At 73.9% G+C, this 57,671-nt stretch carries 38 protein-coding genes (1 of these 38 running past the window's edge); 21 read left to right on the top strand and 17 right to left on the bottom strand.

Going from position 1 to position 57,671, the window contains the following annotated elements; all coding sequences use genetic code 11:
* A protein-coding gene (locus tag ACFWPI_RS25295; RefSeq protein WP_063352161.1) for a ferredoxin crosses the window boundary here: on the bottom strand, positions 1 to 77 show its start. The gene continues 133 nt to the left of window position 1, outside the view; the window shows 77 of its 210 coding nt (coding positions 1–77); its start codon is at positions 75 to 77; its stop codon lies beyond the left edge, outside the window.
* Positions 78 to 204: 127 nt separating this feature from the next.
* Positions 205 to 972, bottom strand: a complete 768-nt coding sequence (locus tag ACFWPI_RS25290; protein ID WP_380372301.1) for a GntR family transcriptional regulator — start codon at positions 970 to 972, stop codon at positions 205 to 207.
* A 202-nt stretch (positions 973 to 1,174) separates the two neighbouring features.
* Here ACFWPI_RS25290 and ACFWPI_RS25285 point away from each other — a divergent pair, with 202 nt between their 5' ends.
* Positions 1,175 to 2,740 carry an alkaline phosphatase family protein gene (locus ACFWPI_RS25285; protein WP_380372304.1) on the top strand — a complete coding sequence of 522 codons (1,566 nt, stop codon included), beginning with the start codon at positions 1,175 to 1,177 and terminating at the stop codon, positions 2,738 to 2,740.
* Positions 2,741 to 2,852: 112 nt separating this feature from the next.
* On the opposite strand, the gene ACFWPI_RS25280 is transcribed toward ACFWPI_RS25285, so the two are convergent.
* Positions 2,853 to 3,290, bottom strand: coding sequence for a VOC family protein (locus ACFWPI_RS25280; protein WP_380372308.1), 438 nt, complete (start codon positions 3,288 to 3,290; stop codon positions 2,853 to 2,855).
* 146 nt (positions 3,291 to 3,436) lie between these two features.
* Between ACFWPI_RS25280 and ACFWPI_RS25275 the strand changes: the two genes are divergently transcribed.
* Positions 3,437 to 3,973 carry an AAA family ATPase gene (locus tag ACFWPI_RS25275; RefSeq protein ID WP_380372311.1) on the top strand — a complete coding sequence of 179 codons (537 nt, stop codon included), beginning with the start codon at positions 3,437 to 3,439 and terminating at the stop codon, positions 3,971 to 3,973.
* 164 nt (positions 3,974 to 4,137) lie between these two features.
* Here ACFWPI_RS25275 and ACFWPI_RS25270 read toward each other — a convergent pair whose 3' ends face one another.
* Together ACFWPI_RS25270 and ACFWPI_RS25265 are read right to left on the bottom strand one after the other, a co-directional pair.
* A complete protein-coding gene (locus ACFWPI_RS25270) occupies positions 4,138 to 4,797 on the bottom strand; it encodes a Sua5/YciO/YrdC/YwlC family protein (protein WP_380372314.1) in 660 nt (219 codons plus the stop codon).
* Positions 4,798 to 4,811: 14 nt separating this feature from the next.
* Positions 4,812 to 6,044 carry a 2-isopropylmalate synthase gene (locus tag ACFWPI_RS25265; protein ID WP_380372393.1) on the bottom strand — a complete coding sequence of 411 codons (1,233 nt, stop codon included), beginning with the start codon at positions 6,042 to 6,044 and terminating at the stop codon, positions 4,812 to 4,814.
* A 359-nt stretch (positions 6,045 to 6,403) separates the two neighbouring features.
* Between ACFWPI_RS25265 and ACFWPI_RS25260 the strand changes: the two genes are divergently transcribed.
* Together ACFWPI_RS25260 and ACFWPI_RS25255 are read left to right on the top strand one after the other, a co-directional pair.
* Entirely contained in the window at positions 6,404 to 12,634 is a 6,231-nt protein-coding gene (locus ACFWPI_RS25260; RefSeq protein WP_380372317.1) for a DNRLRE domain-containing protein, read from the top strand.
* Positions 12,631 to 12,897: a hypothetical protein gene (locus ACFWPI_RS25255; protein WP_380372319.1), complete on the top strand. Its 267-nt coding sequence runs from the start codon at positions 12,631 to 12,633 to the stop codon at positions 12,895 to 12,897. The genes ACFWPI_RS25260 and ACFWPI_RS25255 overlap by 4 nt, the downstream gene beginning before the upstream one ends.
* Before the next feature lie 216 nt (positions 12,898 to 13,113).
* Here the strand turns inward: ACFWPI_RS25255 and ACFWPI_RS25250 are convergent, their stop codons facing one another.
* The 3 genes from ACFWPI_RS25250 to ACFWPI_RS25240 form a co-directional block, all read right to left on the bottom strand.
* Entirely contained in the window at positions 13,114 to 14,031 is a 918-nt protein-coding gene (locus ACFWPI_RS25250) for a phosphatase PAP2 family protein (protein WP_380372322.1), read from the bottom strand.
* A 142-nt stretch (positions 14,032 to 14,173) separates the two neighbouring features.
* Positions 14,174 to 14,836 (bottom strand): response regulator, encoded by a 663-nt coding sequence (locus ACFWPI_RS25245; RefSeq protein ID WP_380372325.1) that lies wholly within the window; start codon positions 14,834 to 14,836, stop codon positions 14,174 to 14,176.
* A complete protein-coding gene (locus tag ACFWPI_RS25240; RefSeq protein ID WP_380372329.1) occupies positions 14,833 to 16,128 on the bottom strand; it encodes a sensor histidine kinase in 1,296 nt (431 codons plus the stop codon). Before ACFWPI_RS25240 ends, ACFWPI_RS25245 begins: the two co-directional genes overlap by 4 nt.
* A 271-nt stretch (positions 16,129 to 16,399) precedes the next feature.
* On the opposite strand from ACFWPI_RS25240, the gene ACFWPI_RS25235 reads away from it, so the two are divergent.
* The gene (locus tag ACFWPI_RS25235) at positions 16,400 to 17,890 is read left to right on the top strand and encodes a hypothetical protein (RefSeq protein ID WP_380372332.1); all 1,491 of its coding nucleotides are present in this window, start codon (positions 16,400 to 16,402) and stop codon (positions 17,888 to 17,890) included.
* Between the two features lie 111 nt (positions 17,891 to 18,001).
* Here ACFWPI_RS25235 and ACFWPI_RS25230 read toward each other — a convergent pair whose 3' ends face one another.
* Positions 18,002 to 18,490 carry an SRPBCC family protein gene (locus ACFWPI_RS25230; protein WP_380372335.1) on the bottom strand — a complete coding sequence of 163 codons (489 nt, stop codon included), beginning with the start codon at positions 18,488 to 18,490 and terminating at the stop codon, positions 18,002 to 18,004.
* 63 nt (positions 18,491 to 18,553) lie between these two features.
* Here ACFWPI_RS25230 and ACFWPI_RS25225 point away from each other — a divergent pair, with 63 nt between their 5' ends.
* The gene (locus tag ACFWPI_RS25225; protein ID WP_380372338.1) at positions 18,554 to 19,225 is read left to right on the top strand and encodes a TetR/AcrR family transcriptional regulator; all 672 of its coding nucleotides are present in this window, start codon (positions 18,554 to 18,556) and stop codon (positions 19,223 to 19,225) included.
* Positions 19,226 to 19,353: 128 nt separating this feature from the next.
* Here the strand turns inward: ACFWPI_RS25225 and ACFWPI_RS25220 are convergent, their stop codons facing one another.
* The 4 genes from ACFWPI_RS25220 to ACFWPI_RS25205 all read right to left on the bottom strand — a co-directional run bounded on the left by ACFWPI_RS25220 (position 19,354) and on the right by ACFWPI_RS25205 (position 22,994).
* Entirely contained in the window at positions 19,354 to 20,286 is a 933-nt protein-coding gene (locus tag ACFWPI_RS25220; RefSeq protein ID WP_380372340.1) for a chitinase, read from the bottom strand.
* A 228-nt stretch (positions 20,287 to 20,514) separates the two neighbouring features.
* Positions 20,515 to 20,940 carry a VOC family protein gene (locus ACFWPI_RS25215; RefSeq protein WP_380372342.1) on the bottom strand — a complete coding sequence of 142 codons (426 nt, stop codon included), beginning with the start codon at positions 20,938 to 20,940 and terminating at the stop codon, positions 20,515 to 20,517.
* A gap of 76 nt (positions 20,941 to 21,016) precedes the next feature.
* The gene (locus ACFWPI_RS25210) at positions 21,017 to 21,886 is read right to left on the bottom strand and encodes a HEAT repeat domain-containing protein (protein WP_380340365.1); all 870 of its coding nucleotides are present in this window, start codon (positions 21,884 to 21,886) and stop codon (positions 21,017 to 21,019) included.
* Positions 21,887 to 22,127: 241 nt separating this feature from the next.
* On the bottom strand, positions 22,128 to 22,994 hold the full coding sequence (locus tag ACFWPI_RS25205; RefSeq protein ID WP_380372346.1) for an LLM class flavin-dependent oxidoreductase: 867 nt from the start codon (positions 22,992 to 22,994) through the stop codon (positions 22,128 to 22,130).
* 781 nt (positions 22,995 to 23,775) lie between these two features.
* On the opposite strand from ACFWPI_RS25205, the gene ACFWPI_RS25200 reads away from it, so the two are divergent.
* The 12 genes from ACFWPI_RS25200 to ACFWPI_RS25145 all read left to right on the top strand — a co-directional run bounded on the left by ACFWPI_RS25200 (position 23,776) and on the right by ACFWPI_RS25145 (position 49,141).
* Positions 23,776 to 30,264, top strand: coding sequence for an amino acid adenylation domain-containing protein (locus ACFWPI_RS25200; protein ID WP_380372349.1), 6,489 nt, complete (start codon positions 23,776 to 23,778; stop codon positions 30,262 to 30,264).
* Positions 30,261 to 33,239 (top strand): type I polyketide synthase, encoded by a 2,979-nt coding sequence (locus ACFWPI_RS25195; protein ID WP_380372351.1) that lies wholly within the window; start codon positions 30,261 to 30,263, stop codon positions 33,237 to 33,239. Before ACFWPI_RS25200 ends, ACFWPI_RS25195 begins: the two co-directional genes overlap by 4 nt.
* Positions 33,236 to 37,801 (top strand): amino acid adenylation domain-containing protein, encoded by a 4,566-nt coding sequence (locus ACFWPI_RS25190; protein WP_380372354.1) that lies wholly within the window; start codon positions 33,236 to 33,238, stop codon positions 37,799 to 37,801. Before ACFWPI_RS25195 ends, ACFWPI_RS25190 begins: the two co-directional genes overlap by 4 nt.
* 103 nt (positions 37,802 to 37,904) lie before the next feature.
* On the top strand, positions 37,905 to 38,804 hold the full coding sequence (locus ACFWPI_RS25185; RefSeq protein WP_063352189.1) for a phytanoyl-CoA dioxygenase family protein: 900 nt from the start codon (positions 37,905 to 37,907) through the stop codon (positions 38,802 to 38,804).
* A gap of 2 nt (positions 38,805 to 38,806) precedes the next feature.
* On the top strand, positions 38,807 to 40,213 hold the full coding sequence (locus ACFWPI_RS25180) for a cytochrome P450 (protein WP_380372357.1): 1,407 nt from the start codon (positions 38,807 to 38,809) through the stop codon (positions 40,211 to 40,213).
* A complete protein-coding gene (locus ACFWPI_RS25175) occupies positions 40,210 to 42,009 on the top strand; it encodes a non-ribosomal peptide synthetase (RefSeq protein ID WP_380372360.1) in 1,800 nt (599 codons plus the stop codon). Before ACFWPI_RS25180 ends, ACFWPI_RS25175 begins: the two co-directional genes overlap by 4 nt.
* Positions 42,006 to 42,740 carry a DUF6875 domain-containing protein gene (locus ACFWPI_RS25170; protein ID WP_380372363.1) on the top strand — a complete coding sequence of 245 codons (735 nt, stop codon included), beginning with the start codon at positions 42,006 to 42,008 and terminating at the stop codon, positions 42,738 to 42,740. The genes ACFWPI_RS25175 and ACFWPI_RS25170 overlap by 4 nt, the downstream gene beginning before the upstream one ends.
* A complete protein-coding gene (locus ACFWPI_RS25165; protein WP_380372365.1) occupies positions 42,737 to 42,973 on the top strand; it encodes an MbtH family protein in 237 nt (78 codons plus the stop codon). The genes ACFWPI_RS25170 and ACFWPI_RS25165 overlap by 4 nt, the downstream gene beginning before the upstream one ends.
* Positions 42,970 to 44,259, top strand: a complete 1,290-nt coding sequence (locus ACFWPI_RS25160) for an ATP-grasp domain-containing protein (RefSeq protein WP_380372368.1) — start codon at positions 42,970 to 42,972, stop codon at positions 44,257 to 44,259. The genes ACFWPI_RS25165 and ACFWPI_RS25160 overlap by 4 nt, the downstream gene beginning before the upstream one ends.
* A gap of 133 nt (positions 44,260 to 44,392) precedes the next feature.
* Positions 44,393 to 45,703 carry an MFS transporter gene (locus ACFWPI_RS25155; protein ID WP_380372371.1) on the top strand — a complete coding sequence of 437 codons (1,311 nt, stop codon included), beginning with the start codon at positions 44,393 to 44,395 and terminating at the stop codon, positions 45,701 to 45,703.
* A gap of 457 nt (positions 45,704 to 46,160) precedes the next feature.
* Positions 46,161 to 46,310, top strand: a complete 150-nt coding sequence (locus ACFWPI_RS25150) for a hypothetical protein (protein ID WP_380372373.1) — start codon at positions 46,161 to 46,163, stop codon at positions 46,308 to 46,310.
* Positions 46,307 to 49,141, top strand: a complete 2,835-nt coding sequence (locus ACFWPI_RS25145; protein ID WP_380372375.1) for a hypothetical protein — start codon at positions 46,307 to 46,309, stop codon at positions 49,139 to 49,141. The genes ACFWPI_RS25150 and ACFWPI_RS25145 overlap by 4 nt, the downstream gene beginning before the upstream one ends.
* A 144-nt stretch (positions 49,142 to 49,285) precedes the next feature.
* On the opposite strand, the gene ACFWPI_RS25140 is transcribed toward ACFWPI_RS25145, so the two are convergent.
* Positions 49,286 to 49,825 (bottom strand): hypothetical protein, encoded by a 540-nt coding sequence (locus ACFWPI_RS25140; RefSeq protein ID WP_063352197.1) that lies wholly within the window; start codon positions 49,823 to 49,825, stop codon positions 49,286 to 49,288.
* A gap of 366 nt (positions 49,826 to 50,191) precedes the next feature.
* On the opposite strand from ACFWPI_RS25140, the gene ACFWPI_RS25135 reads away from it, so the two are divergent.
* From ACFWPI_RS25135 to glsA, 3 genes are all read left to right on the top strand, one after another.
* Positions 50,192 to 50,614 (top strand): DUF6325 family protein, encoded by a 423-nt coding sequence (locus tag ACFWPI_RS25135; protein WP_063352198.1) that lies wholly within the window; start codon positions 50,192 to 50,194, stop codon positions 50,612 to 50,614.
* Positions 50,615 to 50,661: 47 nt separating this feature from the next.
* A complete protein-coding gene (locus tag ACFWPI_RS25130; RefSeq protein WP_380372379.1) occupies positions 50,662 to 50,961 on the top strand; it encodes an SHOCT domain-containing protein in 300 nt (99 codons plus the stop codon).
* A 76-nt stretch (positions 50,962 to 51,037) separates the two neighbouring features.
* Positions 51,038 to 52,264 carry a glutaminase A gene (gene glsA, locus ACFWPI_RS25125; protein ID WP_380372382.1) on the top strand — a complete coding sequence of 409 codons (1,227 nt, stop codon included), beginning with the start codon at positions 51,038 to 51,040 and terminating at the stop codon, positions 52,262 to 52,264.
* Between the two features lie 35 nt (positions 52,265 to 52,299).
* Here glsA and ACFWPI_RS25120 read toward each other — a convergent pair whose 3' ends face one another.
* Genes ACFWPI_RS25120 through ACFWPI_RS25110 form a run of 3 tightly spaced genes read right to left on the bottom strand, consistent with a single transcriptional unit; the run spans position 52,300 to position 57,431 of the window.
* Positions 52,300 to 54,108 carry an SLC13 family permease gene (locus ACFWPI_RS25120; RefSeq protein ID WP_380372384.1) on the bottom strand — a complete coding sequence of 603 codons (1,809 nt, stop codon included), beginning with the start codon at positions 54,106 to 54,108 and terminating at the stop codon, positions 52,300 to 52,302.
* Between the two features lie 36 nt (positions 54,109 to 54,144).
* A complete protein-coding gene (locus ACFWPI_RS25115; protein WP_380372387.1) occupies positions 54,145 to 55,845 on the bottom strand; it encodes an AbgT family transporter in 1,701 nt (566 codons plus the stop codon).
* A complete protein-coding gene (locus ACFWPI_RS25110) occupies positions 55,842 to 57,431 on the bottom strand; it encodes a leucyl aminopeptidase family protein (protein ID WP_380372390.1) in 1,590 nt (529 codons plus the stop codon). The genes ACFWPI_RS25115 and ACFWPI_RS25110 overlap by 4 nt, the downstream gene beginning before the upstream one ends.
* Positions 57,432 to 57,671: the final 240 nt, after the last annotated feature.

The raw sequence follows: 57,671 nt of genomic DNA, 5'->3' as shown, positions 1-57,671 counted from the left end.
AGCTGGAACACCCTCGGCGCGAGGAACACGCACTGTGCGTAGCCCTGGCAACGCGTGAGGTCGACAACGGTCCGCATCCCCACCACTTCCTCTGCCGCCGTACCCCCTCTCCCTTCCAGCATGGGACGAGAACCGGACGCGCGCAGCACGGGCCGAGAACCGGTGCCGGTACGCGCACCTGCCGCGAGGAGCGCAGTACTGGCTTCAGTCCCTGTCGGGGGCGTGCAGGGCGAGGGTGAAGCTGAAGCGGTCGCCGCGGTAGAGGGTGCGGACCTGTTCGAGGGGGTGGCCGGCGGCGTCGCGGCTGCGGCGGTGGAGCAGCAGCATGGGCAGGGCGGGCGGGGTGCCGATGAGCAGGGCTTCGCGGGGGGTGGCGAGGACCGTCTCGATGCGTTCGTCGGCGCCGCCGAGCCGCACACCGCACTCGCGCAGGTAGCCGTAGAAGGAGCCTTCGGGGTCGAACTCCCGCTCCAGGTGCGGGACCCGGGCGACGGGGACGTAGGTGGACTCCAGGCCGACGCGCTCCTCGTCGGCGTGCAGGACGCGCTCCAGGTGCCAGAGGGGTTCGCCTTCGGGGACGGCGAGGCACTGGGCCATGGGCGGGTCGGCGGGGAGGCGGTCGAGGGTGATGAGGGTGCGGCCGGGGCGCAGGCCCTGGCGGGTGACGCCTTCGGTGTAGCTGGCGAGCGAGAGCGGCTGTTCGATCTTGGGGCCGGCGACGACGGTGCTGCGGCCCTGGCGGCGCAGGCGGCCTTCGAGGAGGAGGTCGCGCAGGGCCTGGCGGACGGTGGCGCGGGCGACGTGGTGGCGTTCGGCGAGGTCGGCTTCGGTGGGCAGGCGCCCGCCAGGGCCCAGTTCGGCGATGAGGTCTTCGAGTTGGGCTTTGACCAGGTAGTACTTGGGCACCCGGCCGTGGTCGGGGACGCCGGAGCGGGCGGGGGCGACGGGGGGCCGGGGGGTGCCGTGGTTCACCGCGCCACCTTACCGAGCGGCGGTCCGGCGCCGTCGGGTGGCGGTTCCGCGCCCCTGAGATCACGGAATGGTAACCGGTCTGGACTGAATTTCGGCGGTTGTTCATACAACCGTGGATCCGGGGAGGGCTCCTCCTCGTACGGGCGCCCCATCCTCGGTGCCGGTGCAACCGCACCGCGTCGCCCCCTAGTTGGGAGCCCCTGTGCGCATTCCCCGCTCCACCCGGACCGTCACCGTGGCCACCGCCGTAGCCGCCGCGGCCACCGTGCTGCTGCCGTCGGCGCCCGCCGGCGCCTCCCCCGCCGCTTCCGCCGCAGCCGCCTCCCCCATCGCGACCACCCCCGCCGCCCCCGCCTACAAGGGCCTGCCGGACGGCACCAAGCAGGCCAAGACCCTGGTCATCGGCGTCGACGGCACCGGCTACGACAAGCTGGCGGCCGCCGACGCGCCCAACCTCAAGGCGCTGATGGCCGGCGGCATGACCGCCACCAGCAACCTGTACGCCAACCCGCTGGCGCCGACCCTGTCCGGGCCGGGCTGGTCGACCATCGCCACCGGCGTGTGGCCCGACAAGCACCAGGTCAAGGACAACGCGTTCACCGGCGCCCGGTTCGACCAGTACCCGGACTTCGCCAGCCGCCTGGAGGCCGCCGACCCGGCCGCCTCCACGCTGGTGATCGGCTCGTGGAACCCGATCACCGGCAACGTCTTCAACGGCAAGGCGGACCTGCGGATCGCCGAGAACGAGAACGACGCCAAGACCGCCTCCGACGCCGCCGACTACCTCGCCCACGGCAACCCGGACGCCGCCTTCCTGCACTTCGACGGGATCGACGAGGCCGGGCACGCCTCCGGCGGCGCCAGCGCCCAGTACGCGGCCGCCATCCACACCGTCGACGCGCTCGTCGGCCAGGTCGTGCAGGCCGTCAAGTCCCGCCCCGCGTACGGCTCGGAGGACTGGCTGATCGTCGTCACCACCGACCACGGACACACCGACGCCGGCGGGCACGGCGGCAACAGCGCCAACGAGCGGCAGACCTTCGTGATCGCCGACGGCGCCGGCTACCCGGCCGGCTCCCGGCGCTACGACGTCAAGCCCGTGGACATCGCGCCGACCGTCCTCAAGCACGAGGGCGCGGCGATCGACCCCGCCTGGCGCCTGGACGGGCAGCCGATCGACGAGATCGCCCCGGACGCCTTCGACGCGCTGCGCCCCGCCCTCCAGGGCCGGGTCGACGAGACGGGCATCCCGGCCGCGGTCCGCGGCTGGACGCACACGCCGCCCACCGGCTGGAGCATCGACAACTCCCGGATGCCCAGCGGCGGGGTGACGGAGTGGCGCGGCTGGGCCTTCGCCACCGACGAGTTCTGGAGCGCCACCCAGCTCGGGCAGAGCCGCGAGACCAACGTGCGGGCCCGCAACGTCTTCGCGGTCGCCGACTCCGACGAGTGGGACGACAAGACGCACGGCGCCGGCCAGTTCGACTCCACCCTGGTCAGCCCGGCCTACCCGGTCGCCGGCCTCGGCCGGGCCACGCTGTCCTTCGCGACGAACTACAAGGTCGACGGCCCGCAGACCGGCGACGTGTACGTGGTCTTCGACGACGGCGCCCCGCAGCTGGTGAAGTCCTACCGCGCCGACCTGAACACCGTCGAGCACCTGCCCGTCACCGTGCCGGCCGGCGCCACCACCGCGCGCCTGCAGTTCCGCTACACGGGCACCAACAGCGCCTTCTGGACGGTCGACCAGGTCTCCTTCGGCGCCTGACACCACCACCGGCCCTCCCGCCGCCCCGGCCCCCGGGGCAGCGGGAGGGCAGGGTGGCGGGGGGCGACGCCCACCACGCGGTACGGCGGCCTCCCGGAGCGGAGTTCGGCTGTCAGACCAGGCAGAACTCGTTTCCTTCCGGGTCGGCCATCACCACATGATCGGGCCTGCCGTCCAGCTCCTCCTCGCTGACCACGGTCGCGCCCGCGGCGGTCAACCGCTCCACCGCCTCGACCACGCGCGGCCATCGCACCTCCCACGGTGTTTCACGGCCGCCACCGACCTGGACGTCCACGTGCACCCGGTTCTTCACCGCCTTCGGCTCCGGCACCTTCAGGAAGGACATGGTGAGGCCCACCCCGTCGGGATCACAGAGGTACGCGCCGTCATCCCACTCGCCCTCCGGGATTCCGTAGTGGGAGAGCCATTCCTCCCAACTCCCGAATCCCGCAGGTGCGGGCTTCTCCGCATAGCCCAACGCCAGTGCCCAGAACCCGGCCAGCTTCGCCGGGTGCGCGCAGTCGATCGTCAAGCTCCACCTGGTCGCCATGCGGTCCTCCTCCGATCGGATGCCGCGACGGTACCGCGCACCTCTGACACTCGCGGCCGGCGAGCCGCCCGGTGGCGCGACCGGCGCCGTCACGACCCTCGGCGCGCACCGGCCGGGTGGCCCCCGCTGGCCGGTACGGTACCGGCGTGACGGGAACTCAGGACACCGTGCTGGTGGTGGTCCGCGGGCCGAGCGGGGCGGGCAAGTCGAGCGTCGCCGCGCGGCTGCGCGCCGCGTACGGACGGGGTGTGGCCGTCGTCGCGCAGGACGTGCTCCGGCGCACCGTCCTGCGCGAGCGCGACCTCCCGGGCGGGGCGAACATCGGCCTCATCGACCTGGTCGCCCGGCACGCCCTCGACCACGGCTTCCACACCGTCGTCGAGGGCATCCTCGCCGCCGAGCGCTACGGCCCGATGCTCGCCCGGCTCGCCGCCGACCACCGCGGCCGCAGCCACCTGTACTACCTCGACGCCGACTTCGACGAGACCGTGCGCCGCCACGCCACCCGTCCCCAGGCCGGCGAGTTCTCCCCCGAGGACATGGCCGGCTGGTACGAGCCCCACGACCTCCTGCCCGGCGGCCTCGAACACGTCGTTCCGCAGCACAGCACCCTCGACGAGACCGTCGAGCAGATCCTCACCGACACCCGTCTCACCCCACCCGGCTGGACACCCCGCCCCTGAGGACGGGAAGCCGGGCCCCTGCACCCCTCCCCCGACAGGCGGGACGGCCCGGCCAGTTCGCCGCGCTCGGACCCGGCTGACGCCGACCCGGAATCCGACGATTCGATCAACTACCCTGCCACCGCGATCTCGTGGCATCCACCCATCACTCGAAGGCAGGGGGCTCAGCGGGTCGTCGCCGAGCGGAGGTGTTCCAGGTAGCGGGCCGGGTCGGCGCCGTGGGCTTGGTCCTGGGCGCCGTACCGGATGTGGGCCAGGCCGCCGTCGGGTGCGATGCGCAGCATGGTGGTGGCGGCGTGGGGGGTTGCGGTGTCGCGCAGGGCGTCGGCGTCGACGACAGGGGTGTCGGGTCCGAACATGGCCGCTGCCTGGTCGGCGGTGGCGGCCGGCGGGTGTCCGGTGCGGTTGGCGCTGCTGACGTACAGGCGCGGGAAGCGTGTGAGCAGCGGTGTCAGGGGCTGCCAGCGTGCGCCGAAGAGGAGCAGGTGGCCGTCGCGCAGGGCGGGGGCGGCCCAGGCCGGCGGGGTGTCGGCGCGTATGGGCACCAGCAGGGTGACCAGGTGGTCGCGCAGCATGGTGAGCGCGGTGTGCAGGGCGGTCGGCGTCAGGTCCAGTCGGGTGGTGAGGTCGGCCCAGGTGGTGTCGTCGTGGACCCACAGGGCGACTTCCTGGCCGACGGGGCGGCCCTTGGCGTTGTTGACGGCCTGGGGGTTCGTGGCGGTGGCGACGTAGGTCAGGGGGCTGGGGTTGGGCAGGATGACGGCCCGCCCGGCGGTCAGGGTGCGGGCGGCGGTGCTGGTGTCGAGCCGGGCGGTGGTCGGCATGGGGGCGGGTCCGTTCACGGTGCGGGGGTGGTGGCGGTCAGGCCTTCGAGGTAGGCGGCGAAGTCGGCGTCGGGGACGACGGCCTGGTTCAGGCGGTAGGCGCGGTCCTTGGCCCAGGCCAGGGCGGTGCCGGTCTGGGCCTGGTCCAGTCGGTGGCCGAGCCGCTCGGCGACGGCCTGCAGCACGCGCCGGCTGGCGAGGTGGGTGAGGACCACGCTCGGTGCCAGGCCCAGGTGCTGCTGCGGGTCGTAGGGCTGGAAGGTCCGCGGGTGGGTGAACGGGGTCCCGGTGGAGATCGTGGCGACGCCGGTGCCCACGATCGGGGTGGTGACGGTGAGCGGGATCCCGGTCTCGGCGGACACCATTCGCGCGATCCCGGGCAGCCGGGTCAGGTCCGGCTGCGTCCACCACGGTTCGCAGCCGGGCCCCAGCACCTGTTCGGCCTTCGTGCGGTCGTGGCCGAGCAGGAAGAGCAGTTGTTCGGTGGCGGCCATGCCGCTGCGCTCGGCCATGCCCAGCCAGGAGCAGGCGGCCACCCGTACCCCGCTCTCCAGTGCGGCCAGGGTGTTGGCCAGCCCGAGGCCGAGGTCGTTGTGCAGGTGCGAGACCAGGACGGTGTCCGGCCCCGCGTCAGCGGCGACCCGTTGGAACAGGGCCCGGGTCTGACCGGGCAACAGGTCGCCGACGGTGTCGGCGAGCACAATCGTCCCCGCGCCGTGGGCGGTCATCGCCCCCGCGTACTCGGCCACCAGGGCGTGGTCCGCGCGGGGTGCGTCCACCAGGCACACGTCCACCGCCGTGTCGTCCGCCAGGTCCGCCGCCTCCTTCAACACGTCCAGGCCGTCTGCCAGGGCCTCGCGGGCACCGCTGTGGACGAGGGCGCGGGCGGTCGCCTCGGAAGCGGCCACGATCACCATCACCCGCGCGTGCGCCGCACCCCGCACCGCGCTCAACGCCAGCCGCACGTCGGCCACCGTGCCCCGGCAGATCGCCGAGGGGCTCACCGAATCCTGTGTCTCCAGCGCCACCTGCCGGGTCGCCTCGAACTCCTGCCCGCACACCGACGGGAAGCCGGCCGCGAACACCACGTGCCGGGGCCCGTCCGCGCCGAACACCGCCCCCTGTTCCCGGGCCAGCCGCACCCGGAATCCGGCGCTCATCAGGGTCTTGGCCTGCGCACCGTCGCGCGCGGACTCCTCGAACAGCACGATCCGCCCGGCTCTCGCCGACTCCCGCACCACGTCCACTGACGACAACGCCCCGCCCCCGTCCCGGCGCGGCACTCACGTACCGCGATACGTCGAGAATCCCCTCGGCGGATCGTAGAGCACGCCCAGACCCATGCCCAGACCCATGCCCAGACCCATGCCCAGACCCACGTCCACGCCCCCGTCGCGGCTCCCGCAGTGCAGATGTCGACAACGCGGGCACGGCGCCCGCGGTTGCCTACGTCATGATCACGATCATGTGAACCTTGTCGAAACAAGATCATTATTTGATGATCCTTTGGCGCTATTTGACCCCATCTTTGATCTTGTCGACCACTCCTATGCTCCGAAAGCGCCGTCGAGCGACGGTGTTTCAAGGAGTCGATATGAACAGACGGATGACCACACGACGCAGACCCGGCAGGCCTGTTGGCATGCGGGCGCTGAGCGGGTCGCTGGCCCTCGCCGTGGCGGTGTCGCTGCTGGCCGGATCCGAGACGGCCCTCGCCGCGACGCCGAGCGCGACGCCGAGCGCGGCCGCGCAGGCGGGCAAGGGCGCCGGGCAGTGGGCCACCTCCGCCGCCGACGTGCCGTCGGCGAGGGTCGCGGCCCGGCTGTCCGGGCAGCGGGTGGAGGCGCTCTCCGAGCGTACGGAGACGTCGACGACATGGGTGAACAAGGACGGTTCGCTCACCACCGAGCTGTTCGCGGGCCCGGTCCGCTTCCAACGTGACGGCCAGTGGGTGGACGTCGACCTCGGCCTCCAGGCGAGCGCCGACGGGTCGGTGGCGCCGAAGGCCCACCCGAACGCGCTGCGGCTCGCCGGTGCCGGCGGCACCCGGGCGAAGTCGCTGCTCCACGCGCAGGCCGCGGCCCCGGACGACGCCCGCACCCTGGTGACCCTCGGGCAGGGCGACCAGCAGGTCGAGCTCCAGTGGCGGGGCGGCCTGCCCAAGCCCGCCCTGGACGGCACGAAGGCCACCTACCGGGACGCGATCGCGGACGGCGCGGCCGACCTGGTCGTGGAGGCCACCCGGACCGGCTTCGAGCAGTACACGGTGCTCAAGCAGCGCCCGAGCGCCGCCGGGTTCTCGTACACGATGCCGCTGAAGGCCGACGGTCTGAAGGCCGAGGTCCAGCCGGACGGCGGCGTGCTGTTCACCGACAGGCGCACCGGCGAGCGGCGGGCCGTGCTCCCGGCGCCGGTGATGTGGGACGCGACGGCCGCCGCCGAGGGCTCCGGTGAGCACGCCCGGCAGGCGAAGGTCGGTCTGAAGGTCGTTCAGCGCGGCGACGGCATCGACCTGGTGTTCACGCCGGACGCCGCGTTCCTCGCGGACCCGAAGACGCAGTACCCGGTGACGGTCGACCCCTCCACCACGGCCCTCGGCAACGTCTTCGACACCCGGGTGCAGCAGGGCGAGACGGTCGACTGGTCGGCCGACACCGAGATCTACTGGGGCAACTCCGGCACCAAGAACGCGGACGGCTCCTCCCGCCAGGCCCGGTCGTTCATCAACTGGAACACCGCGCCGATCGCGGACGCGCTGATCACCAACGCCAGCCTGTCGCTGTACAACTTCCACTCCGGCAACAGCGACTGCCAGCCCTACGCGTGGGACATCTGGGACACCGGCCTCGCCTCGACCGCCTCGCGCTGGACGGCGCAGCCCTCCTGGAACGCCAAGAAGGCCACCGGCACCGAGACCAAGGGCCGGGACGCCTGCGGCGGCGACGGCTGGATCACCGCGGACGTCACCAACCTGGTGCAGACCTGGACGTCGGCGAAGAACACCACCTCGGGCATGGGGCTGCGCGCCCCGGACGAGGCCAACACCAAGTACTGGAAGGAGGTGAACTCCGCCAACGCCGCGACCAACGTCCCGAAGCTGACGGTGACGTACAACTACCGCCCCCGGACCGGGACGGACCAGCAGGCCGGCTCGCCGTTCTACAAGGACACCGCCGGCACCTGGTGGGTCAACTCCACCACCCCGACGCTGCGCGACACCTTCGTCGACCCGAACAACGACAAGGTCGACGGCACCTTCCAGATCTTCGACACCGCCACCGACACCCAGGTGGGCAACGTCCTGGTCTCCCCGTACGTGCCGAGCGGGGCCCCGGCCTCCGTCAAGGTCCCGGCCGGTGTGCTGGCCAACGGCAGGACGTACAAGTTCCGCACCTCCCCGTACGACGGGCTGCACTACAACAACAACTGGTCGGCGTGGGCCACCTTCACGGTCGACACCGCCGCCCCCTCGGCGCCCGCCGCGCTCTCCTCCGCCGACTACCCGTCGGGCCAGTGGGTCAAGGGCCCCGGCCAGGCCGGTTCCTTCACCGCGACCCCGCCGGCCGGTGACCAGAACGCCCTGGAGTGGACGCTCGACGGCGCGACCTGGACCAAGGTCGCGACGAACGGCTCCGCCGCGCCGGTGACCTTCACCGTGACCCCGGCCAAGGCCGGCACCAACACCCTTCAGGTGCGGGCGGTGGACCGGGCGGAGAACAAGTCCGAGGCCCGCACCCACACCTTCCAGGTCGGCGCGGGCGGTGTCACCTCGCCGAACGACGGCACCCGCACCGCGGCGCGCCTGCCGCTCACCGCCGAGGCCGACGCCGCCCGCTACGACCAGGTGGCCTTCTCCTGGCGGCGCTCCGACGCCGACGCGTGGACGCGGATCCCCGCCGGCGACATCACCAACGGCGGTGCCGCACTGGCGGCCTGGCCCGTGCCCCTGGCCGCGGGCAAGAGCCCGGCGCTCACCTGGAACGCCACCTCCACGGTGACCCCGGACGGCACCGTCCAGCTCCGCGCGGACTTCACCGGGCCGGGCGCCGCCGCCGTCTCCTCCGAGCCGGTGCGGGTCGTCGTCGACCGCAAGGCCGACGGCGCGGCGACGGAGAACGTCGGCCCGGGTGCACTGAACCTGCTCACCGGCGACCTCAGGGTCCCGGCCACCGACGTGTCGCTGTTCGGCATGACGGTCGGCCGCACGCACTCCTCGCGTGACCCGCGGGCCGCCGCCGGCCAGGACGGCCAGGCGGCGGTCTTCGGCCCCAACTGGGTGTCCAGCGTGTCGTCGAGCCTGTCCGCCTCGGAGTACACGGAGATCCGCAGGACCTCCAGCACCTCGCTCAGCGTGATGGCCGCCGACGGCTCCGCCGTCTCCTTCACCTCGAACGCGGCCGGCAACGGCTGGACGCCCGAGCCGGGCAGCGAGGACCTCACCCTGAGCGGCTCCTTCGGCGCCGACTTCACGCTCTCCGGCACCGAGGGCACCGTCACCACCTTCGCCAAGGCCGATCCGGCCGCCGCCACCTGGACGGTGACCTCCACGCTGCAGGGCGGGCTGGCCAACACCACCACCAGCGTGGTGTCGGAGACGACCGTGGTCGGCGGCAGGACTCTGGCCCGGCCGAAGCTCGTCATCGCGCCGACCTCCGCGGCCACCCCGGCGGTGTGCGCGGCGAACGTCGCCGCCAAGGGCTGCCGCGTCCTGCAGTTCGTCTACGCCACCGCGACCACCGCCACCGGCGTCGCCACCGGCACCGAGTTCGGTGACGTCGCCGGGCAGGTCAGCGCGATCAGGCTCTGGAGCACCGCGCCCGGGGCCGCCTCGGCCACCGCCACCGACGTCGCCGTCTACCGCTACGACTCGGCCGGGCGGCTGCGCCAGACCTGGGACCCGCGGCTCGGCCAGAGCAGCCAGAACCAGTACGCCTACTACACCCAGGGCGCCGACGACGGCCTGCTCTCCTCCGTCCAGCTCAGCGGCACCCTCGCCACCTCGCTGGCGTACGGCACCGTCACCGCCAACCCGGCCGCGGGCCCGGGCATGCTGACGAAGACCTGGCACGACACCCTCGCCCCCGGCACCACGAGCACCGTGAACGGCACCGCCACCACCACCGTCGTCTACGGCGTCCCGCTCTCCGGCGCGAAGGCGCCGGAGGACCTCTCCGCGCCGGCCGCCTCCGCGTGGGGCCAGAGCGACCTGCCGACCGACGCCACCGCGGTGTTCCCGCCGGACCAGGCCCCCGCCTCCAACAACGGCACCGACCTCGGCGCCGGCGACTACACCCGGGCGAACGTCACCTACCTGAACGCCTCCGGCCGCCAGGTCAACCAGGCCACCCCGGGCCACCACATCACCACCACCGAGTACGACAACCAGGGCCACCAGGTCCGCAGCCTGACCGCGGGCAACCGCGAGCTCGCCCTCGGCGCCACCACCGCCGCCAAGGCCGAACTGGCCGACCTCGGCATCGACACCCTGCCCTCCGCCGAACGCGCCCGGCTCCTGTCGAGCAGCAGCGCCTACAGCGCGGACGGCCAGCAGGAGACCGACGTCTACGACCCGCTCCACCGCATCACCCTCGCCGCCGACGCCACCTCCGGTGCGACGGTCCTGGCGAAGGCCGGCACCCAACTGCCCGCCCGCCAGCACACCGTGAAGACCTACGACGAGGGCCGGCCGACCGACGGCACCGCCAAGATCAAGAACCAGATCACCCTCACCGCCACCGGCGCCCGGCTCCGCGCCTGGCCCGACCTGCTGGTCGACGCCCGCCAGGACCGCACCACCTACAACTGGGCGCTCGGCGTGCCCACCGCGCAGATCAAGGACAGCGGCGGCCTCGCCCTGACCACCACCACCGGCTACGACGGCCAGGGCCGGGTCGTCTCGACCCGGCAGCCGGCCTCCACCGGCTCCGACGCGGCAGCCGGCTGGACCAGCTACTACACCGCCGACGGCACCGGCACCTGCGGCAACCGCCCCGAGTGGGCCGACCTCGTCTGCCAGACCGGGCCCGCCGCGGCCATCACCGGCGGCGGCGCCAACCCCGCACAACTGCCCACCAGGACAACCCAGTACGGGCAGTTCGGCCAGGCCACCCGCACCACCGAAACGGCCAACGGCGTCACCCGCACCACCGTGACCGACACCGACACGGCGGGGCGCCCCACCACCGTCACCGTCACCGACGGCCTCGGCACCCCGGCCCCCGCCGCCACCACCACCTACCACCCGGGCACCGGCGCCGTCACCCGCCAAACGTCCGCCACCGGCGGCACCATCACCAAGGGCTACGACGAACTCGGCCGCCTGACCTCCTACACCGACGCCGACGGCGCCGTCACCACCACGGAGTACGACGCCCTCAACCGCCCCACCAAGGTCACCGACACCTCCCCCTCCACCACCACCTACACCTACGACACCGCCGTCGACCCGCGCGGCCTGGCGACCTCGGTGACGGACTCCGTCGCCGGCACCCTCACCGCCCGCTACGACGCCGACGGCACGCCGCTCACCCAGGGCCTGCCCGGCGGCTACACCCGGACCGACGACAAGGACCCGGCCGGCACCACCACCAGCCGCACCTACACCCGCGACAGCGACGGCCTCGTGCTGGTCTCCGACGGCATCACCGAGACCATCCACGGCCAGCGGGCCACCCACACCGGCACCCCCGGCATCACCGCGGCCCAGACCTACGCCTACGACCGGGCCGGCCGGCTCCTCCAGGTCCAGGACACCTCGACCGACGCCGTCTGCACCACCCGCACCTACACCTTCGACCGCAACACCAACCGCACCGCGCTGGCCACCGCCGACGCCGCCCGCGGCCAGACCTGCACCACCACCGCGGGCACCACCCAGACCAGCACCTACGACACCGCCGACCGCCTGGTGAACCCCGGCTACACCTACGACGCGTTCGGCCGCACCACCGCACTGCCCGGCAGCACCCTCGCGTACTACACCACCGACCTGGTGCAGCAGCAGACCAGCGGCACCAACCGGCAGAGCTGGACCCTCGACTCGGCCCAGCGCTTCCGCGCCTGGACCACCGAGACCAACACCACCGGCACCTGGGCCCAGACCGGACTGCGGACCAACCACTACGGCTCCGACACCGACAGCCCCCGCTGGATCACCGAGGACACCGCGGGCACCCTGACCCGCAACGTCACCGGCCCCGCCGGCACCCTCGCCGCCACCACCGCGAAGACCGGCGGCACCATCCTGCAACTCGCCAACCTGCACGGCGACATCACCCTGCGGCTGCCCCTGGACACCGCCGTCGCACCCACCGTCCTCGACTACGACGAGTACGGCCAGCCGCGCACCGGCCAGCCCGGCACCCGCTACGCCTGGCTCGGCGACAAGCAGCGCTCCGACGAGACCCCGAGCGCCCTCACCCTCATGGGAGCGCGCCTCTACAACCCGGCCACCGGCCGCTTCCTCTCCCCCGACCCGGTCCAGGGAGCGAGCGCCAACGCCTACGACTACTGCAACGCCGACCCGGTCAACTGCACCGACCTCAACGGCCGGATGCCCGGCTGGCTGAAGGCCGCGCTCAAGGCCGCCGTCTCCCGCGCCGTCCAACTGTCCGTCACCGCGGCCGTGGCCGCCTGGATCCCCTTCCTGGCACCCTGGGCGCTCCACATCGGCAACTGCGCCGGCGGCGCCTGCGCCGGTGTACTGTTCGGGAGCGGCGGCTGGAAGCAGCGCATCGTCTGGGCCGTCGCCGGCTGCCTCGCGGGTTTCGTCTTCGACCGCGGCGTCTCCCAGCGGATCGTCGACAAGGTGATCGGCGTGGTCAGGAGGTTCGTGTGACATCCACGGAGTCGGCGGAGTCGGCGGAGTCGGCGGAGGAACCGGCAGCGCGCCGGGCGAGCCCGCTGCGCCTCGCCGCGACCAACGGGGCCTGGCTCGCCCCGTCCTTCCTCGCCGCCTACCTGCTCGCCGACCGCCTCACCGCCGATGCCACCACCCGCACCTGGTGCACCCTGCTCCTCGCACCGGTGATCGGCCTGGCCCTGCGCGCCACGGCCACCCTCGTGGCCCGCCGCCGACGGGCGCGGACCAGTCGGCGGTAACCCGACGCACACCCCTGCAACAGGCCGACCCACCGGCGGGTCGGCCTGTTGCGTGCTCGTTCCGTGCTTCTTCAACAGCTCACGGTCCCGGCGTCCGGGGTCCACGTCTGGGAAGTCCCGGGTCGGAGTGCGCCGTGGTCACGAGGCAGACGGGCGGCCAATGCCGAAGGCCGAGGCCAACGGCCTCGGCCTTCGGCCGGACAACGTGCCGGGCGGTCAGCCCACGGCCGGCCGCGTGCGACGCGCGACGCGGGCAGGTCCCGCCACCACGGTGCACCAGACCAGGACCGCGCACAGGAAGGCCGCCGCCGCGAAGATCAGCGGTCCCGTGACGGAGTCGTCCCGCGCGCCGGCGGCGAGCGCGGCGGCCGCCGACAGGACGAGGGCGACGGCCGGCAGAGCCCGGGGGCTGCGCGCGACGCCCGGTGCGGCGGAGGCCGGCAGCAGCCAGAGCGCGAGGCCGTAACAGGCGCAGCCCAGCAGCGCGGCCCCCAGCACGTCGCTGGGCCGGTGGTGGTAGAGCGCCTGCACGGCACCGGCGGTGACGGTGAGCCACAGCATGCCGACCGCGGTGACGTAGGGGCGCAGGCGCGGGGAGGCGACGAGGGCGGCGCCGAGGACCAGCCCGATGGGGACGGCCGCGTGCCCACTGGGGAAGCTCACCTCGGTGAGCATGGCGGGCGCGTTCACCAGATCGGGGCGGGGCAGGACCATCTTGCTGCACACCTCGGTGCCCCCGAACGTGCCCAGGACGACCCCGATCGCCGCGCAGCCCTGCCACCAGCACCGCCGCACCAGGGCGACGACCACGATCACGGCCATCCCCACGACCAGGGTGGGCAGGGCGGTGAACTCCAGTGGGGGCATGGCCGCCGAGTCGAAGGCCGACCCCGACCAGTCGTAGATCCACGCCGGTTCGCCGCCGTTCCCGTTCATCAGGGAGTTCTCACCCCGCTGCCCGAACGGGGTCCAGACGGCGAGCAGGTAGACCGCCGCGAACCCCAGGGCGCACAGCAAGGCCGGCAGCCACGGCCGTATCGACCGCGAAGGTCCCCCTCCGGCCGGGGTTCCCGGGGCCCGACCGGAGGCGTCCGGCCCGGGTGCGGGCAGGGCCTGGTGATCTTGCTGAGTCATCACTGTCTTTCTGCTCGGAACTCAGGGAGCCGCGGGCCCTGGTCGTAGACGACTTGGTTTGAACGGGGACGCCGATGACGACGTCACGGTTCCCGTCCCGACACCGGACCCGGGGCGGGCGGCGGCGAGGCGCTCGGCGGCGTCATGCGGGGTGGATGAGGCGGCTCTCGTAGGCGAAGACCACCGCCTGTATCCGGTCGCGGAGTTCGAGCTTGTGCAGGATTCGCCCCAGATGGGACTTCACGGTCGCCTCCGCGAGGTACAGGGCGGCCGCGATCTCGGAGTTGGACAGGCCGCAGCCCACCTGGACGAGCACCTCGCGTTCACGGGCGCTGAGTCGGCCCAGCCGATCGTCGGGGTCGGCGCTGCTGCCGTCGGGAATGTGCGGGCGCAGGTGCTCCAGCAGGCGGCGGGTGATCCGCGGGGACACCACCGCGTCGCCCGCGGCGACGCTGCGTATCGCGGTGAGCAGTTCCTCGGGCCTGGTGTTCTTCAGCAGGAAGCCCGAGGCTCCGGCGCCGAGCCCGGCGAAGGCGTATTCGTCCAGGTCGAAGGTGGTGAGGATCAGCACTCTGCTCTGCGGGGAGATCCGGATGACCTGCCGGGTCGCCTCGATCCCGTCGATCCCGGGCATCCGGACGTCCATGAGGACGACATCGGGGCGCAGCTCCCGGGCGAGGCGGATGGCCTGGGCGCCGTCCGCGGCTTCGCCGACCGGTGCCATGTCGGGCTGGGCCTCCAGGACCGTGCTGAAGGCCATCCGGAGCAGCGCTTCGTCGTCGGCGATCAGGATGCGGATCGTCATGCGGACGCCGCTCCGCTGCTGTCGAGGAGGAGGCGGGTGTGGACTCCCCAGCCGCCACCCGGAAGCGGTCCGGCCCGCAACGTCCCCCCGTAGGCGGCCGAGCGCTCGCGCATGCCGGGGATGCCGTGGCCGGACGGTGTGGCGCCGGGATGGGGCGGGCGGGGGCCGCTGTCGGTGACGTCCACGGTGACGGTCCCGGTCGAGCACCGTATCCGGACCGTCGCACGTGTGCCGGCGGGTGTGTGCTTGAGGGTGTTGGTCAAGGCTTCCTGTACCAGGCGGTAGACGGTCAGTTGTGCGGTGGCGGGTATGTGGGTGTGGCCGCCCTGGACCTCGATGCGGGTCGGCAGCCCGGCGGCGCACATCTGGTCGGCGAGGGCCTCCAGTTGGGCGATGCCGGGTAGCGGGTGGCGTTCCGCGTCCGGTTCGTCGGTCCGCAGGATGCCCAGCGAGCGCCGCATGTCGGTCAGGGCCTGCCGGCCCGTCTCGGAGATCTGGAGCATCGCGGTGGTGGCCTTGTCGGGCGACCGGTGCTGCGCGTAGACGGCGGCGTCGGTGAGCGCGACCATGACGGACAGGTTGTGGGTGACGATGTCGTGCATCTCCCGGGTGATACGTGTCCTCTCCTCGGCGACGGCCAGTCGCGCCTGCTGTTCCTGTTGCTGCTCCAGGCGTGCGGCCCGTTCCTCCAGGGCCGCGAGGTAGGCGCGCGTGGTCCGCACGTTCACACCCAGGACGGCGGCGGCGACGACCATCGCGGTGACCGCGACGAAGGGGGTCAGGAATGCGCCTTCCGTCGCCCAGCGCAGGCAGGCCAGCAGGGCCCCTGCCTCCACGACGGCACCGGCGACGAGTGTGCCGCGCCGGCCCGAGTTCGCGGCTGCCGTGTAGAGGGCCACCAACAGGCAGACGTCCGCCGGGAGTTGGACGTCCGCCAGCCACTGGACGAAGGCCGCGGCTGCCACGGCGCCGAACACCGTGAGCGGGGCCCGGCGCCGCCACAGCAGGGGCAGCGCGAGAGCGGCAGTGAGGGCGACGGCCACCGGCAGCTCGTGCGGCGCGTGGGTGGTGATGATGTTGAGCAGGAGAAGCGTCGGCAGCAGCGCGTCCCACACCATGGGCGGCAGCCGGGAGCACCGGCGCCCGGCGGCTGTCACCAGTCGCGCCGCTCGTACGGAGGCCAGGTCGGCGTACCTCGTCAGCCGTGAGGCCGTCCTCGCCCACCGCACCCGCGTCAACGCCCGCACCCGATCCCGGTAGGCATCGCCGGGTTCCGCGGCCGCCTCGGTCATCACACGTCCCTGTCGATTCAGCGTCATGGTGGCCCCGACCGGGGCCGCCACCGCGTGCAGGCGGCCCTGTCACGGTAGGGCGCGGGCCCCAGGGAGCACATGCGTCCACCGTCTGATGGCACCGTGCCGAGGTACGACCGCAGGAGGAGTCCCGCTACCTCCCGTGGTCGTAGGGCGGCCGCCGATCCGGCGTGCCCGATTGCCACTCCGGTCGCACCGGGAGCTGCCACGGATTGCGACCCCGGTGGCACACGACGGCGACCCGGGATCGATGTGCCAGCGCGTACCCGGCGCCGAATATGGCCTGGTGACCGAGATCATCACGGGGCTGTACATGTCCCCCCTGGAAATCCTTGTCCTGCTGGGCGCCGTCGCACTGGTGGTGGCGCGCTGGCTTCCCCCCTCCGCCCGCCCACACGTCACGATCGCGGCGGGGGCGGTTCTCGTCCTGTCCGCGATCCTGCTGAGCGTGGCGGGGATCCGCTGGCAGATGCTGCCGGTCCTGGCAGGCGCCGCCTTCGCGTTGCCGTTCGCCCTCTCCCCCCTGCTGCGACGCCGTGCCGGTCGGCCGGCGTGGCGGGCCCGCTGGTGGCTGGCGTTGCCGGGGTCGGTGGCCTGCGTCGGCCTGATCGTCACCGGCCCGGTGGCCGCCTGGGCCCTTCCCGTACCCGAGTTCCCCACCCCGTCAGGCGACTTCGCGGTCGGCACCCGCGTGGTCCAGTGGACCGACCCGCGCCGCCCCGAGACCTTCACCGCCGATCCGGACGACCGGCGCACGGTCGTGGTCCAGCTCTGGTACCCCGCGCAGAAGAGCCCCGCCGGCGCGCAGCGGGCCCAGTACCTCGGACGCACGGAGCACGAGGCCCGCACCGTCTCCGACGCCCTCGCCCGCCAGGTCGGCCTGCCGGGTTTCCTGGTCGACGGTGTTCCGCGTGCCCACACCCATTCTGTATTCGACGCCCCGGTGGACGGCGGGCGGGGGCGGTTCCCCGTCGTCCTGTTCTCTCCCGGGTCGGGCGGAGTACGCACCCAGAACACCGCCTGGGCGGAGGAACTGGCCAGCCACGGCTACGTGGTCGCCGCCCTCGACCACCCGTACGACTCCGCCGCCGTCGTCCTCTCCGACGGCCGGACGATCACCACCGAGACCACCTCCACCGGCGACCCGGACCAGGACGAGAAACTGGCGGCCGACTGGACAGCGATTCGGGCCGCCGACCTCGGATTCGTCCTCACCCAGCTGGACGGTCTGGACCGGGGGGAGACCGCCGACCCGCTGAGCGGACACCTGGACACCGGTCGGGCCGCGGTGGCCGGACACTCCATGGGTGGCGCCGCCGCCCTCCAGGCAGCCCGGCAGGACCGCCGCTTCCACGCCGTCATCGATCTGGACGGCTACCCCCACGGCCCCACCTCCCCCGCCCTCGACCAGCCGACGCTCGCGCTCACCCAGGCCGTCACCCCGGCAACCGACCCGCGCTACCTGCCCCGCCTCACCGAGGCGCTCAAGTCCAGCACCGCGACGAGCTACCGGCTCACCATCCCCGGCGCCGCACATCTCACGTTCATGGACGGCCCCCTGTATCTGCCGCCCGTGCCCTCGATCGTCGGCTCCCTGGGCCGCGCCGAGAGCCCGCGCGTCGTCGCCGCGGCCACCCTCGCCTTCCTGGACGCCACGCTGCGGGACAAGCCCGGCGACCTGGCCGGCGTTCTGCCGGCCTACGGCAACCTCAGCGTCCACCGCCCGGACAGCAGCCGCTGACCAGCTGTTCCGGGGCACGTACGCCTGCCGGACGAGGACGATGAGATCAGACGAGATCATCGGCCGGAGGGCCGCGCTCGAAACCGCCGGCAGGCGGCCCCGTGTCGTTGTTCACCTGTGTGCGAACGCGCGGAGCAGGCGTACGTACGGGGTCCAGCGGGCCGGGCGGGCCACCGTGCCCGTGCAGGCGAGCTCGGCGCGGTCCAGGCCGTCCTCCAGGCAGGCGTCGTGCATCGGGCGCCAGGCCGCCGGCCAGGTCAGGCGCTCCAGGCCGCCGGCCTTCATCGCGAGGGTGTGTCGCAGCACGGTGCGTTCTTCGTCGACGGGCAGCACCGTGAACTCGTGGAAGCCGTGGAATCCGCGCGGCCCGCTGAAGGTGAAGCGGACCCAGACCCCGGGCACGTACGCGGTGACCGTGTAGCGGACCGGGCCGTGGCCGCCGGTCGCGCCGACCGCCAGTGGGCGGTCGAACTCCATCGCGGGCCAGTCCGAGTGCGCCCAGAGCCGGTCCGCCGGGCCGCCTGACAGGCTGTCGACGAGCGCGCCCACCTCGCTCGCCTTGGCAGCCAGCAGGCGCTCGTGCACGTTGTAGACGCCCATGCGTCCTCCCCTTCAGATTATTAGAGACCAGCCTCTAATAATCTGGAGAGTACCCTCTGATTCATGGCGAGACCACCCCGATTCGACACCGACCAGATCCTCGACGCCGCCGTCCGGCTGGCCGCCTCCGCCGGGCCGGCCGGCGTGACCATGTCCGCCGTCGCCCAGGCGATCGGCGCGCCGAGCGGGTCCATGTACCACCGCTTCCCCGGCCGTACGGCCCTGCTCGCCGAGGTGTGGCTGCGGACCGTGGAGCGCTTCCAGGAGGGGCATTTCGCCGCACTCGGCAGCGCCCCCGACCCCCACCCGGCCGCCCGCGCGGCCGCCCGGCACGTCATCTCCTGGAGCCGCGCCCACCCGCAGGAAGCCTCGCTCCTCCTCTACGGCGCCGAGGAGTTCGGCCGCGCCGGCTGGTCCGAGGAACACAAGGAGCGCGCGGACCTCGGCAACCGACGCGTGCTCGACTCCATCGGCTCCCTCGCCGAAACGCTCGGCGCGGCGGGCCCCCAGGACCACGAGCGCATCACCCTGGCCCTGATCGACCTGCCGCTGTCCGTGGTCCGCCGCCATCTGCGCGCCGGACAGCCGCTGCCACCGCACGCGGAAGACCTCACCGAGGAATGCACGACGGCTCTGCTGGCTGTCGCCCAGCCCGTCGCCGCGGGGGCCGGGAAGGCCTCGTCACGCCCCGTCAACACGGCCACCACCCGATCGGACACCGACAACGAGGCATGACCCGCCTCCGATGAGGTGTCCGGCATCCCCGGCTTCAGGGCACCGGCCGGGACGGCACCGGCCCCCTTCGCGCGGAAGCGAAGGGGGCCGGATGTCACGAGGCCTGAGAACTGCGCGGAGCTACACCGTCAGGCCTTGGCCACCGAGGCGACGAGCGCCTGACGGACGGCACAGTACCAACTAGCAGGACCAGTAGGGCAGTTGGGGCCGTCGACGTTGCGGGAGAGCGCGTATTCCCAACCGGCGGCACCGGCGAAGTCCGGGTACTTGTCGGCGAGAGCGCGCAGGGTCCGTTGGAGGACCGGCATGTCGACGTAGCCCTCGCAGTCCAGGTTGTCGTTGGTGATGCCGGCGGCGACGACCTTGGACGCGGGGAACTGGTTCCGGATGACCGCGTCGTAGTCGGCGGTGTCGGCGAGGCTGCCGTTGCCGCAGTAGAACTGGGTGTTGTACCAGCGGATCAGGGGGCCGACCTGCTTTTCGAGCGTGCGGTAGTCGAGGAAGGGGAGGTTGCTGCCCTCGGGCATGGTGAGCTCGCCGGGCCCCGGGGCAAGGGTGATCAGGAAGTCCGGCCCGAAGTCGGAGCGCAGCTGACGGATGAGCCTCTCGGCGGTCGCCTCGTGGAACGCTTCCTCGACGTCGAGGTCGATGCCGTCCAGCCGGTACGTCCTGAGGGCGTCGCGGACGGGCGGGTAGTACGTGCCGAAGTCCTTGTCGAGCAGCCCGTACGTCCCCTGCGCGGCGCCGCCGAGGAGAGCGGTGACCTTGACGCCCTTCGCCTGCACCGAGGCGATGTCACGCCACATCGGGACGTACTTGGCCGCGGAGGGCGGGTCGTCGTTCAGGGTGAGGATCGGGTACTGGGCGGGATCGTTGAGGTGGAACGCGGCCACCTCCACCACGTCCGCGTGGCCGATCAGGGGCACCGGGGAGACGTACTGGCTGCCGGGGTCACCCGTGGTCGTGCCGGTCTGGTAGAACGCGACGACGTGACGGCTCGCCGACGCCTTCGCCGCGGGAGAGGTGCCTCGCACCCCGTCCGGGTGTCCGTGACTGCTCATGGGCGGGTTCCTCCTGAGTGCTCGGCCACAGCCCTGCTGTGGGTCACCAGGAAGCGTGCCGCCCCGCCCGGGAAGGTCGTACGCATTCCCACCACGCGTCCTGGAATTCCACTCCGCCAGCCCCGTACCACCGCCGCCGCGCATCGGCCCGGCCCGCCGGGTCGAGGCCGGCGAGGTCGGCGTCGCGCTCGGCCCAACGGCTCCCCGCCTCGCCGGCTCGGGGGAGGCTCAGTCGACGCAGAACTCGTTGCCCTCGACGTCCTGCATCACGATGCACGAATCGTGGCCGTCATAGAGCAGTCGCACGCGTACCGCGCCGAGCGCGACCAGCCGGGTGCACTCGGCTTCGAGCGTGGCGAGGCGCTCCTCGCCCACGAGCCCGGTGCCGACCCGCACGTCGAGGTGCAGCCGGTTCTTGACGACCTTGCCCTCGGGAACGCGCTGGAAGAACAGCCGCGGGCCCACACCTGAGGGGTCGATGCAGGCGGACCACGAACCCCGGTCCTCGGCAGGCTGGGAGCGGTCGTACTCGTCCCAGGTGGCGAACCCCTTCGGCGGCGGCGATTCGTACCCCAGCACCTCGCACCAGAAGCGGGCGACCCGCCGGGGTTCCGCGCAGTCGAAGGTCACTTGGAACTTCTTGATCAATGACATAAGCGCACCATAACAGGGGGTCTCTTGCTCATCTCCCGTCAGGAATAAGCATGCTGACGCGAAGCCGGAACCTCGGCTAGCCGATCCGGCGACGGGACTGGACAACGAGCAGGACGGCCCCCTCAGGAACTTCGTCGTCCACCGCGATCCGGACCTCCGTGACCGTGCCGGGCCAGTCCGCGATCAGCTCCTGGCAGATCGCGTCGTTCTCCAGGACGGCCATGAGTTCGCCGCCCCGGACCGTCTGACCGGGCTCCACCAGAACCTCGGCCACGCACCACGGCACGCCCATCACGGCCTGCGCGGTGAACACCGCCGGCCCCAGCTCGCGCCAGGCCGGCGGTACCAGCGGCCCGCCGATGCGCTGCTCGACCTGGTCGAGGGCTGCTCCGGCGCACCTGGCGAACGAGGAGTCGTCCGCCAGGTGCTCGCGCAGCAACGGCCCGACCGCACGGACGTCACCCAGCCGCGCCAGCGTGTCCACCGCTTCGGACCGCGTCTCGGGATCCGCCAGGCACGCGGCGACGGCCTCGGTGTGATCGGCCGAACCGTTCTCGGCCAGACCCCGCAACGCTCGACGGCGGTACTCCGGGCTACGGGTGCGCAGTTGGCGTTCCAGGAACGGCAGGGCTCGCGGATCCTTGATGTACTCCAGCGTCTCCATGAGTGCCGATTCCTGCGCAGGGTCCTCCGCAACCTCGTCGAAGAAGGTGTCCGGGAAGGCACGGGCAAGGTGTATCTGCGCTTCCAAGGGGCGCCGGTAGTCGTCCCGGTCGCGGCGCACGATCTCCGCCATGTCCCAGCCCGGCTCGGCCCGGCCCGCCCGAATGGCGAGGAGCCGACGAAGACTCGCCGGCCCCGCTGCCAGCAGGCTGTCGAGGGCGCGGTCGTCCCCATACAGGTAGTCCGTGAGGAGGCCGTCGATCGCCTCGTGTGCCAGGTCCATGGGGAGTCGGCCAGCTTTCAGTGGAGCAGCGGGTCAGGGTGGGCACCTTCTCCGCCGGACGGCGCCGCCCGGTTGCTCAACCATCGTTCATTGCGGGGGCACTTCCCGACAAACCAAGAAGGGCGTCGAACCGGCCGACGACTCCGACTGCGGACGTGATGGCGGACCCGTGGCAGGGCCCGCCACCGGTGAAGCGCCGCTTCGGCGAGGGAGAACCGGGAGCCACGCAGCCGCGGACGTGCTAGCCGAACGACGTGGTGACGGTGTGGTGGAGGCGGGCGATCTCGGCTTCCCAGTCGGGGACCGCGCGGGCGGGGACCAGGATGACGTGTTCGACGCCGACATCCGCGAACTCGGCCAGGCGCTCGCGCAACGCCCGGTCGCCGCCGACGGCATAGACGTCGCGGCTGGTGCAGCCCTGCTTGTGGGCCGAGACCTCGGCGTCCAGCTCGCGCCGGAGCTCGGGGGTGTCGATGGCGGGCGGCACGTAGACGAGCTGCACCGCGCGGGTGATGTGCTCGGTGCGGCCGAGGCGCTGCTGCTCCTCGTCCATGACCTTCAGGCGCCGGCGGTACTCGGCGGGGGTGATGAACGCGGGGACCCAGCCGTCCGCGAGGGCGGCGACGCGCCGTACGGTCCTCTCCCGGCCTCCGCCCAGCCAGACGGGCGGCACCCCGGCCGGGCCGCTGCCGCTGGACTCCCCGGCGGACTCCCCGACGAGGCGGCGGAGACGGCGGAGGATGTCCTCCAGGGCGGCGGCCGCCTCGGCGGGGTCCCGGATGAGGGCCTCGCGGGGGCCGCCGATGCCGAGCTGGGCGACGAACCGGCCGTTGGACCGCCGGTACAGGTCGGTCAGTTCGCGGACCACGGCGGAGGGTTCCAGGCCGGCGGCGACCAGGACGTGCGGACCGAACACCAGGGCGGACGTCCGGTGGGCCACTTCCCGTGCCAGCTCGAGCGGCGGGGGCATGTCGTCCCCGTTGTTGTTGTAGAACCAGAACGAATCGAATCCGTACTGCTCCACCGCTTCGAGCAATTTCCACAAGTGGTCCCGCTTCACGTCATGGCGTAACGAGGTACCGAAACAGAAGCCGAATTGCAGACCCATGAGACCTCCCTGTCGAGATATTGCCTGCGGGGCACGGCCGCCTGCCGGGCAGGCGGTCGATGAATTGGCGAGAGCCAGCTGAATACCGACTTCAGGTCCGTGATCCACAGGATTTCCCGCTCCTGCCGGACCCTTTCGAACCGTGTCGAAATAAGGGGTGTCCGCTCGTCGCACGCACTCGATGACGCGGATCCGGTGCACCTTCGCCTGGAACGTACCACAGGGGTCAAGCCTTCGAGAAGTACGCCAATCCTGGCCCGAGACTGTTTTACCGAGCCATATAACATCCTTTAACCAACCTTCGCAAGGTCCACAGGTTTCACCCAAATCAACGGTGCGATTCGCCCCAAAGTGCACCCTGACACCGGCCCCGAGGCGGCAGGAGCGCCGGCGGAAGCGCCGGATCCGGTGTCGGGAGAGGCGGACGCAGCCCTATGTCCAGAAAGTCGCCCTCCTCGCACCTGCGAGAATAAGACATTCCGTTTGGTCGTTCTTGAAAAATTCCCAGGGCACATACAGACTCGTTTCGTGAACGGACCCCGGCATGCCGGAGGTCCGACCCGGGGCACCGATCCCCGAGGGCGCCGACCGCACCTTCAGGTACGCGCCCCCGGTTCCCCTCTCAATTCGCCGTCACCGGCATCCGCCCGCTCACGGGCGAACTCTTCGAGTTTTCAGAGCCCCATGCCCGGATGGCCGCACAGCGACATTCTTTCTCTCGACACCCCGCACTCGGACCACCGGCCGAGTGCCGCCAGCACGTACGGAAGGGGCAACCGAAGTGAACAGGAGCGACCTGGTTTCGGATTCGGGTCCGGCATCGGATGCCGAATTCGCATTCCCGCTCTCGGCCCCGGAGTTCGGTATCTGGCTCACCTGTCGGGACCAGCCGGAGTCCTTCAACATCCACCGCGTCTGGGAACTGCGCGGGCAGCTCGACGAGCAGGCCCTGAAGGGCGCCGTCGAGGAGACCGTCGCCCAACACCCCGTGTTCGCCCGCCGGCTCGTCGACGAGGACGGCGTGCCCTCCTGGGTTCCCGGCGCGCCGCAGCCGCGATGGACCGCGGTGGACACGGCCGCGGTGGACACGGCCGCGACGGCCGACGCCGCGCCCTGGGCGCCCGTCGGGCGCCACCGGTTCGACCTGAGACGAGACTGCCCCGTCCGCGTCGACCTGTTCCGGCACCGACCGGACCACCACGTGCTCTCCCTCCTGGTGCACCACATCGCGTGCGACGGGGCGTCGCTGGAGAACCTGCTGGCGGACATCGGTGCCGCGTACAACGCCCGCACCACCGGCGGGCCCCCCTTCACACCGGAACCAGCACCGGCACCGCCCACGGCAGCGGCAGCGGCCCCGCCCACGGCACCTGGCCCGCCCGCGCCGGCGGAACCCTCCCGCTTCTGGCCCCTCGAACTGGCGGACGCCCAGTGGCCGGAGGCCCTGCCACGCACCCCGGGCCCCCGGACGGCCGAAGCCGACGTCCTGGTGCTCCCGCTGCCCCCGGACGAGGCCGGCGCGGTGCGCGCGGCGGCCCGCCGCCTGCGCGTCACCCCGTACCTCATGGGACTCGCCGCCCTCTACGCGGCGTTCGCCACGCAGGGCAACGCCCCCGACGTCATGGTCGCCACGCCCTTCGCCTCCCGGACACCGGCCACCGTGTCGCTGGTCGGCTGCTTCGCGCGGATGGTCCCGCTGCGGCAGCGGTGGCCCTCGGGAGCCTCCGGCGCCGAGCTCTGCGACGGTGTGCGGCGGACCGTCGCCGAGGCGCTGTCCCACGCCCACGAGCCGATCCACGAGAGCGCGGACCTCTTCGACGCCGCGGCGCCCGGACTCACCGTCAGTTTCCAGCTGCGGGACCCCCTCCCGGGGCCGGCACTCGGCGGGCTCGCCGTCCGCGCGATGGAAGCGGTGCGTGAGCCGGCGGCGGCACCCGTCGCCGACACACCGGAGGCGCCCGGAGCGACTGAAGCGACTGAACCCCCAGGGAGCCCTGAAGTCCCCGATGCCCTCGAAGCTCCCGGAGCCGCTCCCCCCGCCGAGCACCCCGGCGCGACGAACGGCCTCACTCGCTTCGACCTCGAATTCGACCTCTGCTTACGGGCGGACGACGCCTCGGTGACGGTGACGCGCCGGATGCGCGGCGGCACGACCCGCGCGGCCGCCGCCGAACTGCTCGCCGTCTACCGCCGGGTCCTGCTCGCCCTCGCCCGCGACCCCGGGGCACCGCTGCCCCGCTCGACGAGCGCGGCGACGCCGTCCCTGATCGTCGCGCCGGCCGATCCGTCGGAGCACGCGCAGCCCCTCATGGAGCGGTTCGACGCCTGGGTGCGCACACAGCCCCGGCGGCCCGCGGTGCGGTGCGGCGACGACCTCCTCACCTTCGCCGGCCTGGACCGCGAGGTCGCCCGGCTCGCCGCCGCCCTGCGCCGCCACGGCGCGGGCCCGGGCACCGCGGTGGGCGTCCTGCGTGAGCGGGGCGTCGCCCTGGTCGCGTCCGTGCTGGCGGCGTGGCGGGTGCGGGCCCACGTCGTCGCCCTCGACCCCTCCCAGCCCGACTCCCGTCTCGCCTACGTCGTGGCGGACACCGGCACCCGTGTCGTGCTGTGCGATCCCGCGTCGCGCCACCGGCTCGACGCGTCGCTCACGATCGTCGACGAGGACGCGCACGACGAGACCCCGGACACCGAGGATCCGCACGACGAGGCCCCGGGCACCGGGGACCCAAACACCGAAGACGCCCGCCCCCACGATCTGGCGTACGTCCTGCACACCTCGGGCACCACCGGCCGCCCCAAGGGCGTCATGGTCGAGCACCGGGGCCTCGCCGTCCTCGTCGACGCGCAGCCGGCCGGAGCCGGGGCCGCCCGGGTCGGCGTCACCGCCGCCGTCTCCTTCGACGTCTTCTTCCAGCAGCTCCTCTACCTCTTCCGGGGCAGCTGCCTGGTAGTGGCCGACCAGGCCACGTACCGCGATCCGCAGGCGCTGGTGGAGTGGGTCGAGCGCAACGACGTGCGCCTGCTCAGCACCTCGCCGTCGATGTTCGCCGCCATGCGCCCTTTCGGCGTCGAGGAGATGTTCCAACGCACCGGCCTGGAGCTGGACTTCGGGGGCGAGGCGGTCGACGCCACGACCTGGCACAGGCTGCGCGAGCTGGGTGTGAGGGGGTCCAACGGCTACGGTCCGACCGAGGTCACGATCCAGACCACGTGGTGCGGTTTCGACGAGTACGGGACCCCCAGCATCGGCCGGCCCCTCGACGGCACCTCGGCCTACGTCCTGGGCGCCGACCTCCGCCCCGTGCCGGTCGGTTCCCGCGGCGAGCTGTATCTCGCGGGGCCGCTGGTCACCCGCGGCTACCTCAACGCGCCCGCTCTCACGGCCGAGCGCTATCTCCCGGACCCCTTCGCCCCGGCACCCGGCGCCCGGATGTACCGCACGGGGGACCGCGTCACCCTCGGTGCCGACGGACACCTGATCTACCACGGCCGGACCGACCACCAGCTGAAGGTGCGCGGCCAGCGGGTCGACCCGTACGAGGTGGAGGAGGTGCTGCGCGCCGCGCCGGGCGTCCAGGACGCCTACGTGGCCCGCCGGGGCCCGACCGGGACGGCGGGGCTCCTCGCCTGGGTCACCCTCCGCCGCCCCGGGCCGGTTCCGGTGCCGGGGGAGCTGCGCGGCCTCGCGGCCCGGCGGCTGGCGCCCGCCGCGGTGCCCGCGCACATCGAGGTCGTCGACGCGTTCCCGCTCACGCTCAGCGGAAAGGTCGACGAGCGTGCCCTGCCCGTGCCCGCGCCCGTGCGGCCGTCGGACGGCGGCGCGGACCCCGTCGTCCGGCTCTGGGCCCTGACGCTCGGCCGCCCGCCCGCCTCGAACGGGGACAACTTCTTCTCCTGCGGCGGGAGTTCACTGGACGCGGCCCGGCTCGTCGCCGAGGTCAACCAGGAGTGCGGGGTGCGCGTCGACCTCGCCTCGTTCTTCGGCGACCCCACACCGGAAGGGCTGCGGCACCTGATCGCGCGGGCCGCGCCCGCCGGCGGCGAGGGCCCGTCCACGGCTGCGCCCGCCGGTCTGTCGGCCGCCCAGCGGCGGCTGTGGCTGCTGCACCGGGCGGAGCCGGACAGCCATGAGTTCACCGTGTACTGGGCGCTGCGGCTGAGCGGTCCGCTGGATCCCGCGCGCCTGCAGTCGGCCTGGCACGACGTGCTCACCGCCCACCCCGAGACGCGGCTGCGGGTCATCGACGACGACGTGGCCCCCGGGCGCGGGCAGTGGCCCCTCACAGCGTTCACCGTGAGCGTGCGGGACGTCCCCGGTCACGCCCTGGCGGAGCACCTGCGGCGCGTGGCCCACCGGCCCTTCGACCTGTTCGAGGAGCCCTTGGTCGAGCTGCGGGTGCTCAGGACCGGCGCCGAGGACCACGTACTGGTCTTCGTCGGCCACCACCTCGTGCTCGACCGCCGCTCCACGGAGCTGATCACCGAGCAGCTGCTGAGCCGGCTGGCCGGCGGCCCGGCGCTCCCGCCCGCCCCGGCGGGCGCCGTCCCCGGGCCGTCGCCCGCCGAGGCCGAACGGCTGCGCCGGTTCTGGGCCGAGGAGCTCGCCGGCGTCTCCGCGCACTCACCGGTCGCCCTCGGCGGGCCTCGGCCGGGCCCGCACCGGCGCACCGCGGCGACGGTCGGCGTCCCGCTGGACGCGGCGCAGTGGCGGCGCGTGACGGAGGCGGCGCGGACTCACCGCACCACGGCCCTCGTCCTCGTCCTGTCGGCGTTCGCGGTCACGGCCGACCGGTACGGCGCGGCGGGCGACGTCCTGGTCGGTACCACCATGGACGTCCGACCGCCCGGCTTCAGCGAGACCGTCGGCCTCTTCGTCAACCCCGTCCCGGTACGGCTGCGCCCCCGCCCCGGCGGCACCGCCGGCGAGGCGGTCGCCCAGGCGCACGCGGCCCTCCTGCGGGCGCACGCGCACCGCGCGCACCCCTTCGACGAACTCGTCCGGGAGCTCGGTCTGCGGGCCGATCCGGGGCAGGCCCCCCTGTTCCAGGTGCTGGTCGACCATGAGCAGCCGGCCACGGCGACGGCCGCGCCGCCCGGCGTCCGCGCCCGCCCGGTGGAGATCCCGGCGGCCATCGCGAAGTACGACGTCGAGATCCTGCTCCGGGAGACCCCTGACGGCGCCCGGCTGGACGTGCTCCACCGCACCGACCGGTGGACGACGGACCAGGCCTGGCAGCTGGCCGAGCGGATCCGCGGGGTGCTGCTCGCGCTGGCCGCCGAGCCCTCCGCGCCGGCCGCGCTCCCCGTGGCACTGGACCCGGGGCGTCTCCCCCTGGAGTGGGGGCGGGGCCCGGAGCCGTTCGCGCCGGTGGTCCCGGTGAGCGAGCTCGTCGCCCGGATCGCCCGGGAGGCGCCGGAGCGGACCGCCGTGGTCGCCGGGGGCGAGCAGTTCACGTACGGGCGACTGCGGGCCGACGCCCTGGACCTCGCCGCCCGGCTGACCGCCCGGGGCGCGGGCCGGGGCGCCCGGGTGGCGGTGCTGACCGAGCGGTCCGCGGGCCTGATGACCGCGCTGCTCGGCGTGCACTTCGCCGGTGCCGCGTACGTCCCGCTCGATCCCCGGCACCCCGACTCCCGCATGGCGGCGTGCCTGGCCGACTGCGGGGCCTCCGCCGTCGTCACCGACGCGGCCATGGCCGGGCGGGCGGCGTCGTTCGGGCTGCCGCTGGTCCCGATACTCCCGCTGCTCCCGCTGTCCTCGGCGGCCGATCTGCGGGCCGACCGGAGCGCCGAGCCGACGGCCACCCGAAGCGCCGAGCCCGCCGTCCCCCTCCCGCCCGGACCGCACGATCCCGCGTACGTCATCTACACCTCCGGCACGACCGGGCGGCCGAAGGGCGTGGTGATCGAGCACGGCACGCTGGCGGCCTCCACGGCCGCCCGCCGCACCGTCTATCCGGGGCGGCCGGTCTTCCTGCTGCTCTCGCCCGCGGCGTTCGACTCGGCCGCGGCCGGCATCTGGGGAACGCTGTCGGCCGGTGGCCGCCTGGTCGTCGCGAGCGACGACGAGGTCCGCGACCCCGAGGCCCTGGTCGCCCTGATCGCCCGGCACCAGGTCGCCCGGCTGCTGTGCGTGCCCTCGCTCCACGCCCTGCTGCTCACCGCCGCCGACCGGGCCGGCCCCGACGCGGTGCGCAGCCTGCGCGAGGTCGTCACGGCCGGGGAGCCGCTCCCGGACGAGCTGCTGCGGCGCCACTTCGCCGTCCTGCCCCGGGTGGCGCTGGTCAACGAGTACGGCCCCACCGAGGCCACCGTCTGGGCGAGCTACCGCCGCTACCACGGGCCGGAGGCCGTCGACATCGGCGGCCCGGTGCCGGGGTACCGCCTCTACGTCCTGGACCACGCCCTGCGCCCCGTCCCCCCGGGGGTCGACGGCGAACTGTACGTCGGCGGCGCGGGCGTGGGCCGGGGGTACGTCGGCCGCCCCGCCGAGACGGCCGGCGCCTTCCTGCCCGACCCGTTCAGCGGCGAGCCGGGGGCCCGGATGTACCGCACGGGCGACCGGGTGCGGTGGCGGGCGCCGGAGGCGCTCGCCTTCGTCGGCCGGCTGGACCACCAGATCAAGGTCCGGGGCCACCGGGTGCAGCCCGCCGAGGTGGAGGCGGCGCTGCGCGGCGCCGAGGGCGTCCGGGAGGCGGCCGTGGTCGCCGACGGCGGCGCGCGCCTCGTCGGCTTCGTCACCGGCGGCGGGCAGCCGGAAGCCGTACGGCGCGAAGTCGCCGAGCTGCTGCCGGAGTTCATGGTCCCCGCCGTCGTCCACGGGCTGGAGCGGCTGCCCGTCACCCCCAACGGCAAGGTCGACCGGCGGGCCCTGGAGCAGGAGGCGGACCGGCGACGGGCCTCGGCGCTCGCCCGGCCCGCCGGGGACGTGTCACCCGGGCACGCGGCGGTCACCGCGGCGTGGCGGGAGGTCCTGGGCGTCGTCGACGTTCCCGGCGACGTCAACTTCTTCGACCTCGGGGGGCATTCGCTGCTGGTGCCGGCGCTCCAGGAGGCCTTGCACCGGCACACCGGCGTCCGGCTGCCGATCCTCGACCTCTTCCGCCACAGCACCGTCGCCGACCTCGCGGCCCGACTGGCGCGCAGCACGACGGCCGCGCCGCCCGCCCCCGGGGCGGAACCACCGCCCTCAGCCGGGTCGTCCCGTCGCCGACGCGGCGACGCGGCCCGTACGCTCCGCGACCGCCGCGCCCAGGAGGCCGACCGATGAACCGCGACCGTTCCCTCGACATCGCCGTCACCGGCATGACGGGGCGCTTCCCCGGAGCGGCCGATCTGGCACAGCTGTGGCAGGCCCTGCGCGACGGGCGGGTGCTGACCCGGCGCCTGAGCCGGGAGGAACTGTCGGCCCGTGGCGTCCCCGCGTCCCTCGCCGACGATCCAGCCTACGTCCCCGTCCACGGGCCGCTCGACGATGCCGACCGCTTCGACCACGAGTTCTTCGGCATCAGCCCCCGCGAGGCCGGGCTGACGGACCCGCAGCACCGGCTGCTGCTGGAGTGCGCCTGGGCCGCCCTGGAGGACGCCGGCCACAGCGTCACGGCCGGCGACGGGCTGCGGACGGCGGTGTACGCGGCCGCCAGCGGCAGCGGCCATCTGCGGGCCCTCCTGGCCTCCGGCTCGCTGGCGCCCCCGGAGTTCGAGGAGGCGCTCCTCGTCAACGAACGCGACTTCCTCGCGACGCGCATCGCCTACAAACTGGGGCTGACCGGGCCCGCGCTCACCGTCCTCACGGCCTGCTCCTCCTCGCTCGTCGCGGCCCACCTGGCCGTCCAGGCGCTGAACAACGGGGAGTGCGACCAGGCCCTGGTGCTCGCCGCGTCGGCCAACGCCCCCCAGGCGGGGCACCTGCCGATGGCCGGCGGAGTGATGTCGCTCAGCGGGCACTGCCGCCCCTTCGACGCCTCGGCGGACGGCACCCTCGGCGGCTCGGGGGCGCTGGGCGTCGTCCTGCGCCGCCACGAGGACGTGGCGGGCGGCCCGCTCCCCCTGCACGGAGTGCTGCTGGGCTCCGCCGTCAACAACGACGGCACCGCCAAGGCGGGCTTCCTCGCACCGTCGGCGGCGGGCCAGGAGCAGGCGATCCGCGCCGCGCTCGCCGCCGCCGACGTCAACGCCGCGTCCGTCGGCTACCTGGAGAGCCACGGCACCGGCACCCGCGTCGGCGACCCCATCGAGTGGTCCGCCGCCTCGTCGGTGTACCGATCGCTGGGTGCCGCTCCCGGCAGCATCCCGGTCGGCGCGCTCAAGGCGACCATCGGCCACCTCGACGCCGCCGCCGGACTCGCCGGGCTGGTGAAGGCACTGCTGGTGCTCCGGCACGGGTACGTGCCCGCGCTTCCCGGGCTGAGCCGGGCCAATCCGCTGCTGGAACGGGAGGACTCGCCGCTGTCCCTGCCCACCGAGGCCGGGCCGTGGCGGGGCCCGCAGCCGCGCCGGGCCGCCGTGAGCTCGTTCGGCGTGGGCGGGACCAACGTGCACATGCTGGTGGAGCAGCCGCCGGAGCCGGCCGCCGCGCCGCCCGCCCCGCCACCCGGGCGGGAACGGCTGGTGGTGCTCTCCGCGAAGGACCCGCGGGCCCTCGCCCGCATGCGGGAGCGGCTCGCCGCGCACCTGGAGGACGCCGAAGCCGCCCCCTCGCTGGCGGACGTCGGCCGGACCCTCACCCGGCGGGCGGAACTCCCGTACCGCTCCTCGGCGGTGGGCGCGAGCGTGGCCGAGGTCGTGGCGGCGCTGCGGGCCCCGGCCGAGCCGGCACCGGAACCCGCCACGCACCCCGCCCCGGCGCTGCTGCTCTTCCCGGGGCAGGGAACGCAGTTCCCCGGCATGGCGGCGCCCTTCGCCGCCGCCCTGCCCCCGTTCGCCGACGCGCTGGACGCCTGCCTGGCCGCCTTCTCCCCCGGGCTCGCCCGCGAGGTCGACGAGGCGCTGCACGACGCCTCCTTCCCCGCCGAACGGCTCGCCCGGACGGCGCTCGCCCAGCCCGCGCTCTTCGCCGTCGAGTACGCCGCCGGGACGGCGCTGCTCGCCCTGGGCCTGGTGCCCTGCGCGCTGCTCGGGCACAGCCTGGGGGAGATCACGGCGGCGACCCTGGCCGGCGCCCTCGCCCTCGACACCGCGGCCCGCCTGGTGGCACGCCGGGCCCTGCTGATGCAGGACTGCGCCCCGGGCGCGATGGTCTCCCTGGCCTGCGGCGAGGCCGAGGCCCGGGCCCTGCTGGCCGAGACCGGCGCCGAGCTGGGCGTCGCGGCGGTCAACGCCGCCACGAGCACCGTGCTCGCCGGGCCCCCCGAGGCGGTGGCGGCCTTCCGGGAGCGGATCGGCGACCGGTACGCGGCCAAGGTGCTGCGGTCGTCCCGCGCCTTCCACTCCCCGCTGATCGAACCGGCGGCCGAGGCGCTGCGGGGCACACCGGCGGCCGCCGAGGTGCGCCCCGCCGCCCTGCCGTGGATCGAGAACACGGAGGGGCAGCTGCTGCCCGAGGGCTCGCTCACCGACCCCGGCCACTTCGCCCGGGCCGCGCGCCGGCCGGTGCGCTTCGCGGACGCGCTGGCGACGGCCCGGGCGAAGTTCCCCGACGCCGTCGCGGTCGAGGTGGGGCCCGGCCGGGTGCTGAGCGGCTTCGCGGAAGCCGCCGGGCTGCCCGCGATCCCGCTGCTGGGCTCCTCGCCGCCGGCCCCCGCCGCGCACGCGCACGCCCCGGCCGCTTCCACCGCCCGCCCGGTGCTGGCGGCGATCGGCCGGCTGTGGTGCTCCGGCCTCCCCCTGGACCTCTCCCCGCTCCAGGCGCCGGGGCGCTCCGTCCCGCTGCCGACCTATCCGTTCCACGGCCCGCGCCACCCGGTGCCGGCCGCCCCGGCGCCCGGAGCACCGCCCGGACCACCCGCCCGGGCGACCTTCGCCGACGCGGCCGAGCCCGTCGCGGACACCCCCGTCGCGATCCTCCGCGCCCTGTGGGCCGAACAGCTGGGGGTGACCGACGTGCCCGACACGGCCGACTTCTTCCAGCTGGGCGGCGACTCGCTCACCGTGGCCCGGCTGGCGCGCGGGATGAGCCGCCGGTTCGGCGTCGACGTCCCCGTCGGCGAGCTGTTGCGGGCCCGGTCCATCGGGCTCCAGTACGCGCTGGTCGAGCGGTTGATCGCCCAGCAGATCCTCGACGAGGCCGGGGAGGAGCTCGGATGACCGCCTCGCCCCTCGACCGCCTCACCCCCGGGCAGCGCGCCGAACTGGCCGCCCGGCTCCAGGGGCGCAGCCCCGCGGCCGTGCCACCGGCGGCTTCCGTACCGGCACCGGCGCCTTCGGAACCGGCGCTCCCGCCCCGCCCGGAGGCCGTGGCCGGCAGCCACCCCCTCTCCGTCACCCAGTACCGGATGTGGCTCGCCGAACAGGCGTCCCCCGCCGCGTCGGCGGCCTACACCGTGCCCCTGGCCCTCCAGCTCGCGGGCCCGCTGGACATCGACCGGCTCTGCGTATGCCTGGACGCCCTCGCCGCCCGCCATCTGGCCCTGCGAACCCGTTTCGGCCAGGAGAACGGGGTGCCCCGGCAGCGCTTCGACCTGCCCGCCCGCATCCCGCTGGAGGTGCGGCAGCTGCCCGCGGGAGCGCCGGAGCGGGACCGGGCACTCGACGCCGAGGCGGCGCGCCCGTTCCGCCTGGACCGGCCCCCGTACGTCCGCGCCGTCCTGCTGGCCCAGGGGCCGCAGCAGCACACCCTCCTCCTGACCTTCCACCACGCCGTCTGCGACGGATGGTCGTTGGGGGTGCTGATCGACGACCTGCTGGACGCGTACGCCGCCGGGGACGGCCCCGGTTCCGCCCGCCCCGCGCCGGGCGCCCAGCACCTCGACTACGTCCACTGGGAGCAGTCGCCGGACGGACGGGCCGCGCTGGCCGCCCACGCCGCCCACTGGGCCCGCTCCAGCGGCCGCGCCGACGACGGAGCCGACGACGGGGCCGACGACGGGGCCGAACTCCCCTTCGCCGTCGACCCGACCACCACGGAACACGCCACAGCACAGCACGCCGCCCGGATGCCGCACGCCGAGCTGGCGCTGCCCCCGGACCTCACCCGGCAGGTCCACGCGTTCGCCCGGCGGCACGCCTGCACGGCACACGCGGTGTGGCTCGCCGCGTTCGCGGCCACCTGGAGCGCGGTCACCGGCACCCGGACGGCCTCCGTGAGCGTTCCCACCGCCAACCGGGCGGCGGAGCGCTACGACCTCACCGTGGGCGCCTTCGTCTCCGCGATGCCCCTCGCCCTGCCCCTGCCCCCCGCGCTGGGCTTCGCCGCGCTGGCCCGGCGGACCGGCGAGCAGCTCCTGACCGGCTCGCAGCACCCGACCCTCCCCCTGACCTCCGACGACACCGCCGTGCCCGTACCCGCCGCCGCCTTCGTCCTGACCCACGAGGACAACCGGCCGCGCCCGGCCGGCCCCCTCACGGTCACCCCCCTGCCGGTGCGCGTCCAGGGCGACCAGGGCGCGTTGACCGTGCAGCTCACGGAACACGCCGACACCGCCGTCGTCCGGCTGACCGGCTCCCCGCAGCACTACACCGACGCGGCCCTCGCCCGGCTCGGGCGGGCCTACCGACGCTGCCTCGCCTCCGTGCTCGCCGCCCCCGACGCACCGCTGGCCGCCCTGGACGCACGCGACCCGGCCGAGCGCGCGACCATCGCGGCCGCCTCGACGGCGCCGCCCGCGGCCGGGGCCCGCCTGCCCTACGAGGCCTTCGCGGACTGGGCGCGGCGCACCCCCGAGGCCTTCGCCGTCCGGGACGCCGCCGACGGCCACCTCACCTACCGGGCACTGCACGAGCGCGCCGAGCGCGCGGCGGCCCACCTCGCCCTGGCCGGGGTCGGCCCCGGCTCGGCGGTGGCCCTGGACGTACCGGCGGGCGCCGACTATCCGACGCTGGCCCTGGCGGTCTGGCGGCTCGGCGGCTGGATCATCGCGCTGCGCCCCGACGACCCCGCGGAACGCCGCCGCGCCCTGCTGCGCAGCGCCCGGGCCGACTTCCTCGTCCGCACGGCCGACGCCCCTGGGCACGACGCCGACAAAAACCACACCACCGGGCACGACGCCGACGGCGGCCCGCCGGGGAGGGCCCTGCGGACGATCCGGCTCCCCCGAGGGGGCGCGCGGGAGCTCCCGGCCACCGGCGCGGCGGTGCCGCCCGTGGCCCGCACGGGCCCGCAGGACCTGGCCTACGCGGTGTTCACCTCCGGCACGACCGGTACGCCCAAGTGCGTCCCGGTGCCGCTGGGCGCGCTGGCCAACGAGCTCGCCTGGCGCCGCGAGGCGATCGGCCTCGCCGCCCCCGACCGGGTGCTCCAGACCATTCCCCTGGTCTTCGACCCATCGCTGTGGCAGTGCTTCGGACCTCTGGTCGCCGGGGCCGGCGTGGTCTTCCCCGGCGTCGACCTCGGGGCGCATCCGGCCGCCCTCGTGGAGGCCGCCCTTGAGCACTGCGCGACCGTGGTCGACGTCGTCCCGTCCCTGCTCGCGGCCCTGGACGACGAGGATCTGCGCCGGCTGCCGGCCCGGGTCGTCTTCTGCGGCGGGGAGGCGCTGCCCTCGGCGCAGGCCGACCGCTACCTGCGCGTCGGCCGCGGTGAACTGCGCAACCAGTACGGGCCGTCCGAGGCCTGCATCGACGCCACGTCGTACCGGTGCGCGGCGGGGGCCGAGGGCGGCACCGCCCCCGTGGGCCACCCCGTCTCCGGCGTGCGCCTGCACATCCTCGACGGCGCGCTGCGTCCGGTGCCGATCGGTGTCACCGGCGAGCTGTACATCGGCGGCACCGGGGTGGCGCGCGGCTACCGGGGCCGTCCGGCCGAGACCGCGGCCCGGTTCCTGCCCGACCCGGCCGGTCCCCCGGGCTCGCGGATGTACCGCACCGGGGACCGGGTGCGGTGGAACGCCGACGGGAGCGTGCAGTTCGTCGGCCGCAGCGACAACCAGGTCAAGGTGCGCGGCCACCGGGTGGAGCTGGAGGAGGTGGACCGGCACGTCGTGGACGCGCCGGGGGTGCGGGAGGCGGCGACCGTCGTCGTCGGGGAACGCGTCAGCCGCCTGGTGGGCTTCGTCACCGGCGAGCCCGCCCCGGACCCGGCGGCGGTGCGCGCCCATCTGGCCCGTACCCTCCCGCCGTACATGGTGCCCGGCGAGATCCGGGTGCTCCCGCGGCTGCCGGTGACCGCCAACGGCAAGGCGGACCGCCGCGCGCTGCTGGCCATGGTGCGCTCCGCGCGCACGGCGGCCGGCCCCGCCGCCGCCCACGACCGGGTGGCCGCCGCCGTGGTGGAGGCGTTCGCGGCGGCGCTCGACCGGCCGTCGGCCACCCTGGACGACCATCTCTACGACCTCGGCGGGGCGTCGCTGGGGGCGGCCCGGATCGCCTCCGTGCTGAGCCGGCGCCTCGGGGTGGAGGTCCCCGTGCGCGCCGTCCTGACGCATCCGCTGGCCGCCGAACTCGCCACCGAGGTCAGGACGTTGCTCGCCACCGCGCGGCCGCTTCCCGCCGACGGCGCCGGAGCCGACGGTTCCCAGACGCCCGAACAGCTCTTGGTGGCCCAGCAGGAACGGGCCCTCGGACACCCCGCTCCCCCGATTCCACTGCTGCTCAGGCTCGATGCCCCCGTGGATCCGCAGGACGTGGAGCGGGCGGTCCGCGCACTGGTCGCCCGGCACGAGGCCCTGCGGCCGACAGCCCCGGAGGCGACACCGGGGGCCGCCGGAACGGGACAGCACGACGCGTGGCGGCCCTGCCCCGTGGCCCCGCTGCCGGACCGGCCCGCCCAGGTCCACTGGGACACCGCACTGGTCGAGCGGCCGCTGCCCGCAGGATCACCGGGGCTGGAGGTCGTCCTGCTGGCCGGGGAGGACGGCACCGTCCGGCACCTGCTGCTGAGGCTGGCCCGCCACCGGGGCGACGGCGCCTCCGTGGGCATCCTCGCCGACGAGCTCCTCGCCCTGCTCGCCGGCCGCGACCTGCCCCGACCGGCCCCGCGCTACAGCGACTACGCCCGCGCCAGGGCCGTCCGCCGCACGGCCCGACGCACCGAGCTGGAACGGTACTGGCGCACCAGCCTGGGCCCGGTCCCCCCGGACCCGTTCGCCGAGCGCCGCACCGGCCCGAGGACCTTCCGCAACCACGGGGTGCGGAAGGTCCTCCCCGCCGACGCGTACGCACGCCTCCAGCAGGCGGGCCGGACGGCGGGGACGACCACCACGGCCGCCTTCCTCGACCTGCTCGGCCGGATCGTCTCCCGGATGTCGGGCGACACGTCCACGGTGATCGGCATGCCGGTCTCCCACCGCTCGGCGGCCACCGAGGAATCGCTCGTCGGCCGCGCCGTCGACCTGCTGCCGGTGGTGCTCGGCGCCACCGGGGCCGGCCACGCCCACCGGGCGCTGCTGTCGGCCCTGGACCACGCCGACCTGCCGCTGCTGCACATCGCCGAGCTCGCCGATCCGGTCGACCCCGCGGTCCGGCCGCCGGTCTGCGCGGCCGGGCTGGTCGTCCACGGGCCGGAGGAGAACCCGGCCGTGGTGCCGGACGACCTGCCCCACGACACCGTGCCCGAGCACTGGGCGGACCTCGACCTCGTCCTCCACGTGCAACCGGCCCGCTCGGGAGGGTGTTCGGTGCTCCTGACCGGAGCCGTCGGCCTCTTCCCGCAGGCCGAACTGCGCGGGCACCTCGCCCGGGCCCTGGCGGAGCTCGAACCCGACCAGAGCTGAGCTACGCCCCAGCCGCACCTCCCGCGCGGTGCGCCCGTCGCGCCCGTGCCCCGACCGCCCGCTCTCCGGCACATCCGACACATCCGACACAAGGGGAAAAGTCATGGACGAAGAGCAGAAGTACCTGTTCGACCTGCGCGGCTACCTGGTCCTGGAGGACGTCCTCTCCGCGCGGGAACTCGCCGCCGTCAACGCCGCCCTCGACGGCCACGGCCTGTGGGAGGGCGAGAACAAGCTCGGATACCCGCTGCTCAAGCGGTACAACCCGTTCATCGCCAACGCCGGCCCGCTCCACACCACCCCGCGCCCGGTGCGCGACCTGATCAGCCACGAGAAGGTGCTGCCGCACCTGGAGGAGGTGCTCGGCGCCGACCTGCGCTACGACGAGGGCCAGGTGCTCTACGCCCGCAAGGGCGCCGGAGCGCTGATCCTGCACAACGGCAACACCCCGTGGGAGTACCCGCCGCTGACCTACCAGGTCCGCGACGGCCGGATCTACGGCGGACACCTGATCGTCGCGTTCTGCCTCACCGACGCCCTCGCCGACCAGGGCGGCTTCGCCGTGGTCCCCGGCAGCCACAAGTCGGCCTTCGAGATCCCGGAGGACTTCCAGACCTGGCAGAAGGTCGGCGACTGGGTCTCCCGCGTCCCGGTCAGGGCCGGCTCGGTGGTCCTCTTCGCGGACACCGCCACCCACGGCAGCTGGCCCTGGGCCGCCGACTTCGAACGCCGGGTCGTCTTCTGCCGCTACACCGCGGGCATGGTGCAGCACACCGCTCCCGCGCCCGTGCCCGAGGACCTCCCGGGCGAGGAGTGGACCCCGGTCGAACGCCGGCTGCTCCGCCCGCCGTTCGCCTGGCACTTCCACGACCGGGGCAGGGGCTACACGGAGCAGCAGCGCACCTCCGTGCGCACCGCCGAGGGCTGGACGATGAACGACCACTCCCAGCAGATCATCACGCTCGCGGAAGACGCGGAAGAGTCCGCCGAGGGGCGGGGTTAGCCATGGCGAGCATCACCGTGAGTTCGGTCGGCTACGAGGAGTTCGACCAGGAGCTCGGCAGCGACCCCCTGGGGCTGATGACACGGCTGCGCGACGAGGGGACGGTCAGCGCCGTCCCGCTGGACGACGGCACGCGGCTGATCGTCGCGGCGGAGCCCGCCGTCGCCGCCGCGGCCCTCGCCCACGGCACCCGCAACCACCGCGGGCTGCTGCGCGAACTGGTGGGCAGCGGACTGTTCGTGGTCGCCTCCGGGGAGCAGTGGCGCCACCGCCGCGCCCTGCTGCGCCCGATGTTCTCGGCCCGGGCCGTGGCCGAGTTGCACACCCTGGTGCTGGAGAGCACGGAGGACTTCGTCCGCCGTCGGCTGCTGCCCGGGGCGGGCCGCGAGTTCGACCTCGGACACACCCTCCAGCAGCTGAGCATCGAGATCATCCTCCGGCTCGTGGACCCGGAGCTGACCGGCGCCGAACTGGCCTCCCTGGCCTCGACGGTGGACACGGCCGTCCACTACCTGGACCGGCGGCTGTTCGCCCCGGAGACCGTCACCGACGCGGACGGCGAGGCGTTCGCCCGGGACAGGGCGGTGCTGGAGGAGTTCATCGCGCACCGGGCGGCCCAGGCGCCCGCGCCGGCCACGGCCGACGGGGTCCTGCCGTCGCTCGTCGCCGCCCTGCACCAACGGGGGGACACGCTCGGCAACCGCCCCGAGGACGTGCTGCGCGAGGAACTGATGTCGATCTTCGTGGCCGGCGTGGAGACCATGGGCACCCTGCTCACCTGGACCTTCCACAACCTGGCCGGCTCTCCCCCCGCCCTGGCCCGCACCCTCGACGAGGTCCGCTCCACCGACCTCGGCACCCTGCGCGCCGCGCCGTCGATCCCCCAGGGGTCCTTGCCGTACACGCTGGCGGTGGTCGAGGAATCGCTGCGGCTGCACCCGCCCGCGTGGGCGCTCTTCCGCCGCATCGACACCCCCGTCGAAGCGGCCGGCGTTCGGCTGGAGCCCGGCGACCTCGTCCTGGCCAGCACCTACGCCATCCACCGCGCCCCGGCCCTGTGGGAGGCGCCCGAGGAGTTCCGCCCGGATCGCTTCCTGGGCCGGCGCCCGCCCGTCCAGCAGTACTTCCCCTTCGGGGCGGGCCCCCACCAGTGCCTGGGGCGGCAGTTCTCGCTGCTGGAGGCGCAGCTCGCCACGGCGACGATCCTCGCGCACGGCCGGTTCACCCTGCTGGGCGACCGGGCCGCGACCGGGCTCCGGCCGGCCATCGCCCTGACCCCGGACCCCAGCCCGCGCGCCGTGTTCACCCCGCACCCCGGCCCCGGCACCGGCCCGTACCCCGGCCCCGGAACCGGCACCGCGACCACCGGCCTCGGCAACGCCCGCAAGCACCCCTCGGGGGCACGATGACGACCGCGCCGCACGCCCGGATCGAGCAGTGCTTCACCGCCGTCGCCGAGGCGTTCCCCGAGCGCGTGGCGTTGGCCGACCGGTACGGCGAGATCCGCTACGGGGAGTTGCTGACGCGGGCGCGCGCCGCGGCGGCGTCGCTCCGGGCGAAGGGCGTCGACTCCGGTACCGCCGTGCTGATCGTCGGGCACGGCGACCGCCGGACCGTCCTCGCCATGCTGGCCGTCCTGATGGCGGGCGGCTGCTACGTCCCGGTGGACCCCCGGTACCCGGCGGACCGCGTCCGGCTCATGGCCGGGACGGCCCGGGCGGCCCTGGCCCTGCACGCCGACCGCCCACCGGTGGCGGACCTGGGCATCCCCGTGCACGACATCCCCTCCCTCACGGAGCGGACCACCACGGCGGTGCCGTCCGCACCGGCCGGCCCCGACGACCTGGCCTGCATCATGTTCACCTCCGGCACCACGGGAGCCCCCAAGGCCGTGGGCGTCACCCACCGGGGGGTCACCGGGCTGGCGCTCGGGGCGGAGTCCCTGCGGCTGGGCCCCGGCGACGGCGTGCTCCTGCACTCCACCCTCGCCTTCGACGCGTCCACGTTCGAGATCTGGTCCCCGCTGCTGGCCGGGGCCCGGATCACGGCCGCGGACCGCCACCCCCTCGCGCTCCACGAACTGGCCGCCCTGCTGGCCCGGCCGCAGATCACCACGGCCTGGCTGACGGCCCCGCTCTTCCGCCTCATGGCCACCCACCACGGCCCGGCGCTGGGCACCCTGCGCACCCTCGTCACCGGCGGTGACACCGTCCCGGCCGGCGCCGCGCGCTCCTTCACCGCCGCCCACCCCGCCACCCGGCTGGTCAACGGCTACGGCCCGACCGAGAACACCACCTTCAGCACCCTGGGGGACGCCGCCGCGTGGGACCGCGAGCACTCCGCCGCGTTCCCCATCGGCACCGCCATCGCGGGAACGACGTGCCACGTCCTCGACGAACGGCTGCGGCCCGTCGCCCCGGGCGCGGAGGGCGAGCTCTTCCTCGGCGGCCCCCGGCTCGCCCGCGGCTACCTGCACGACCCCGCCTCGACCGCCGCGCGGTTCGTGGCCGACCCCTTCTCCGCCCGGCCCGGTGCCCGCATGTACCGCACCGGTGACCGCGTACGCCACCTCCCCGACGGCGCCCTGGACTTCCTCGGGCGCGCCGACGACGAGGTGAAGGTCAGGGGCTTCCGCACCGATCCGGCGGAGGCGGCGGCGGTCCTCGCCGCCGACCCCGCCGTCGACGACGCCGTGGTCATCGCCGGCACCGGGCCCGACGGCGCCGTCCTGACCGCCTTCCTCACCCCGGCGTCCGTCGACACCGACGCGGTGCGCCGGGGCGCGTGGCAGCGGGCCCCGCGCCATCTGGTGGCCGAGCGGATCATCGCGGTCGGCGCCCTTCCGCTGGGGCCCACCGGAAAGGTGGACCGCGCCGCCCTCGCCCGTCTCGCGGACGACGCGGACGACGCGGACGCCCGGACGCACGACGCGCCCGGCACCGCCGCCCCGGGCCACCCCGCACTCGCCGCGGCCTGGGAGTCCCAGACGGGGCACCGCCCGCTGCCCGACTCCGACTTCTTCGCCGACGGCGGCACCTCCCTGGGGCTGATGCGGCTGGTCGAACAGGTGCGCACCCAGCTCGGACCGACCCTCGACTTCGCCCAGCTCTACGCCGCTCCCACGTACGCCGATCTGTGCCGGCTGACCGCCCCGAGCGCCACCCCGGCACCCCACGGCGACCGAGCACAGGAGGCCGTCGCATGACGCAGGTGATGCAGGATCAGGACAATGATCTGGCCAGAATGGACGGCCTGTGGATCCGGGTGATCGAACCCCAGTCGCCCGCCCGGCACGCCCGGGACTTCGCCCAGGTCCACACCTGGCTGCGCCAGTACATCAGCCGGCCCCACGACGAGATCGGCCGCACCGGGCCGGTCTGCCCCTTCATCCCGCCCGCCCTCAGCGGCAAGGACGCCCAGTTCAGCTTCCGCTACGACATCACCGGGGAGGACGCGCGGCAGCTGCGCGAGGCCCTGGAGGCGGAGATGTCCACGTTCGCCCTCGGCACCGAGCGCAGCCGCACCCACACCGGAGCCTCCCTCGACTGCCGCATCGTGGTGCTGCCGGCCACCGGGCCGGAGGGCTGGCGGGTCCTCGACGAGGCGTACGAAGGCCTGAAGAACAGCGCGGTCGCCCACGGGCTGATGGTCGGTCAGTTCCACCCGCACTGCGACGAACGGGCCGTGCGCAACCCGCTCTTCCCCGTCTCCGTGGCCCCCGTCGGCCTGTTCGCGATCCGCCGGATGGCGCCCCACGATGTGCTCTTCTTGTACAAGCACCGCGCCTGGTTCAGGATTTACGATCAGAACTTCCGCGCCCACTACGAACGGGGCCGCGTACGCGACCCGCTCCTGCGCGAGTTGTACGTGACCGCTGTGGAACGTCACGGCCTGCCCGAGCTCGCCCCGAAGGCAAAGGAGAACGACGCGCCGTGACCGAGGACCAGTACCACGTCGTCGTCAACCACGAGGAGCAGTACTCGATCTGGCCCACCTACCACGACGTCCCCCTGGGGTGGGGGACGGTGGGCGAGCCGGCGTCGCGCGAGGACTGCCTGCGCAGGATCGAGGAGGAGTGGGTCGACATGACCCCGAAGTCCGCCCGGCGCCAGGCGGCCCCGGCCGCACCGGCCCCCGCGGGCCCGGCCGGCGCGGCGGGGTCCCCGTGACGGGCACGCTTCCCACGGTCGCCGTCGTCTACGGCAGGGGGTCGGCGGGGCCGGCCGAGATCCTCGGCGCCGCCCGCGGCCTGTGCGACGTGGTCTTCGTCTGCGACCCGGCCGTCCCGGGCGTGGCGCCGCTGCTCGCGGGGATGCGCCGACGGGCCCGGGTCTGCGAGATCAGCGGACACGACACCCCCGCCGCCGAACTGCTGCGCGGGTACGGCCCGGTGGGCATCGTCACCTTCAGCGAGTACTGCCTCGCCGGCACCGCGCGGCTCGCCGAGGCCCTCGGCCTGCCCTACCACCGGCCGGACACCGTCCGGCTGCTCACCGACAAGGCCGACCAGCGCGCAGCGTTCGCGGCGGCGGGGGTCGACCACACCCCGAGCGTCGTGGTGCGGTCCGCCGCCGAGGTCGACACCGCCGTGGCCCGTCTGGGCTACCCCGTGGTGCTCAAACCCCGTACCGGGGCGGGCAGCCAGGACACCGTACGGCTGGCGGACCGCGAGCAGCAGCGGCGCGCCCTGGCCGACGTCGGCCTCGTCCCCGGGCCCGGCCCCGGACCCGGTGACGAGCCGGCGGGCCCGCACAGCGCCCCGCGTGACTTCGTCGTGGAGAAGTACCTGCCCGGGGACCCGACGGTGGCCGGACCGGACTGGGGGGACTACGTCTCCGTCGAGGCCGTCGTGCAGCACGCGGAGGTCACGACCCTCTGCGTCACCGGCAAGTTCGCCCTGGCGGACCCGCTCCGGGAGACCGGGCTGTTCCTGCCCGCCACCCTCACGCCCGCCGTGGAGAAGGACGCCGCCGAACTCGCGGCGGCCGCGGTCCGGGCCCTCGGCGTGACGACCGGGGTGACCCACACGGAGGTGAAGCTCACCCCGGACGGCCCCCGCGTCATCGAGGTCAACGGACGCGTCGGCGGGCGTGCCGTGGGCCTGCTGGACCGGGCGCTGGGCATCGATCTGCTCGCCCTCGCCTTCGCGTTGGCCCTGGAGCGCACCGTCGAGCCCGTCACGGCCCCCCGGCCGGCGGCGGTGACCTTCGAGTACTTCATCGTGCCTCCGCGCACGGTCGGCACCGTCCGGGCGATCGACGGCGCCGACGCCGTACGGGCCCTCCCCGGCGTCGGCGAGGTCGACGTGGCGACGGCCCCGGGGCAGCCCGTCGACTGGCGCCACCCCGCACAGCGTCTGGCGTTCGTCCGGGGCACCGTCGCCACCCATGACGAGCTGCTCCGGCTCATCACATCCGTCCATGACAGATTCCACCTGGAGTTCGCACCCCAGTGAAGAGAACGTTCCCCACCACAGGCCGGCCGCGCACGCCCCGCCGAGAGCGTCGAAGAGCACGTGCCCCGCAGTGTCCCGCAGTCCTTCGTCGTGGAAAAGTGGAACAGCAGAGAGGTAGTCGATGCTCGACAAGGTGCGACAGCCACTGAAACACCGGCCCTTCCGGCGGGTGTGGCTGGGCGAGACCGTCTCCCTGGTGGGGGACTACAGCTTCGAGGTCGCCTTCATCTGGCTGATCCTGAACGAGACCGGATCGACGACCACGCTGGCCACGATCCTGCTCGTCCAGGCCGTCCCCCGGGGCGTGCTGATGCTGGTGGGCGGCGCGGTGACCGACCGGCTCTCCCCGCGCGCCGTCATGTTCTGCTCCCACACGCTCCGGGGGCTCGCCGTCGCCACGCTGGGGCTGATCGCCCTGGCCGACCACGTGAGCACGTGGCACCTCTACGCCCTCGGCGCGCTCACCGGCGTCGCCGAAGCGTTCTTCTGGCCGGCGGCCGGCAGCATCATCCCCTCCCTCCTGCCGCCCGAGCACCTCGCCCGGGGCAACGCGCTCGTCGGCTTCGGAGAGCAGGGGGCCCGGCTGCTGGGGCCGATCCTGGGCGGCGCCCTCGTGGCCGCGGTGGGGACGTCGACCACCATCCTGCTCAACGCCTTCACCTTCTTCTTCGCCGCCCTGACGGTCTTCGGCGCACCCCGCAGACAACCGTCCGACCAGGCGGGCGACCAGTTGGGCGACCAGGCCTCCGACCAGGCGGGCGAGGCCGACGAGGGCGCCAAGTCGTTCACGGCGATCCGCCGGGAGATCGTCGAAGGGCTCCGCTACGCCGGACGCAGCCGGGAGATCCGCACCGTCCTCCTGCTGATCGGCGCGGCGGCCCTCAGCTACAGCGGCCTCTTCAGCGTGGGGCTGCCCGCGCTGGCCAAGACCTTCCCCCAGGGCTCGCTCGCGCTGGGCGTCCTGCTGTCCGCCTGGGGGCTGGGGCAGCTGATCGGCACCATCGGCGCGGTCTTCACCGGGCTGCCGCGCCGCTGGGGGCTGCTCATCATCGGGATGACGCTCTGCGAGGGGACCGCCTTCGTGCTGCTGGGCTTCCTTCCCAGCGTGTGGAGCGCGGCGGTGGTGCTCACCCTGCTGGGGATCGGCGTCGCGTACTCCAGCGACGTCGCGCTGCCGACGTTCATCCAGACCAGGACCCCGACGGACGTGCTGGGCCGGGTCAGCAGCGTGATGGAACTGCCCCGGGCCACGCTGGAACCGCTCTCCATCGCGGCCATGGGCCTGCTGGTCGGCTGGGACATACAGTGGGCGTTCGTGCTGGCCGCGATCCCCATGCTGGCCGTCGGCCTCCACCTGGCCCTCGACCGCGAGGCCCGCGCGCTGAGCACCACGGCCCCGGAGGAGCATCCGGCGGCCAAGGATCCGGACCCCCTCGTCTTATAGGCCCCGCCCGCCGGTGGTGGCCGGTGATCTCGAATGACCGCGCTTTCCGACCGAAATCCCGGATTTCTCGGACAATGCGGCAGAACATCGTTATCGAATCTCCTCCGGAACGAGTTCGGCCTGGGCCACCACCGGGCCGGTGGCGGCCCGGGCCAACGGACGCGGCGGCTCTCTGGTTCACAATTCCGAGCGGAAAATTCGGGAAAGGAATTTCCCCTGGTCAAAGGGGTGCGGCGATACCGGAATTGTGAAGTGTGCATGGCATTTGTTCCTTGCTTACTTGATTCGCGCAAATCCCTTCCGTTCCCGGAGCGAATCTGACAGCATCGTCCGCTATCCGGCGACCGAATGTCGGTGATCACTGCACCGGCATGCCCGCGAGGTGTCCGTCCATGGCCGATATGTGCCTGGATCGGAGCAATGGGTGGGGCCGGGACGCGACCGGGGGGAGAACCTGATGCTCGGCTTCGTCGTGCGCCGACCGTACGGGCGCCGACCGCGCGGGCGACGGCCGCTGGCGGCTGCCGCCCCGCTGCTGTCGGCCTTCCCCACCGGACGCCGCCGTCGAGACGTGGCCACCCGGCTGCGCCACGTGGAGGAGATGTGACCCCCCGGGCCGGCACCACCGTGCCCACCCCTTCGCCCGCGCCCGGAACCGCTCCCGGGACACCCCACCGCCCCGCGCGCTGGGTCCGCACCAGGCTGCGGGCGAACCCGCTGGCCGCGCTGCTCATGGCGGCCCTGGCATTCGTCGCCGTCTTCCTGGCGGCGGCCTTCCCCCGCATCGCGGACCGGGGCGCGGACACCGCGCTCCAGGACTTCGTCAGTCAGAAGGGCCTCAACCAGACCAGCCTGCAGACCACGTCCAAGACGCGGGACGACGACAAGGCCGCCGCACTCGACCGGGTGCAGCAGCAGCTCACCGAGCTGGTCGGTCGGCAGCTGACGCTGACCCAGTCGGGCCAGGCCTACGGCGCCCGCGCCCTGGGCGACCGCGGCATGGGCAATCCGGAGTACGACCGGTTCGCGGAAAGGAGGACCGACCCGGTCCTCGGCCTGCTCTACCTGCACGACCTGGCCGCCCGGGCCACCCTCACCGACGGCACCTGGCCGACCCCCGCCGCCGCCGGCGGTCCGCTGCCGATCGTGATCAGCAAGAAGGCCGCCGAGAGCATCCACATCAAGCTCGGTGACGTCATCGACAACGGCACCGAGGGTTCGGGCGCCAAGCGGACCACCGCGGTGGTCGGCCTGTACCAGATCAACGACCCCCAGGACCCGTTCTGGGACGAGCTCGGCTGCCCGGCCCGCGCCTGCCTGAGGACCGACCCCGAGCACGAGCACTGGATGACCAGCGGATTCGTCGACGGCGACAGCCTGCCCGCGCTGGCCCGCTGGGGTTCGAACGCCGAGAACTTCTGGCGGCTGCCCGTCGACGCCGCCTCGCTGCACGCCGACCAGCTCGACCGCACCCGCGGCATCCTCAGCTCCTTCCTGACCGGGCGCGACGCCACCGCCCTGGCCGACGCGACCCGGCGTACCGACCTGCACACCTCCTCGGGCCTTCCCGAGATCCTCACCCGGGCGAACGACCGCTACCAGGCCTCGCTACCGCTCAGCACGATCGGCCCGGTCGCCGTGGCGGGCGTCGCCACCGTGGTGCTGTTCCTGGCCGCCGCCCTCACCACCGACCGGCGCGCCGCCGAGATCAGGCTGCTCCAGGCCCGCGGCGGCTCCCGTGCCGGGGTGCTGCGACGGCTGATCGCCGAGGGTGCCGTCACCGTCCTGCCGGCCGCCGTGTTCGGAACGGCCCTCGCCCTGGTGCTGCTGCCCACCCCCCGCTGGGACCGCTCGGTGCTGGCGGCCCTGGCCGCGGCCCTGATCGCGCTGCTGGCCTTCCCGGCCCGCGCGGCCCTGCTGTGGGCACGCAGGCGGCCGGCCGGCGGCCGACGCCGACTGGTCGGCGAACTCGCCGTCCTCGCGGTCACCGCCGCGGCCGTGGCGGAGGTCCGGCGCCGGGGCGTCGGTACCGGCTCCGGGCTGGATCCGCTGCTGGTGGCCGCCCCGCTCCTGCTCGCCGTCACCGGCGGCCTGCTGCTGGCCCGCATCGAGCCGATGGTGGTCGGCTGGCTGGCCGCCCTCGTCGGCCGGGGCCGCGGCCTGATCGGCTTCCTCGGCCTGGCCCGCGCCGCCCGCGACAGCTCGGGCCGCCGCCGGCCCTCCGCACTGCCGCTGCTCGCCCTGGTGATCGCCGTCACCACGACCGGCTTCGGCGCCACCGTGCTCGACACCGTCGATCACGCCCGGACCCGCGCCGCGCGCATCTCCACGGGCGGGGACATCGGCGTCTCCCTCCCCGGCTACGCCACCCTGTCCGAGTCGTTCACCAAGGCCGCCGACGCCCTGCCCGGCGTCCGGGCCTCGACCGCGGCCTGGGTCGAGCCCAAAGCCCGCATCGCCGGCGCCGACCAGCGCTACACCGAGGCCTACCTGGTGATGGTGACCGATCCGGCGGCGTACGCCGAGATCGCCCGGACCCTCGGAGCCGGCGGGTTCGACCCGGCGAAGCTGGCCGGGGCGGCCGGCGGCCGGGACACCCCGGTGCCCGCGCTGGTCAGCCGCGACCTGGCCGAGCGCCTGGCCGCAGGGTCGTCCCAGGTGCGCACGCCCAACGGCAACGACCTGCGCCTCACTGTCGCCGGGACCGTCGGCGCCACCCCCGCGCTGCCGGACCCGGGCAGGCCGTTCGCCGTCGTTCCCGCCGGCCCCGCCTGGGAGCGACTGCCGGACGCCAAGCGGGTGAACAAGTGGTTCGCCGTCGGCGAGGTCGACCCCGAAGCGGTCAGGACGGCACTGCGGGACAACGGCGGGGTCCAGCCGACCGGCCTGGCCAAGATGATCGCGGACGACGCCGCGGCCGTCGGCAAGGCCGTCCACGGCCTGCCCGCGGGATACACGGTGCACAGCAGCCGGGAGACCGTCGCCGAGCTCGGCGGCGACCCGCTGCAGCACGCCGCCGGGCGGCTGTTCTGGTACTCGGGTGCCGCCGGCGCCGGGTTCGCCCTGCTCGCCGTGCTGCTGACGCTGTTCCGGGCCGCGCCCGACCGCACGGCCGTGCTCGCCCGGCTGCGCACCATGGGCCTGCGGCCCCGCCAGGGGCTGGCCCTGATCGTCGCCGAGGCGCTGCCGCAGACCCTGGCGGCCGCCGTCGGCGGCGGGCTGGTCGCGGTGGCGGCGGTCGCCCTGCTGGGCGGCGCGTTCGACATCTCGACCCTGGTCGGCGCCAGGGTCGGGGAGCTCGTCACCCCCGCGCTGATGCCGGTGCTGCTGCCCACCGCGGGCCTGGCCCTGCTGGTCGGCCTCGGGGTGGTGCTGGAGACGCTGGTCACCGGCCGGCGCCAGATCGCCACCGAACTGCGGGCGGGCGAGCAGTCGTGACACCGCGACGGCGGCTCTCCGCGATCACCGGCTGACCGGCCCTCGACCCCGCGGTCGAGGGCACACGGTGGCGCGTCGGACAACTCCCGGGCTGTCCGACGCGCCACCGCGCTCTGTCCCACGCCCCGCGCAGTGCGCCGCGCCTCAGCCCTGGTCCAGCTTGGACAGGGCGTCGGTGATCAGGCGGGTGGCGAAGTCGTGGTCGTCGCCGGAGACCCGGTTGACGTGCTCCGCGAGCAGGGTGGCCGTGGCTTCCAGGGGGTTCATCTCGGCACCGGTCCATGGTCCGTACTGCGCGCGCCACAGGTTGGGGCTCAGACCGCTGCCCGCGGCGATCACCAGGCCGGCCATGGTGGGGATGACCTCGGGGCGGAAGGTCCTGGGCATCATGCGCATCGTGGCCACGAGGGTGGGCACCACGTGCTCGATGACGTCCTTGTCGTGCTCCTCGCAGGCCGACCGCAGCCAGTTCATGAACAGGTAGATGAGCGTGCACGCGCCGTCCAGCAGCGCGTTGAACTCGTCGGGGCCCACGGATGCGGCGAACTCGTCGACCAGCCGCTGCTGTTCGGGGTCCGTCCCGGTCTTACCGTCGTAGACGGCCTTGAGCCGGGAGTCGATCATCATGAGCGCGGTGCTCACATCGCCGACGGCGGCGTATCGGGGGTCACAAGGCGATGACACAGGACTCCTCCTCACACGGCCGCGGCGGGTGCGCGGCAGGTCCGGTCGCAGGGTTCTTCGGCCGGTCGGGTCACCCGCCCGACGGTACCGCTCCCCGTCGCGGCCGGGCGCCCGTTTCCGCTCCTCGCACACGCCTCGGCGGGCCGCCTGCGCTCACCCCTCTGCGGCGGCTTTCCGCAGGTCCCGGCGGTGCGGCGGATCGCCGGGGGCGGTGGCGCAGCCCCCGGCGATCCGGTTCCACTCGTCAACAGCGCGCCCTCAGTACGTCATCAGTACGGGTGAGCCGTCCGCGCGGTCGCGGCGGCGCCGGGCTCGGCGGAGGATGAAGGCAGGGGCGGGGACGCGATGCGGAAGGGGCGTGACGCCATGGACGTCGGGCCGGTCGAGTACGCCGTCATGGCCTTCCCGGGCAACCGGTTCCGGGGGGCGATCCTGCCGGAGCTCAAGCGCCTGACCTCCGAGGGGATCATCCGCATCCTCGACCTCACCTTCATCAAGAGGGACGAGCAGGGCGCGGTCCGCGTCCTCGAACTCGATGCCCTGGACAGCGACGAAGCGGCCGTGTTCGCCGAGCTGGACGGCGAGATCATGGGCCTGCTGAGCGACGAGGACCTGGCCAGCATCTGTGACGAGATCCCGGCGGGGTGCTCGGCGGCGATCATCGTCTGGGAGCACCGCTGGGCCGCGCCGCTGCTACGGGCACTCGACGACGCGGACGGGATCCTCGTCACGCGCGAGCACGTGCCGCACACCGTGGTGGCGGCCGACCTCGCCGCGATCGGACTCTGAAGGATCGGACTCTCGAAGGGGAGCCGGACTCCGAGAAGGAGGCTGTCATGATCGGCCGCCGTCTGTCGCGCGGCGGGCGCCCGGGGCTCATCGGCACCGCCGCCCGCACCGCCGTCATCGCCGGGACCGCCACGTCCGTGTCGAGCAGGGTCGCCGCCCGGCACCAGCAGGCCACCGCGCCGGAGCCTCCGCCAGCGCCCGCGCCTCAGCCCGCACCGGCCGCACCGGCCGCCGCGCCGAACGACCAGACGCTCGCCCAGCTCGAACGCCTCGTCGAACTGCGGCAGAGCGGGATGCTGACCGACGACGAGTTCACGGCGGCCAAGCAGCGCCTCCTCACCCCGTGAATCCCCTCCGCCGGGCGGCCCCCGCACGGGGGCAGGGCCCGACCGGGCCCGCGCGCCGCGCCGCCGTGGTGCGCTGATGGAGCCCGTGACGGCGGTGCTCGCCGAACTCGTCGAACGGCACCGCGCCGATACCGCCGGTGACGTCGCCCGCTACATCCCCGAACTCGCCCGCGCCGACCCGCACGCCTTCGGCCTCGCCATGGTCAGCGTCCAGGGCCACGCCTACCAGGCCGGTGACGCGTCGGCCGCCTTCACGATCCAGTCGGTCTCGAAGCCGTTCGTGTACTCGCTGGCACTGTCGGAGCTGGGCCTGACGGAGGTGGCCAGGAGGGTCGGGTTCGAGCCGAGCGGGGAGCCGTTCAACGCGATCAGCCTGGAGGCGGGCACCGGGCGCCCGGCGAACCCGCTGATCAACGCCGGGGCGATCGTGACGACCGCGCTGATCGGCGGCGACGGCGAGGCCGCGTTCGAACGGATCCGCGACACCCTGTCGGGCTTCGCCGGCCGCCGGCTGACGGTCGACGAGGACGTCTACCGGTCCGAGGCCGCCACCGGGGACCGCAACCGGGCGCTGGCCTACCTCACGCTCTCCCAGGGCGTGCTGGAGCGCCCGGCCCAGCAGGCCTGCGACGTGTACTTCCGCCAGTGCGCGATCGAGGTCACCGCCGTCGACCTGGCCGTCATGGGCGCCACGCTGGCCAACGGCGGGCGCAACCCGGTGACCGGGCGCCGCGTCGTGGACGCCGACGCGGCAGGCGCCACGCTGTCGGTCATGGCCACCTGCGGCATGTACGACCACAGCGGCGAATGGATGCTGAGGGTGGGCCTGCCGGCCAAGAGCGGTGTCGGCGGAGGGGTCTGCGCCGTGAGCCCCGGCCAGTTCGGCGTCGGCGTGTTCAGCCCCCCGCTGGACCCTCGGGGCAACAGCGTCCGCGCGAGCACCGTCCTGCGCGAGCTGTCCGCCGAGCTGGGCCTGCACGTCCTGCGGCACACCGAGCGTGCCCGCTCACCGCTCCAGGCGGTGCGCACCGACCACGGCGCGCACCACCTGGAGCTGCTGGGCGACCTCGGTTTCGCGGCCGCCGAGGAGATCGTCCACTGTGTCCGCCGCCTCGCCCGCGACCAGCCCCGGCCGCTGGTCACGGTCGACCTCTCCCACGTCACCGCCGTACGCCCGATCGCCCGCAGGCTGCTGGCCGACTGCGCCGCCGGCCTCCGGGCCCGGACGACGGTGCGCTTCGTCGACCCCGCGGGCCTGGTCCGCAGGCCGCCCGCAGACCGGAGCGACACCCCGGCCGAGTAACCGTCCACAAGCCCGTTCACGGCGGCCGGCTCCGTTCACAGCGGCCAGACCAGGGGAACGACGGTCGTGGCGACGACGAGGTACCAGACCAGGACCGGCAGGCCGAGCCGCCAGTAGTCACCGAACCGGTAGCCGCCGGGGCTCATGACCATGAGGTTCGCGGCGGTGGCCACCGGCGTGAGCAGGGCCGCCGCGGCGGGGACCGCGACGCACATCAGGACGGGCAGGACGGAGACCCCGGCGTCGCGGGCGGCGTTGACGGCGATCGGGGCGACGATCAGCGCGGTCGCCATGTTGCTGATGAACTGGCCCAGTACGGCGGTGAGGACGAACACCGCGAGCAGCAGCAGCCGGCCGTTGCCGGAGGCCGCGGTGACGACGAGGTGGGCGACCTTCTCCGCCGCTCCGGAGGATTTCATGGCCTCGGAGAGCGGGAACATGCCTCCGACGATGACCAGGGTGGTCCAGGAGATGCCGCCGTAGGCCTGGTCGACGCGCACGACGCGAAGGGCGACCAGGAGCAGCGCCGCGAGGGTCGCGGCGACGGCCGGCGGCGTGGCGCCGGAGGCGAGCAGAGCGATCATGCCGCCGAGCACGGCGAGGGCGCGCACGGCGGCGCCCCCTGGCGGGGCGGCCTGGCCGCGGATGCCGGAGGGCTGGTCGACGGCCAGCACACCGGGGCGGGCGCCGGCACGCTCGAGTTCGTCCCACCGGCCGCGGAGCAGCAGGTGGTCGCCCGGAGCGAGCGTCAGGGGCTGGGGGCCTACGGGTCGGTCCTGGCGGTGCACGGCGAGGACGGCCAGGTCGCCGGTGCTGTCGGTCATACCGGCGAAGGCGGTCATGCCCGCGAAGGAGGAACGCGGGCTGACGACGAGTTCGAGCAGGCCCGTGTGCTGGTCCAGGAGGACGCTCGCGAGGTGGTCGTCCAACGGCGGGGGCAGGGGCTCCAGACGGTGGCGGTCGCTGAAACCGTCGATGGCGGCCGGGGTGCCCCGGAGGATGACGATGTCCCCGGCGGCGAGAGGCCCGGTGCCCCGTGGGTCATGGCCGTCGGCGGCCATGGCTCCGAGCACCAGCACCCCGTCCTGGGCCGTGGCGGCAAGCTGCTCGACCGACGCGCCGATCGCGTCCGAGCCCTGCGGGACCTGCCGGGCGGCCGAGTCGCGGGTCAGCGCGTAGTGGTCGATCAGGGTGCGGGCGTGCCGGCTCAGGTCGGCCGGGAGGGCGTCGGGTGTGCGGGCGGGCAGCAGGGCCCGCCCGAGGAAGGCGCAGATGGCGACGGTGCCGGCCAGCACCGGGAGTCCCACCACCGCGAACTCGAAGAACCCGAAGGGCCGGGCACCGGCCGCTGCCGCGCTCTCGGAGACGATCACGTTGATGGGTGACCCGATGAGGAGCAGCAGCGAGCCGGCGTGTGCGGCGAAGGCCAGCGGCATCGCGAGCCTGGAGACGGGCAGACGGTGGCGGACGGCGAGCAGCACGGTCATCGGCAGCAGGGCCGCGACGGCTCCGTTGACCGTGATCAGGGCCGTGAGCAGGGCGGCCGCGAGCATGGTGAGGACGAGCAGGCGGCGCTCACCGGTGCCGGCGAGCGCCGCCAGTGCCCGGCCTGCCCAGGTCGTGACGCCCGTGGCCTGGAGGGCGGTGCTGACCACGAAGAGGGCGGCGATGAGGGCGACCACCGGATCGCCGAACCCGGCGAAGACCCGGTCGGCGGGCAGCAGCCCGACGGCCGGCAGCAGAAGGGCGGAGCCGAGCGCGACGAGCTCGACGGGCAACCGGTTCCACACGAACAGGGCGATGACCACGGCCAGCACGAGCAGGCACAGGACGGCGTCGCTCACCGTCTCACCCTGCTGGTGGGAGGGGCAGGCGCCGGTTCACTGGCTGACGGGTGCGCCCGGCCCCATCGGGATGCCGATGGCGTACCAGGCGACGAAGAACAGCAGCCAGGCCACCGCCACGACGACCGTGTAGGGGATCATCAGGGAGATGACGGTGCCGACGCCGGCCTGCTTCCTGAACTTCTGGCACTGCAGGACGATGAACGGCAGGTAGACCATCAGCGGGGTGACGACGTTCGTCGGGGAGTCGCCGACCCGGTAGGCGGCCAGCACGGTCTGCGGCGCGACGCCGAGGCGGATGAACAGGGGCACGAAGATCGGCGCGAAGATCGCCCACTTGGGGATGATTCCGGGGATGATCAGGTTGATGACGTAGGTCAGCAGGATGAAGGCGATCAGGAGCCAGATCGCGCCGATGTTCGCGCTCTCCAGCTGGTCCGCGAGCTGCACGGCGACCACCGTGGCGATGTTGCTGTAATTGAAGTACGAGATGAACTGGGCGATGATCAACAGCAGGAAGATCAGGCCGCCGAGCCCGGCGAAGGTTTTGGTGATCGCGTCCATCGCGGCGGCGCTGCCGCGCAGGGTCTTCGCCCCCGCGCCGAAGGCCAGGCCCATCACCAGGAACGCGATCATGATGATGACGATCAGGCCGTCCATGAACGGCGAGTCCTCGAACAGGCTCCCCGTCTCCGGGTTGCGCAGCGGCGCGCCGGGGATGAACGCGAGCAGCGTGACGGCCACCACGAGCGCGATCAGCGAGAGGCCGGCGTAGCGCAGCCCCCGGGCCTCGGCCGCGGTGTCGACGGAGGGCTCCTCGCTGTCCGCGACGACGGCGGTGTCCCCTGGCTGCCAGGGGCCCAGGCGGGGTTCGATGATGCGTTCGGTGACGAAGGTGATGACGATGGTGAGGAACAGCGTGGAGCCGATCGCGAAGTAGTAGTTCGCGGTCAGGTTGAGGGACTGGCCGGGGTTGACGAGCCGGATCGCCTGGTTGGTGATCTCGGTCATGATGCCGTCGATCGGGGCGATGAGCAGGTTGACGCTGAAGGCCGCGCTGACCCCGCCGAAGGCCGCGGCGATCCCGGCGAGCGGGTGGCGTCCGGCGCTGATGAAGGCGACCGCCCCCAGCGGGATGAGGACGAGGTAGCCGGCGTCGGAGGCGATGCTGGACAGGATGCCGGCGAAGACGATGATCGCGGTGAGGGTCTCCGGTGGTGAGATCCTGACCAGGCGTCGGATCAGGGCCGCGATCAGTCCGGCCTCCTCCGCGAGCCCGACGCCGACCATGATGACGAGGATGACCGCGACGACGCCGAAGTCGTTGAAGTTGTGCGCCGCGGAGGTGAACAGGAACCGGACCCCGTCGCCGGACAGCAGGCTCTCGACCTTCGTCGTCTCGACGACGGTCTCGTAGCGGTGGGTGTACGTCGACTCCGGCGGCAGGTGGGTGCCCGGGTACTCGGTGCCGCCCTCGTGGACCTGCGTGGCCGGGTAGGGAACGGACTTGACCGTCTCGCTGGTGACGTGGACGTCGAACGCGGACAGGACCGCCGACAGCACGATCACCACGACGCACAGCAGCAGGAAGATGATGGCCGGGTGCGGGACCTTGTTCCCGATCTTCTCGATGGCGTCCAGGACGCGCCCCGACCCGCCGCCGGACTTTCCGCTCCCGGAGGCGGTGGCGCTCTTGTCCTGCGGTCCGTCGGCCTGGGCGTGGGCGAGGGCGCTCACCGGCCGGCCTCCTCACTGATCGAGCGGGTGGAGTCGGTGCGCGCGGCCGTCGACGGAGGGGTGAAGGCCAGCGCGAGCTCGGCGAGCAGGCGCGCGCCGAAGCCGGTGCAGCCCTTGGTGCGCCAGCCGCTCGGCTTGTCGTTCTGGGCCGGCCCGGCGATGTCGATGTGCGCCCAGGGGCGGCCGGCGACGAACTCCTCCAGGAACAGCGCGGCATGGATCGCCCCGCCGTTGGGGCCGCCCATGTTCTTCAGGTCCGCCACCTCCGAGTCCAGCTCCGGCCGGTAGCGCCGCGACAGCGGCAGCTGCCAGGCCGGCTCGCCGGTGCGGGCGGCGGCGTCCAGGACCTGGTCGACCAGCGGCTGGGCGTTGCCGAACACGCCCGCTGTCTCGGCGCCGAGCGCCCGCAGACACGCGCCGGTCAAGGTGGCGATGTCCACGATCGCGTCCCCCGGCTCCTCGCCGGCCAGGACCAGGGCGTCCGCCATGACCAGGCGGCCCTCCGCGTCGGCGTTGACCACCTCCACGCTCGTGCCGCCGCGCATCCACAGCACGTCGCCCAGCTTGAGCGCCGAACCCGAGGGCATGTTGTCCGTGCACATCAGGTAACCCGTCACGGCCGTCCGGCAGCCGAGCCCGGCCAGGACGCACAGGGCCGCCAGGATCGCGCCGGCACCGGACATGTCGTTCTTCATCGTCGCGTGCACGGCGTCGGCGGGCTTGAGGCTGATGCCGCCGGAGTCGTACGTGATGCCCTTGCCCACCAGGGCCAGCCGGGGCGTCCCGTCACCGGCGTCGGAGGGCAGGTAGGTGATCTTGATCATGCGGGCTTCGTCCACGCCGCCCCGGTTCACGCCCAGCAGGCCGCCGCAGCCCAACTCCTCCAGCTCCCGCTGCCCGAACACCTCCACCTCCAGGCCGCACTGCGCGCCGAGCCGCACCGCGACCTCGGCCAGGTCCGGCGCGGTCAGCAGGCTGGGCGGCGCGCTGGCCAGGTCCCGGGCCAGCATCGTCGCGCGGGCCAGCCACACCCCGCGTTCGACGCCCCGCTCGACGGCCTCGCGCGAGTCCGAGCCCGAACCCGAGTCCGAACCCGCCACGACCGTGACGGCCTCCAGCGCCGTGCCGGACGGCTCGCGCTTGAGCGGATCGAAGCCGTAACGGGCCAGCAGCAGCCCCTCCACCAACGCCTGCGCCGCCTCCGCCGGCGTCGCACCCGCCCCGGACGGCACCACGACGGCCAGCCGCGAACGGCCCGGCACCGCGAGCGCCACGGCCGCCCCGGCGTCCCTCAGCACATCGGGACCTGCCGCACCCTCCGGCCCCGTCCCGTAGAGCACGACGTCCGGCCCGTCCTCCCGGGGCACCAGCAGCACCCGGCCCGCCGCCCCCGTCATGCCGGCGGCCTCCACGGCCCCCGGGCCCAGCCCGATCCACGCCGGCACCGCCACCGCCCCTTGGACCACCGGCAGCCCCACCGCCTCCGGATCCCGCACCGCCTCCGGATCCCGGGCCGGGACGACATCAACCCTCGGAAAGCGGCTCCACGAAGGAATGAGATCGAGGGCTGCCTTGCTCTGCGCCACTGTGCTCTCCTCTGCAGGGGGCGGCGGTCCAGAGGCCGCCGGTCCCAGCAGCCGCTCCCCAGTAAGACGCACGGTCAAAGCGCTTCCAGGACACGCCACGCACTGTGCCCCCCAAACGCACGAACACCCGGCGCCCCCGCCCGGGCGGCGGTTTCTAGGGGTCGTTGCAACACGTGGTCGGTTTGATCAGGCCGCGAGCAGTTTATGCAGGCGCTCGGCTGGGGTTTCCCAGTCGAGCGT

Origin of the sequence: Kitasatospora sp. NPDC058492, from assembly GCF_042720685.1 — a bacterium.
Lineage (GTDB): Bacteria > Actinomycetota > Actinomycetes > Streptomycetales > Streptomycetaceae > Kitasatospora.
This window is presented reverse-complemented; position numbering and strand designations above follow the sequence as displayed.

Coding starts and splice junctions, on each gene's coding strand:
- ACFWPI_RS25280 (WP_380372308.1), bottom strand. CDS start 3,290: ATGGCGACCAGGTGGAGCTTGACGATCGACTGCGCGCACCCGGCGAAG.
- ACFWPI_RS25270 (WP_380372314.1), bottom strand. CDS start 4,797: ATGCCGACCACCGCCCGGCTCGACACCAGCACCGCCGCCCGCACCCTG.
- ACFWPI_RS25260 (WP_380372317.1), top strand. CDS start 6,404: ATGACCACACGACGCAGACCCGGCAGGCCTGTTGGCATGCGGGCGCTG.
- ACFWPI_RS25250 (WP_380372322.1), bottom strand. CDS start 14,031: ATGACTCAGCAAGATCACCAGGCCCTGCCCGCACCCGGGCCGGACGCC.
- ACFWPI_RS25245 (WP_380372325.1), bottom strand. CDS start 14,836: ATGACGATCCGCATCCTGATCGCCGACGACGAAGCGCTGCTCCGGATG.
- ACFWPI_RS25240 (WP_380372329.1), bottom strand. CDS start 16,128: ATGACCGAGGCGGCCGCGGAACCCGGCGATGCCTACCGGGATCGGGTG.
- ACFWPI_RS25235 (WP_380372332.1), top strand. CDS start 16,400: ATGTGCCAGCGCGTACCCGGCGCCGAATATGGCCTGGTGACCGAGATC.
- ACFWPI_RS25230 (WP_380372335.1), bottom strand. CDS start 18,490: ATGGGCGTCTACAACGTGCACGAGCGCCTGCTGGCTGCCAAGGCGAGC.
- ACFWPI_RS25225 (WP_380372338.1), top strand. CDS start 18,554: ATGGCGAGACCACCCCGATTCGACACCGACCAGATCCTCGACGCCGCC.
- ACFWPI_RS25220 (WP_380372340.1), bottom strand. CDS start 20,286: ATGAGCAGTCACGGACACCCGGACGGGGTGCGAGGCACCTCTCCCGCG.
- ACFWPI_RS25215 (WP_380372342.1), bottom strand. CDS start 20,940: ATGTCATTGATCAAGAAGTTCCAAGTGACCTTCGACTGCGCGGAACCC.
- ACFWPI_RS25210 (WP_380340365.1), bottom strand. CDS start 21,886: ATGGACCTGGCACACGAGGCGATCGACGGCCTCCTCACGGACTACCTG.
- ACFWPI_RS25205 (WP_380372346.1), bottom strand. CDS start 22,994: ATGGGTCTGCAATTCGGCTTCTGTTTCGGTACCTCGTTACGCCATGAC.
- ACFWPI_RS25195 (WP_380372351.1), top strand. CDS start 30,261: ATGAACCGCGACCGTTCCCTCGACATCGCCGTCACCGGCATGACGGGG.
- ACFWPI_RS25190 (WP_380372354.1), top strand. CDS start 33,236: ATGACCGCCTCGCCCCTCGACCGCCTCACCCCCGGGCAGCGCGCCGAA.
- ACFWPI_RS25185 (WP_063352189.1), top strand. CDS start 37,905: ATGGACGAAGAGCAGAAGTACCTGTTCGACCTGCGCGGCTACCTGGTC.
- ACFWPI_RS25180 (WP_380372357.1), top strand. CDS start 38,807: ATGGCGAGCATCACCGTGAGTTCGGTCGGCTACGAGGAGTTCGACCAG.
- ACFWPI_RS25175 (WP_380372360.1), top strand. CDS start 40,210: ATGACGACCGCGCCGCACGCCCGGATCGAGCAGTGCTTCACCGCCGTC.
- ACFWPI_RS25170 (WP_380372363.1), top strand. CDS start 42,006: ATGACGCAGGTGATGCAGGATCAGGACAATGATCTGGCCAGAATGGAC.
- ACFWPI_RS25150 (WP_380372373.1), top strand. CDS start 46,161: ATGCTCGGCTTCGTCGTGCGCCGACCGTACGGGCGCCGACCGCGCGGG.
- ACFWPI_RS25135 (WP_063352198.1), top strand. CDS start 50,192: ATGGACGTCGGGCCGGTCGAGTACGCCGTCATGGCCTTCCCGGGCAAC.
- ACFWPI_RS25130 (WP_380372379.1), top strand. CDS start 50,662: ATGATCGGCCGCCGTCTGTCGCGCGGCGGGCGCCCGGGGCTCATCGGC.
- glsA (WP_380372382.1), top strand. CDS start 51,038: ATGGAGCCCGTGACGGCGGTGCTCGCCGAACTCGTCGAACGGCACCGC.